Source organism: Enterobacter sp. ZOR0014, from assembly GCF_000798855.1.
GTDB lineage: Bacteria > Pseudomonadota > Gammaproteobacteria > Enterobacterales > Enterobacteriaceae > Enterobacter > Enterobacter kobei.
The window spans coordinates 1-41,507 of record NZ_JTLF01000091.1; the positions used below are offsets into that span (position 1 = coordinate 1).

Genomic DNA, 41,507 nt, shown 5'->3' on the forward strand with positions numbered 1-41,507 from the left:
CATGATGGCAGTTCACATAGGCGTTTACCTTACGCGTGGTCGCGTAAGTCCAATTATCTCGCATTGGAAGGGGCCTGATTGTTCTTTCAATCGCGATTTCTGTTTACGAAATTTATACCGCTGATGATAAAGTTTCTGAATCAGGCAGACAGATAGCTATTAACGGTGCAGGTATTGCTGGTGCTGCTGCAGGTGGCGCAATGGCCGGATTAATGTGTGGGCCAGGCGCGCCTGTTTGTGTGCTCATCGGTGGCTTCGTCGGCGGCGCTCTTGCTGCATGGGAAATGGGACGTTTGTGGAATTGATTATGCAACAGGTTAATTCAATATCTTTGGTTAAGGTTCGCAACGCTACCGATGTATCTCAGGCTCAATCTGACGTTGTGCTAAATGGTAAAAGCACCGGCATTATTGTACCGGGGCAAGTGTTTGAAGCAGCGGTCCAGGTTAATGAGCAGCGTTACATCCTGTTTCTTACGGATGACATTATTTTCGAGGAATTCCTGACGATTGCCCTTATTGACGTTCATGACGGACTTAAAGAAATTGTTCGTATTGGAAATGAGTACTCGACAGGGAGTTTTTCGGATCTCCAGATCACTGACGATAGCGTAGATTTCAGGTTTATTGGGGACAATATCTGGACACTGAAAGTATCAGTTTCACCTCGCCTGCGGCTTCCTTTTGTTTCCGATCCAAAAGGTGTTAAACGGGAGTCTGGTCTGAAAAAGTACATAACGATTTCTGCCACACCGGCGTCGGAAAACGTAAGCTGAAGTCATTATTTAACATAATGAAAAGGCTTTCTGCTGAGCTTGATAAATGCTTCTGAGAATTATGCAGACACAGATAGCCAACCAGAATCGGTAATAACCCCATTCATCTGATGAAATCCTGAAAGCCTACTCGGTACAACCGCTGCGGGCTGTTCAATACCATCCCCCCACCGCTCCCCTTTCCCTTTGACACACATCAACGACACCTCCCCTCCCGCGATTCAGAATAAAAAAATACCACCCAGCGCTACGGATTAGCCGCCCCCACCCGGAAGGAAACCCACCATGTACAGACCCATAACCGTCATCATCTTCATTCTCCTGACCCTCGCCGCCCTCGCAGAAATAGGCGTTTTATCCTTTGGATAATCCTCAGGCGAAATACCCCGCGTCAGGATGCATTAATCTCATTACAGTTTTTTCCTAAAGCCATCCCGCTTCGCCTGTGCCATGCTGAATTACGCTCATAACCGAAAACGTTAAATGAGGACATTATGAAAAAAACAATTATCGCATTATCTGCCGTTCTGCTGGCTTCCCCAGTATTTGCTGCGACCACACATGCAACTGATGATACCGTCGCGGCAGCGAACGCAAACGCCAATGAGGCGAAGCAAAAACTGCACGAAGAGCAGAACAAAGGTGAAGAGCTGAAGCTGCAACAGCAGCATGCTGCGGAAGGTAAAAGCGAGAGCCTGGGTAGTAAAGTCAGCGAAGATTCCCAGAAAGCCTGGCATAAAACCAAAGAAGGCACCGAGAAAGGGTGGGATGCCACCAAAGAAGGCGCTGAGAAAGGCTGGAACAAAACCAAAGAAGGTGCCAGCGAGCTGGAAAAGAAAGTCACTGAGTAATCTTTACGCTCAAAAAAAGGCCGCGCTTGCGGCCTTTTTTATTTCTTCGAATACAATTAGCCCCTCAGGCGTTTACGCAGTGCGCGTTTATCGGAGAAACCACTATGTATCGCCTTTTTGCCATTCTGACCGCCCTTCTGTTATGTCCTTCCCTGTACGCCGCCCCAAAAAGCTATCTTATCGACAGCGATAACACCGCCATTCGGCTATCGTGGCATGCCTTCGGCGGCATTCTCTCCTGGGCGACGTTCAGCGGCGTGACGGGTGCCGTGACGCTCAACCCGGATAACGACGTCGACGACCATATTCACGTCACCATTCCCGTATCAACTCTGGTGGCTTCTAACAAATTGCTCACCTGGCAGCTGAAAAGCGACATGTTTTTTGAATCCGAGCGCTACCCGACCATCGAGTTCATTAGCTCACGCGTGGTCGCTCAGAGCGCCGGGCGGTTCAGGGTATTCGGCACGCTGATCGTACGAAACATTGCCCGGCCGGTGATCCTGGAGGCCGTGTTGAAAGACCCGCATGCACAGTCCCCCCGGCTTGATGCCACCACGGCGATCTCGCGCGCATCCTATGGAATGGATAAGTTTGCGCTGGTCGTGGACGATCGTATAGCCATTGCCATTGCAATCAAGACGAACGATGTGCCGTCATCCTGAGATGAGGCGCTGTAGCTGCTCCGCGTTTGCCCGCAGGTGAGACGGCGGATTGCGGCCAATAAGGACAAACTGATAGCCCGCATCCTGCCACCACGCCAGGTTCATGCTGTGCCGCTGCTCCTGGCGGAGCGAGGCCGTCGCCTTCTCATCGACAGGCGAGATACAGAGCGCCATTGGGCCGTAGTCGGCGTTGAGCCAGGCAATCTGCGCGATAGAGGTCGTTTCATAGCGCAGCATGCGCACCATTTTAAGCTCTGCCCCTCGCAGAATAAGCTGCGACATAGTTAGCTTCATGCCGATATCCTGCGCCGCCCGTTCGAGCCCGCGCTGCAGGACCGGCGCTGCGCTGTCCATATCCAGCAGCGTCTCGACGCTGTACAGGGACATATATTGCGCTTCGAGGTCGCGAATATGGGCGTTCTCATCCGCTGGCGCGGAAGCGGGCCGCAACAGGTAGCCCAGCCCGGAGCCGACCATCAAAAAGCTGACCGACGCGGCAATCAGCGCCCGCCTGCTGACGCCAACCGGCGTGGAGGGCCGTGGGTCAGGAAGCGCCGTCAGACGCGCCTGCATCGTCTCAAGAGGCGCATCATCCAGCAGGGAGGCAAACGCCCCGGCGTAATCCTGGCTGCTTTTCATCAGTTCGGCGGTTCGCCCGGAGAGGCGTTCGTCACTGTTTAAATGCTCTTCAAATTGCTGTGCGTCGGCGCGGCACATCTCGCCATCTATCCATGCCACGATAGCGTCGTCGTTATAGGGCGGTGCAAAACGGTGCGCGTTCAAGAACGTTTCTCCTTTACCGGAGGCAGTGCGTCGGCGGACCTGGCAAGCCGAGCCCGTGCCGTGGCCAGCCGGCTCATCACGGTACCGATCGGCACTGCCAGCGTGTCCGCCGCCTCCTGGTAGGTAAAGCCTTCGACATAAACCAAAAATACCGCGTTACGCTGGGCTTCGGGCAAGGCGTTAACGCGCTGCATCACCTTCAGATAATGCAGGCGCGTCTCATCCTGTTCGCGGGTATCCGGCGCGAGGAGTTCGTCGCTGGCCACAAATCCCTGCCCCTGACGCACGTATCGCGCCCGAAGTTCAGAGATCCAGATGGAGTGCAGGATCGCGAACAGCCACCTGTCGATGCGTGTGCCCGGCGTATACTGGCTGCTTTTTTCAAGCGCACGCACGCAGGTGGACTGAACCAGCTCTTCGGCGATATCCCTGTTGCGCGACAACACCAGTCCATAGCGCCAGAGACGCGACAGGTGTGCGGCTAACTGTTGACGAACCTCACTGGTTGCGATGAGTTTTCCCTCCACGAGAAAATCAGGATTCCGGATGTCCGTTGATGGCGGCCTGCAGGTCGCGATACTCCTCGCAGGACTGGCCACAAATACCGGCAATCACCTTCAGTTGTTCTTTCGCGAGATCGGGTCGTCCTTTTACCATCCACGCTTCACCGAGATACTCCCGGGCTTTGGCATAATCCGGTGCGATAGCCAGCGCGCGCTGGTAGTAACCAATGCCTTCGTCCGTACGGCCAAGTTTGCGCGTGGCGAACCCGCGATAGTTCCACGCTTCAGCCGTATTGCTATTTTTCAGTGAATCAAGCAGATTCAGCGCCGCCTGGTACTCCCCTTTCTTCGCGAGATGGTACGCATAGTTGGTTTTGTCATGATCGCTGAGGCTGCTGCTCTTGTCCGGCACGCATTTCTGGGTGGCGCTGTCATACACTTGTCCGGAAGGACAGTCGGGCGTTTTGCTCTCGGTACTATTATCGCCCATTGCCAGCGCCAGCGGAGACAGCAGGGAAAAAATCAGCACCGGGATCAGGCGAAACGAGGTCGTGTTCATATAAAGCTCCTGGGTTAGAAGGGAGTGACGTCAGTAAACGCCCGACTGGCGGTTTTTATTCATTCTTCCGCGATTTTTTACCGTCCAGAAAATCATGCCTGCGACGTAATCACATTGAAAATAAATCAGGTTATTTTATATCTATCTTCGCATTTTTATTATCCTGCAACCGCTAGCAGAGTTTTAACCCCCTACAAGAATATATTTTATTACATCGGTGATATAATATATCTTATATCAAAAACGTTACCCTAACTTAAACACACATTAAGCACGATTAAATAATCACAATTTAAATTATATTTAAAACATCTCCCACCAATAATTACACTGCATCTTCAGGATGACTAAGTCACAACACACGGAAAATAAAAAGACATTAAAAACATAACGATAGAAAAACACATCAATAAACACCATCAATACATTAATGCCCTCTTCATTGTTTACCCCTTTATTTACGCAAGCTTAATTTGCACATTCAGAGTTTTCTGGCTATATCATTTTTATCTCCTCAAAACGAATTCCTCTATTAATTACAGGGTTTTAAAAGACGCAAAACACAAATAAAACGTATTTCTTTCATATGTAATTAGATTCGCTCTGATGTTGCCACTCTGAATTCTGGCGGGCATCGTTCGCTCTAAAAAAGACGGTGAGGACTGTTTAATTAACAGTCACTCCGCCGGGGGCGCCCTTTACCTTCTACAGAGATGGCTCGTCTTGCTCGCCGTTCACGGTAACTCTGCTGGAGTCATAACGAAATGAGCCAAATCTCTGTTATATCAAAACTTACTGGCGTGGAAACTACGACGGAAGGCACACAGGTTACGCTGAGCCATTCCTCTATCGTTGAGCTTCATGTAGAGCGAGCTGATGTCTCCCATTTCGCGCGAAGTGGTAACGATCTGGTGGTGACACTGCACTCAGGGGAAGTAATAACCCTTAAAAATTTCTACGTCACGGACGCGCAGGGCGTAAGCCAGCTGGTACTCCAGGACAGCGACGGTGCGTTATGGTGGATAGAAGATCCTGCCGGGGCCGCCACGTATGAATCTATCGCGTCGACAGACGTGCTGCTTGCGGCATCCGGAAGTGATACCGGTGGCGCGGCCATCTGGCCATGGGCGCTGGGCGGTATTGTTGCCGCAGGCGGCATCGCGGCGGCGGCAAGCTCCGGTGGTGGTGGCGGGGGGGGTGACGATGACAATAACGGTAACCCTAATCCTAATCCTGACCCCGGCACGCCAGGTGAACCTTCAACACCGGATACCACGCCGCCGAATGCACCTTCGAACCTGACGTTCTCGTCGGACGGGAAAACCGTCACCGGTACCGCTGAACCCGGCAGCACAATCACGCTGAAAGATGCAAACGGCAACGTTATCGGCACAGGGAAAACCGGCAGCGACGGCAACTTTACTGTTTCTCTCGGCACTCCGCTGATCAACGGTGAACATGTCACCGCAACTGCGACGGATGCGGCAGGGAATACCAGCCAGAGCGCAACGGTGACCGCGCCGGATCTCACCGCCCCCGATGCCCCAACGATTGGCAGCGTAACGGACGATGTCGGCCCTCAAACGGGGGCGCTGACTAACGGCAGCAGCACCAACGATCAGCGGCCGCAGCTCAGCGGCACCGCCGAGGCGGGCTCAACCGTGACGATCTATGACGGCGGGATCGCCATCGGCACGGCCGTCGTCTCCAGCAATGGCACCTGGACATTCACCCCGTCAGTTGATCTGAGCGAAAGTACCCACCAGATTACGGTGCGGGCAACTGACGCCGCCGGTAATACCGGCCCCGCTTCACCGGTCTTCACGCTGACCGTCGATCTCACCCCGCCGGCAACGCCGACGGCGATCGTACTGACTGACGACACGGGGGCTATCAGAGGAACCATCACCTCTGGCACCCCGACCGATGCATCAAAACCGATCCTGGCAGGAACGGGTGAGCCGGGCGGAACCATCACCATTTACGATAATGGTGTGGTCGTGGGTACCACAACCGTACTGCCCAACGGCACCTGGAGCATCAGGCCAGACGGTCCGCTCCCGGACGGAGCACACTCGATAACCGTCGTGGAAACCGATGCCGCCGGAAACCAGAGTGCGGCATCAGCGCCTATCACCTTCACCGTTGACACTACCCCGCCGCTGGCCCCCGGAAACCTCGTCGTGTCAAATGATGGCGGTTCCATCAGCGGTACCGCAGAGCCGGGCAGCACGGTGACCATCCGGGATGGCAATGTCATCCTTGGCACGTCGGTGGCAGACAGTGAGGGTAACTTCACCCTGACGCTGACCCCGCCTAAGCTCAACGGCGAAACGCTGACCGCAAACGCCACCGATGCCGCAGGCAATACAGGCCCCGCAACCGCGGCGGCGGCACCGGATACGACCCCACCGCAGACCCCGGTTATCGTATCGGTGATTGATGACGTGCAGGCCACAACCGGCCCCGTGGGTCAGAATGGGCTGACCAACGACCGGGCACCGACCCTGAACGGCACGGGCGAACCCGGTTCAACCATCACGATATCTAACGGCAGCGATATTCTCGGTACGGTGAATGTCCCCTCATCCGGCCTGTGGAGCTTTACGCCGCCTGTACCACTGTCTAACGGTACGTATGTGCTGACGGCGACAGCAACAGATGCTGCCGGTAACCCGAGCGGCCAATCGAACGCGTGGACGATTACCGTTGACGGCACAGCACCAGATGCCCCGGTGATTACGCAGGTCGTGGACGATGCTCCCGGGGGAACGCTTGGCTCGCTCAACCTGAATGACACCACCAACGACGCCACCCCGACGCTGAGCGGCACCGCCGAGGCAAACGCCACGGTCACCATTCGTGCTGACGGGGTGGTGATAGGTACCACCGTCGCTGATGGCCTCGGTGCATGGAGCTTTACCCCTTCCACACCACTGGGAGAGGGTCCGCATACCCTGACGGCAGTTGCAACCGATGCGGCAGGCAATACAAGCGGCGTGTCCAACAGTTGGGGGCTGATAATTGACAGCGTGGCGCCCGCTACGCCGGTCATTACTCAGGTGGTGGATGATGCCCCCGAGGGCCTCGGTGCGCTTAGCCCCAACGGCAGTACCAACGACACCACGCCAACGCTCAACGGCACGGCTGAACCGGGCTCAACGGTCACCATCCGCCTGGATGGCGCCGATCTTGTCACGGTCCCGGTCGGAAGCAACGGCACGTGGACCTATACCCTCACCGCTCCGCTTGGCGAAGGGCCTCATTCTTTTACCGTTGTCGCCACCGATGCGGCAGGTAACACCAGCCTGCCGTCAACCGGCTTCAACGTTATCGTCGATACCACACCGCCTGTGGCCGCGACTATCGCCAGCGTGACGGATGATGTCGGCGGCGTTCAGGGACCGCTCAGCAGCGGCGATACCACCGATGACACCCAGCCGCTGCTGCAGGGTACTGCACCGCCTGACGCGGTCGTCACCGTCTATGACGGCACAACGCTGCTCGGCACCGCCACCCTTGACGGAAGCGGCGGCTGGAGCTTTACGCCTGTTACCCCGCTCACCGACGGCCCGCATTCGCTGACGGTGCATACCACGGATGCCGCAGGCAATACTACTGTCTCCAGCCCGTTTGTGCTGACGGTGGATACCGTGGCGCCTGCCACGCCGGATATCCCGGCAATTACCGTCAATCCTGACGGAACAGAAACGCCGCTGAACCCGGGAGAAACCACCCGCGACACCACGCCGACCCTGAGCGGCACCGGCAATCCGGGCGATACGGTGACGATCTACGACGGTGGCGTCAAACTTGATGATGTCGTGGTGGACGGTACCGGGAACTGGACCTGGACGCCTGCCACACCGCTGCCTAACGGCACCTATGACATTACCCTGACCGTGACCAACATGGACGGCACGGGTAACGAAAGCGCGCCGTCACAGCCGGTAACCATCACCATTGACACTGACCCGCCAGTGACACCTGCGGCACCGGTTATTACCGACAGCGTCAGTCAGGTCACCGGCCCCGTTCCCGATGGTGGAACCACCAACGATCCGCGTCCGGTCCTGAGCGGCACCGGAACGGCGAACGACGTTATCAACATCACCGACACCGTCAATGGCATACCGACCGTTGTTGGCACCGTCACGGTAGACAGCACCGGCAACTGGAGCTGGCGTCCTGACAGCAATATTGGCGAGGGCAGCCACGTCTATACCGCCACCGCTACCGATGAAGCGGGCAACGTCTCTGCCGCGTCACCGGCGATCACCATCACCGTGGATACCGTGGCACCGGATACGCCGGTAATTAGCGCCGTTGGCGGCGAGCCGAGCGGTGGCTTCATCACAGACGCCACGCCGACAGTTGGCGGTACGGGTGTTAACGGTGAGACGGTGATCGTCTACAACAACGGCGTCGAAGTGGGACGCGTCGTCGTGGCTAATGGAGAATGGAATCTTGACCTGCCAGCCCAAACGGACGGCCCGCTGAATATCACCGTTGCGGGCGTCGACGCGGCAGGTAACGTCAGCGCGCCCAGCCCGGTATTTACCGTGACACTCGATACCGTTGCGCCTGCGATCCCGCAGATCAATGCCGTCTCAGATAGCCAGCTCACCAACAATGTGCTCTATACCCGCGACGGTGTACCAACGCTCACCGGAACCGGTGAACCGGGATCGACCGTTATCGTCTCGGTGGATGGCACGCCATCCGCCGTACCGGTAACGGTTCAGCCGAACGGCTCCTGGACCTGGACAGCCGACAGTACGCTGGCGGATGGACAACATACCTTTACCGTATCGGCCAGCGATCCAGCCGGTAACACCTCAGCCAGCTCTGCGCCGCTTAACGTCACGGTTGATACTCTCGACCCAACCGCCCCTGACAATCTGAACCTGGCTGCAGAAGGGACGCCACTGACCGGTACCGCCGAAGCGGGAAGCATCATTACCGTGATGAACGGTAGCACCGTCATTGGGACTGGTGTTGTCGACAGCACCGGCAACTTCTCCATCGCGGTCAGCCCGGCACCGCAGGACGGCGCGTCTCTGACCGTGAGTGCCGCCGATGCTTCGGGGCGCACCAGCCCTGATGCGACTTACAACGTCATCGGTACGTTGCCTAATCTTCCTGATATTCCCGTCATTACAGCAATCAACGATGACGCAGCGCCGCTCACGGGCGATGTAAAAGGCAAAACCACCAATGACATCACGCCTACGCTGACCGGTACGGCCGAAGCGGGCAGCCTGGTAACCATCTATCAGGACGGTGGCCTGACGCCTGTGGCGACGGTAACGGCCGACGGCAGCGGCAACTGGAGCTATACACCGGCCGCGCTTGGCGAAGGTCTGCACTCCTTTGAGGTAACCGCGACACTCAACGGTGCGACCAGCGGCCGCTCTCCTGCCGCCAGCGTCACCGTTGACCTCACCGCACCGGGCACACCGACCATCGGCGCGGTGATTGACGACGTGGGTCCAGGCACCGGTCCGTTAACCAACGGCCAGACCACCAACGACAACCAGCCGACGCTGACCGGCACCGGCGCGGTGGGAGATACCATCTCCGTCTATAACAACGGGACGCTGCTGGGCAGCGCAGTGGTCGGCAATACCGGCACCTGGAGCTTCACGCCACCTTCTCCGCTGGCGGAGGGCACTCACGTACTCACCATCCGCGAGACCGATCCGGCGGGGAACCAGAGCGCGCCTTCTGCGGGCTTCACCGTTGTGGTGGATACCGTTTCCACCACGCCGGTCATCACTAACGTAACGGATAATGTGGGCAATTCCGCCACAACCGTGGTCAGCGGCACACCAACCAACGACGCCACGCCAACCCTTTCAGGAACGGCGGAAGCCAACAGCGTGGTGACGATATTCGACGGCGGCACGCAGATTGGCGTGGTTACGGCGGACGGCACCGGCGCATGGACGTTTACCCCGGACACCGCACTCGCCGAAGGCTCGCATAGCTTCACCGCTCAGGCGACAGACCCGCAGGGTAACGTCAGCGCAGTCTCAGGCGCCTGGAGCGTGGTGGTTGACCTGACAGCACCGACGGTGCCAACGCTGGATACGGTGAATGACAACGTCCCTGGCGGCATCACGGGCAACCTCACCAGCGGGCAGGTAACCAACGACAGCACACCAACGATCGGCGGTACCGGACAGGCGGGCAGCACCATCCACATCATGAACAACGGTACGCAGATCGGTACTGCAATCGTCGACGGAAGCGGAAACTGGTCCTTCACACCGACCACGCCGCTGGTCGACGGCAGCTACGCCCTGCGCGTGTACGCAACGGATGTCGCGGGCAACGCCTCGGCTAACTCCTCCGTCTTCACCTTTACCGTCGATACCGCAGGTCCGGTCGTGCCAGTAGTGACCAGCGTGATCGACGATATCGCACCAGTCACCGGGACGCTTACGTCAGGCAACACCACCAATGACGCGCGTCCGACCTTCAACGGCACGGGTGACGTGGGTTCTACAGTGCATGTGATCGTTGATGGTAACGAAATTGGCACCGCCGTCGTGAATGCCCAGGGTAACTGGACCTTCACCCCGGGGAGTGACCTGAGCGACGGGCCGCATGCCATCACATTCAATGCCACCGACGCGGCAGGCAACACCGGCAGTACGACAGCGCCGTTTAACCTGACGGTAGATACTGGCGTGCCGTCTGCGCCGGTTATCTCAACCGCAGCAGACAACGTGGGCAGCGTTCAAACCCCACTCTCCTCCGGGCAGAGTACCGACGACACCACGCCGACGCTGAACGGCACCGCGACGGCCAACGCCACGGTCACCGTGTATGAAAACGGGCAGCCGATCGGCACCGCGCTGGCAGACGGTACCGGCGCATGGAGCTTCACGCCGTCAACGCCGCTGTCCAGCGGCAGCCATACCTGGACCGCCACCGTCACTGATGCTGCGGGGAACGTCAGCCCGGCTTCGCCAGGCTTTACCCTGGTTGTCGATACCACACCCCCGAACGCGCCGGTTATCAGCCAGGCGATAGACGACGTAGGCAGCATCACCGGCCCGATCACGTCCGGGCAGACCACGGACGACACCGTACCGCGCCTCGTCGGAACCAGTGAACCGTTTGCCACGGTGAATATCTATGAGGGAACCACGCTGGTCGGGACAGGGACTGCTGACGGCACCGGTAACTGGAGTATCTTGCTCAATACCACGCTGACAACGGGTGCACACAGCTTCACCGCCCAGGCGACGGACGCGGCAGGCAACACCAGCGTGTCGTCGGCAAGCTTCAGTCTGACGATAGACACCACGCCGCCTGCGCTGCCAGTGCTCACCAGCATTCTGGACGACGTGGGCAATGCGGCAACGCCCGTTGCTAACGGCGGGTTGACCAACGATTCCCAGCCAACCCTCAGCGGGACGGCGGAAGCCGGATCGACGTTGAAAATCTTTGATAACGGCGTGCAGATTGGCAGCGTGACGGCCACCGGCGGGGCATGGAGCTTTACCCCTTCCCCGGCGCTGGGCAACGGTTCGCACAATTTAACCTTTACCGCCACCGATGCGGCGGGCAACGTCAGCGCGCCAACCGCCGGGTATGTGATTAACGTTGATACCCTTGCCCCGGCAGCGCCCGTCATCAGCTCGGTGATTGATGATGTGGGCAGCGTCACCGGACCGGTAACCGGCCCGACCAACGACACGCGCCCAACGCTAAGCGGGACCGCAGAAGCCAATGCGACGGTACGGATCTACGATGGCATCACGCTGGTCGGTACCGTCACCGCGGATGCCAGCGGCAACTGGACCCTGCCACAAACCACCACCACGTTGACGCAAGGCACGCATAACTTCACCGCCACGGCCACCGATGCGGCGGGCAACACCAGCGTGGCGTCCACCGTGACGACGATTACCGTCGATACAACCGCCCCAACGGCCCCTACCGGGACCTTCAACGCCGACGGTAGCGTGCTGACCGGGAATGCGGAAGCCGGCAGCACAGTCAGTATCCGCCTTGCGGACGGCTCAACGGTAACCGCCATTGCGGGCAGTAACGGCACCTACAGCTACACCTTTACGAATAAACAGACCGAAGGCCAGACGCTGCAGATCACCGCCACCGACGCGGCGGGCAACACCTCGCTGCCCGGCTCGGCGCTCGCGCCGGTGGTGCCGCTCTCCGCCAGCAATAACATCGAAGAGTTGGATCTCAGTACCACGGCCACCGTCACCAACAGCCAGTACAGCGACTACGGCTTCCTGCTGGTCGGCGCCGTGGGCAACGTCCTGACGCTGCTCGGGAACGACACCGCGCAGGTGAACTTCACGGTGGGCAACGGCGGGAGCGCGGATATCGTGGTGAACGCCAACGCCACGGGGGCTGTGCTCTCTCTGCTTAACACCCTTGAGCTGGTGGTGCAGCACTACGTCAACGGCGCCTGGACCACCGTGGTGGATACCGGACAGCCGCAGTTTGCTGACCTGCTGACCCTCGGTGCCACCGGCGTATCGCTGAACCTGACCGGGCTGGCTGACGGCAACTACCGTGTGCTCAGCTATAACACCAACCTGCTGGCGACCGGCTCCTACACCAGCCTCGACGTGGCGGTGAAAGAGACCGGTCCGGGCACGGTCACGGGCGATACCAGCCTCAACGGGAACGTGATTCTGGATACAGACCCGACCGCTGGCAGCGACAACGCCCCGGCCGGAACCACGATCTCCGCCGTTACGAATGCGCAAGGTGTTACCACCAACATCAATGCCGACGGGACGGTGGTCCAGGGACAATACGGTACGCTGACCATTAACCGCGACGGCAGCTACTCCTACACCCTGACCGACACCAGCGCGGCAGTCATTGGCCGGACAGAGAGCTTCACCTACACCATCACCCATAACGGCGTCAGCGCCTCGGCACAGCTGGTGGTGTCGCTCGGAACGGGAACCGTCAGCAACGGCATTGTCGCCGTGGACGATACCAACGCCCTGACCTTCGACACCAGCGTGCACGAAATCAATAACGGCACCTCGTCTCAGGGCGGCTTTACCCTGGTGGGTATCAATCTCGGCAACACGCTGGGGCTTAACCTGCTGGACGATATGACCAACCCCATTATCTATAACGTGGAGGAAGGCACCACTCGCACCATGACCATCCAGGCCTCCGTGGGCGGCGTGGCGCTGGCGTCGGTGTTTGATTTGTACGTCTATAAATTTAACAACGCCACCCAGACTTTCGAGCAGGTACGCGTCGAGTCGGGCTGGCTGCGTGCCCCGCTGCTGGGCGGCACGTCATCTCAGCTAACGCTGCAATTGCCTGCCGGGGAGTACCTGTTCCTGCTGAATACCGCGTCCGGGATCACCGCCCTGACGGCCTACACGCTGAGCGTTCTGCAGGATCATGTCTACAGCGTATCGAGTATCAGCGAGACGACCACGGGCGACGTGCTGGCGAATGACCCGGTTCCAGCAGGCACGCTGGTTACCGAAGTGAACGGCGTGGCGGTCAACGGCACTGGCACCACCACCATTCAGGGGGAATACGGTACGCTGACCATTAATTCATCCGGTCAGTACACCTATACCCTGAGGAGTGGTGTCGGTGTGGACCATATCAGCACGCCGGATACCTTCGTCTATACCGTCACCGCGCCAGACGGCACGAAAGACACGGCATCGCTCAACATCACTCCAACCGCCCAGCCGATGAATGCGGTGAACGATGTTAGCGCCGTGATGGATGTAACGTCAGTACACCATACGTCAGCGTACTCCGATACCACCGTGGGTACGGCAAGCTGGACGACTGCCTTGCTCTCGTCAACCCAGGGTAGCGGCAGCGGAACTTTTGTGGTGGATCCAAACACCGCGCTGCATAACGCCTCGCTGCACTTTAACGTGGCCTCGCTGCTGTCGCTGGGCGGACTGACGGTGAACTGGACAATCAGCGACGGCTCGGGCGTGATCCGCAGCGGCTCCTTCGGCGGCATTTCGTTACTGAACGGCAGTATTGACGTTCCGCTGACCGGGCTGGATCTCAACGCAGGGACCTACACGCTGAGCTATACCGGTAGCGTACCGGGGCTGAGCGTCGGGAACATTACCATTACCCCAAGCGTCAACGGCACCACTTACTCGCTGACTGATTTTGACGCCACGGGCACTCACACCGTCAACGGCAATATCTTTGACGGCACCGACTCGGGCGGCGTGCTGGATCAGCTCCACTCGGTGGATACACGCGTCAGTATTACCGGCTACAACGGCGTGACCACCACGCTGGATCCGTACACCGGCAGCGCCACCGTCAATATCACCGGCCATTACGGCACCCTGGCGATTGCTGCTGACGGGCATTACACCTATACCCTCAACAGCGGGGTATCGCTCTCATCCATGACCTCGAAGGAGACTTTCAACTACACCCTGACCGATGCCTCCGGGAAGACGGACAGCGCCTCGCTGACCATCAACATGGCGCCGCAGTTCATCAGCTCTGAACACAACGACGTCATTACCGGCACCGCCTACGGCGACACGCTGATTTACCAGGTGCTGAACAATACGGTAGGGAATGCCACGGGGGGGAACGTCAGCAGCACCGCGGGCGACCACTGGACCGGCTTCTCGCTGGCGCAGGGGGATAAAATCGACATTAGCGACCTGCTGGTGGGCTGGAACGGTAGCGCCTCCACGCTCGGGAACTACCTCCATGTCACTAATAGTAATGGTAATACCGTGATCTCCATCGACCGTGACGGTGCAGGGAGCACCTACACTAATACCACGCTCGTGACGCTTGATGGCGTTCAAACCACCTACGACGAGCTCGTTAACCAGCAACACATCATTACCACATAACAGCTGTAGTACTAACCCGGGCGCACAGCGCCCGGGGATTAATAATAAAGCTGCACTTATTTTATTAGGGACATGACATGGGAATGAAGATGCCTTACTGGTGGCTCTCGTGCTGCCTGATATCTGTGCCCGCTCTGTGCGCGAATCCGGCGGCGACCATCAATACCGGACAACTGCGCGAAACGCAGGAACTCCCCTCACTGAATGGCCGTGTCGCCCCTGCGGCTGGCAACGCCGCGCCCGGCTCATTACAGCTTGGCGAGGCCGTCAACCGTGCCGTTACCTGGCATCCGGCGATCGGTGAAGCCGTGGGCAAACTCTACGAACAGAGCGAAGAAGTCGACGTCGCCAAATCGAAATACTATCCGCAAATTAACGCGGGCATGGACAACGGATACTCCCACGACGGCGATCAGAACGGCTTTACGCCGTCGCTGGTGCTCTCTCTTTCACAAATGCTCTACGACTTCGGCAAAGTGGCCAGCCAGGTACGAGCCGAAAATGCTGGGGTTGCCCAGCAGCAGGCCAACGTGCTGGTGAGCATCGACACCATTGCCCATGATACCGCCGTCGCCATGGTGCAGGTGCAAACCTGGCAGCAGATGGTCGACACCGCCAAAGAGCAGCTCGATGCCCTCTCCTCAATAGGCACACTGACCCGTCAGCGTAACGACGAAGGGGCGACCTCGCTTTCTGACGTGGTGCAGACCGACGCACGTATTGAAGGGGCGCGCGCGCAGCTGATGCAGTATCAGGCCAGCCTCGACAGCGCCCGTGCCACGCTGATGAGCTTTCTCGGCTGGAACAGCCTGAACGCGATCAGCAATGATTTTCCGCAAAAGCTGGCCCGCAGCTGTGACATCGCCGAGCCGGACGATCGTCTGGTTCCGTCTGTCCTTGCCGCCTGGGCCCAGGCCAACGTCGCCCAGGCCAACCTCGACTACGCCGACGCGCAAATGACGCCAACCGTCTCGCTGGAGCCGGAGGTCCGTCACTATCTGAACGATCGCTACGCGGGCAGCGAAACGCGGGATCGCACGCAATATTCCGCCTGGGTGAAGGTGCAAATGCCGCTCTATCAGGGCGGCGGCCTCACCGCCCGGCGTAACGCCGCCGGACACGCGGTGGAAGCGGCGCAGTCGACCATTCAGCGTACCCGTCTTGATGTCCGCCAGAAACTGCTGGAGGCCCGCAGCCAGGTGATGAGCCTGCAAAGCACGCTGCAAATTCAGGGCCGCCAGGAGGCGCTCAGCGCCCGTACCCGCGAGCTTTACCAGCAGCAGTATCTCGATCTCGGCTCGCGCCCGCTGCTGGACGTGCTCAACGCCGAGCAGGAGGTCTATCAGGCACGCTTCACCCAGCAACAGACCCTTGGTCAATTGCACCAGTTACAGCTCAACTGCCTCTACAACACCGGACAATTGCGTCATGCGTTCGATCTTGATAACCGCACCATCCAGACCGTGGAGATCCAGCCATGAAGCAACGCGAAATCCCGCAAGAAGAAACAATGACGGATGAGGCGCTGGCGCAGTGGGCGCAGGCGTTTGGCTTTGTTGCCACACGCTACCGCGTCGCCTGCTCGCCCGGAGCGCTGATTGCGGGCGCCCCCTGGCTGAAAGGCAAACCGATGGTACCTGCCCTGACGCAGCTTGCCCGGGAAGCCGGGTTGACGTTCCAGCTGCTCACGGCCGATCGGCAGTCGATCAACAGTTGGCGCCTGCCGGTGGTGGTGGCGCTGAACGACGGAAAAATTGGCGTGGTCGACAGCTTCGACGGGGAAGACACGCTGGACGTCAGCTTTTTCGACGACAAGATGCATACCAACCGTCTGTCGATGAGCGCGCTGCTGCCCACCATCCGCCACGTTATTGCCCTGCGCCCGCTGGCCGCGCTGAAGGACAGCCGCGTGGATGCCTACATCTCGAAATACCGCCCGGACTGGCTCTACCGGCTGGTGATGCGCGATCTGCGCCCGTACAGTTGGGTGATGCTGGCAGCCTTGTTCATCAACCTGCTCTCCCTCTCCGGCATTGTCTTTTCCATGCAGGTGTATGACCGGGTGATCCCTGCCCAGTCCTACCCGACGCTTTACGTCCTGACCATCGGCGTGCTGATCGCCACCCTGTTTGGTTTTGTGCTGCGCGTGGCGCGCGGTCACATTATGGATCTGCTGGGCAAACGCTCGGATCTGCGGGTCTCAGACCGCGTGTTCGGCCACGCCCTGCGGCTGCGCCACAGCGCCATTCCGCGCTCCACCGGCAGCTTTATCTCCCAGCTGCGCGAGCTGGAGCAGATCCGCGAGATGGTGACCTCTTCCACCATCTCGACCATTGTCGACCTGCCCTTTTTCTTCCTGTTTGTGGTGGTACTGGCGATCATCGCGCCGCAGCTGGCGTGGATCGCCCCGGTCGCGGCGGTGATCATGGTCCTGCCCGGCCTGCTGCTCCAGAAGAAGCTGGCGGAGCTGGCGAAGCAGTCGGCGCATGAATCAACCCTGCGCAACGCGGTGCTGGTGGAGAGCGTGCAGGGGCTGGAGGACATCAAGCTGATGCAGGCGGAGAACCGCTTTTTGCAGCAGTGGAATAGCTATATCCAGATCACCGCCGAATCCGGCCTGCGCACCCGCGAACTGACGCAGAACCTGATCAGCTGGGGGATGACCATCCAGAGCCTGGTCTACGCCGCGGTGATTGTGGTCGGCGCGCCAATGGTGATCGACGGCACCCTGACCACCGGTTCGGTGGTTGCCGCGTCGATGCTGGCCTCCCGGATGATCGCGCCGATGGCGACGCTGTGCGGCGTGCTGGCCCGCTGGCAGCAGGTGAAGGCCGCCAAAGAGGGGCTGGACAGCATTATGCAGTTGCCGACCGAGAACCAGCGCGAAGAGACGCCGATCCGCCAGGACGTCCTGCGCGGACACTATCTTTTCGAACAGGCGCAATTTCGCTATCAACCGGACGATCCGCGCATGGCGCTACGCATTAACCGTCTGGAGATCAAGCCGGGCGAGAAAGTGGCGATCCTCGGACGTAACGGCGCGGGCAAATCGACACTGCTCCAGGCCATGGCGGGCGGGATGGATCTGGCGGCAGGCGAATTGCGGCTTGATAACCTCAGCCTGCCCCATCTCGACGTGGCGGACGTGCGGCGCAACGTCGGCTTTATGACCCAGAACGCGCGGCTGTTTTACGGCACCCTGCGCGAGAACATCACCCTTGGCATGCCACGCGCCACCGACGAAGAAATTTTCGCCGCGCTGGAGTTGACCGGCGCAGCGGGCTTTGTGCAGAAACTGCCCAAAGGGCTGGACTACCCGATCATGGAAAACGGCGTGGGGCTTTCCGGCGGGCAGCGGCAGTCCATTCTGCTGGCGAGGATGCTGCTGCGCGATCCGAATATCGTGCTGATGGATGAACCTACCGCGTCGCTGGATGAGCACACTGAACGGGAGTTTATCCAGCGTCTGGGCGACTGGCTCGGCAACCGTACTTTGATTGTCGCCACCCACCGCGTGCCGGTGCTGGAGCTGGTGGAGCGCGTGGTCGTACTGAAAGAAGGGATGCTGGTGATGGACGCGCCAAAAGCGCAGGCGCTTAACAACAGCCGCATTCAGCAACAGCAGCAGCAGGCAGCAACCGGACGGGAGTGGAAAAATGAAAATCAGTCAGCGTGACGTTGCCGCAATGGACGATCTGGATAACGCGCTTGAATCCGAAAGTGGCTACACCGGCGCGCGTCGAATCGTCATCTTCTCGTTGCTGATGTTTGTGGCTCTGGGCGTCTGGGCATGGTTTGGCGTGCTGGATGAGGTCTCAACCGGCTCGGGGAAAGTGATCCCTAGCTCGCGCGAACAGGTATTACAGTCGCTCGACGGCGGGATCCTCACCGAGCTGAACGTTCATGAGGGCGATCAGGTGCAGGCAGGACAGGTACTGGCGCGACTTGATCCGACGCGTTCCGAATCGAACGTCGGTGAAAGTGCAGCGCGCTACCGCGCGTCACTGGCCTCCAGCGCACGTCTGAATGCCGAGGTGAACGATCTCCCGCTAACGTTCCCGCCTTCGCTGGCAAAATGGCCGGATCTGATTGCCGCCGAAACGCGGCTCTACAACTCCCGCCGTGCGCAGCTGGATGATACCCAACGGGAGCTGCGCGCCGCGTTAGATCTCGCCAATAAAGAGCTGGCGATTACCCAAAGGCTGGTTAAAACCGGGGCCGCCAGCCATGTGGAGGTGCTGCGCCTGCAGCGACAGAAAAGTGACCTGGAGCTGAAGCTCACCGACGTGCGCTCGCAGTATTACGTTCAGGCGCGCGAGGCGTTATCCAAGGCTAACGCGGAAGTGGATATGGTTTCCGCGGTCCTTAAAGGCCGCCAGGATTCCGTCACCCGCCTGACGGTAAAATCCCCGGTGCGCGGGATTGTGAAAAACATCAAAGTCACCACCATCGGCGGCGTGATCCCGCCTAACGGCGAGCTGATGGAGATTGTGCCGGTGGACGATCACCTGCTGATTGAAACCCGCCTCTCGCCGCGCGATATCGCCTTTATCCACCCGAACCAGGAGGCGCTGGTCAAAATCACCGCCTACGATTACGCCATCTACGGCGGTCTGCATGGGGTGGTAGAGACCATTTCACCGGACACCATCCAGGACGAAGCCAAGCCGGAAGTGTTCTATTACAGGGTGTTTATCCGCACCAGCCAGGATTACCTGGTCAATAAAGCGGGCAGGCACTTCTCGATTGTACCGGGCATGATTGCGACAGTGGACATCAAGACCGGCGAGAAAACGGTGCTGGATTATCTGATTAAGCCGTTTAACCGGGCGAAAGAGGCGCTGCGGGAGCGGTAGTCAATCGCCTTACCAGTCCTACACACTAAAGCTAAGGGGAATGCGGTTTTCTCCCTCTCCCTGTGGGAGAGGGTTGGGGTGAGGGCGTCAGACCGCAACACAGAAAAAATTCACCGCCGATAGGGCGTTAAAACGGGCGAAAGCATTCGATATCAGCGCTGAATTCTGGCTGAATCTGCAACAAAATGTGGAAAACCGAGGGATGAGAATCCCCCCCTAACATAACCTCCCCCGCCTTATCTGCTAAAGTAGCCCAAATTCATTTTTCAGGAAGAAATCATGCGCCAACGAACCATTGTCTGCCCCATCATCCAGAACGACGGTGCCTATCTGCTGTGTAAAATGGCCGACGATCGCGGCGTGTTTCCCGGTCAATGGGCCCTCTCCGGCGGCGGAATGGAACCGGGCGAAACCATGGAACAGGCGTTGCGCCGTGAGATCCGCGAAGAGCTGGGCGAAGCGCTGGAGATCGTCTCGGTCACGCCATGGGCTTTTCGCGATGACATCAGGGTAAAAACCTACGCCGATGGCACCACCGAGGAGATTTATATGATCTATCTGATCTTCGACTGCATGAGCGCCAACCGGGACGTCACGTTTAATGAGGAGTTTCAGGAGATCGCCTGGGTTAATCCGGAATCGTTAAAAGATCTGGATCTCAACGAAGCTACCCGCATGACCTTCGCGCAAAAGGGTCTTCTTTAATCGCCCACTGCCCCGGCGTTTTACCGGTCCATGTTCTGAAAACCTCAATGAATGCGCTGACGCTGCTGTAGCCGCAGGACAGCGCAATCCACCCTACCGGCTTCCCCGCCGCCAGCCACTCCATTGCCCGCATGACGCGAGTCAGCTGCCGCCAGTTAACGAAGTTCATTCCGCCCGGCGAAGTGCGGTACGATTATACACCCCAACATACCGCGCAAATTTCCCTAGAAATACGCCGGCAAACACGCCGCCGGAGACGATCGCCAGCGCGCTCATGGCAGGTTGTTGCATCGTCTGAGGCGAAACCGCGCTCATCACCCCCAGCACATACTTCACGCCAAACGCCAGCATCATAAACGGCAGCGCGGTGTAGTCTGCCTGGCGGTAAAGCGTACGCGGCGCATCTGCCCGGGTGATAACCGCCCGCTTAATCAGGAGATACCCCAGCGCGGCACCGGCGAAGATCCCCGCCGTCCACAATGCGACAGTCGCAGGGGTCAACGTGCGATAGACCACCAGATCGTAAATATCCCACACAAGAAAGATCGCCGGGATAATGGCAAGCCTCTCCAGCGTAACGGTGGCGGGCCTGCGGGCTTTGATACCACGGGAGATGAGGAAGATAAACAACACCCACACCCAGGCGGGCGTGTGCGTAACAACACCGATCAGAAATTCAAACATGGAACTCACCATGAACGATCGCGGCCCGTGCCGCCCTGAACGCGTATTGCGCATAACGGCAGGAATGCCATTATGCGCAGGTCTTTTAAAGCGATTTCTTCAGGCGCTGCACCGCCTCTTTCAGCTGCTCATCTGTTGGTGTCACAAACGACATGCGCAGCGTGGTCTGGTCCGGCTCATTGCAGTAGAAAAACTCGCCCGGGACAAATACCACGCCGTTGCTTAACGTCTTTTCCAGCCAGCGGGTGGTATTCATACCGTTGTTCATTTTCGCCCACAGGAACATGCCGCCTTTAGGCTTGTGGAACGACATCACATCACCCAGCTCCGCTTCCAGTTCGGTGGCGAAGGTCTGGTATTTCTGGCGATAAGCTTCGCGGATCATCTTAATCTGCCCGGCCAGGCGACCGGTTTTCAGGTACTCATACGTCATTAACTGCGACAGCGTGCTGGTGTGCAGATCGGTGGTTTGCTTAAGGTTCACCACCGCACGCTTCAGCCACTCCGGCACCAGCACCCACCCTACGCGGGTGCCCGGCGCGAGTATTTTAGAGAAGGTTGAGGTGTAGACCACGTTCTCTTCGTTACCGATATCTTTGGCATGGGCAATTAACGGGCGGAAGACCTCATCGGTGTAGTTAATTTCGCTGTACGGGTCGTCTTCAATAATGACGAAATCATAGCGTTTCGATAATTCCACCAGATGTTTACGACGCGCTTCAGAGAGCGTCACGCCGCCCGGGTTACCAAAGGTCGGGACGATATAAACCGCTTTGATGGTTTTCTTTGCCACCAGCGCCTCAAGTTCGTCGACCTTCATGCCGTCGCCGTCGGTGCCGACGGACTCAAAATTCGCCTGCGCCAGGCCGAAAACCTGCAGCGCGGCAAGATAGGTTGGACGCTCGACGACGACGGTATCGCCTGGGTTAATTAATGCACGCGCCAGCACGTCGAGAGACTGCTGCGAACCGGACGTCACCACCACGTCATCGGCTTTACAGGCAATGCCACGTCCTTCACAGATGCGTTGGATCTCTTCCCGCAGTCCCGGAAAACCTTCGGTCAGACCATACTGAAACGCCTCGCCAAAATGTTGCGATAAGACGGCATCCGCGGCTATTTTAAGCCCTTCGTGATCGAACAAATCGGGGTTCGGAATCCCTCCGCCCAGCGAAATCACGCCAGCCATTTTGCTATGTTTTAATAATTCACGGATGGCAGATGATTGCAGGCCCTGCGCGCTGCTGGCGAGTTTGTTTGCAGACATTCTTTGATTACCTTCTTTTTTTATATTGTGCCCAATCTTAGCAGAATATGAGCGATAAATTCCGTTAGCTTCGGAAGAGGACGTAAATCCTGGCGCCACAATAAATGCACCGGCCTCGGCGCGGGGGTGAACGGCTCCAGTACCCGAATCAGCCTGCCGCTTGCCAGCTCTTCCGCCACCAGCACTTCCGGTTGTAGCAACAGCCCCGCCCCTGCGCGTGCCGCCATACGCAGGCCATAGCCGTCGTTACATCTTAAGATGGCATCACGCTTCCAGCGTACTTCCCCTTCCACGCCCGGTAGCCGCCACTCGTTACGCGCGGTCCATACCGTGTGCGAAAGACACAGATGATCCACCAGATCGGCAGGCGTTTGCGGCGTACCGTGTCGCGCTAAATAGTCCGGTGCGGCGCAGATCACCATGTTGTAGGGGCACAAATATTTCGCCACCAGATCGTCATTGCGAATATCACCAATGCGAATGGCCAAATCGACCCCCTCCTCCACCAAATCGACCATTCGGTTAGTCAGATCCAGTTCGATGCGCACCTGCGGGTAACGTTGTAAAAAGGTGGCGGTGAGCGGGGCGATCACGCAGCCGCCAAACGATGTAGGCGCCGTGACGCGCAGGGTTCCGGCCGGTGTGGCACGCAGGCGTTCAACCGCGTTTTCGGCGATTGAGACCTGCTCCAGCACCCGTCTGGCTTCTTCAAAATAGACGCGGCCCGCATCCGTCAGGCTCTGACGACGCGTGTTACGCTCAAGCAGGCGGGTGCCAAGCTGGGACTCCAGCAACGCAATATACTTTCCCACCATGACCGCCGACATCTCAAGGCGGGAGGCCGCGCCGGTAAAGCTGCCGCTTTCTACCACCGCGATAAACGTCTCCATGCCGCGAAGCTTATCCATATTCCGAACCTCTGGTTAGCAATCTTCTAACTTTAGCCCAGTTTATCTGACTTTTTATTTATTAAAGAATGAAGGCTCACACATAAGGAGTCTGCTATGAAAATCGTGATTATTGGTGCCAGTGGTACGGTCGGTCAGGCAGTAACAGAAGCGCTAAGCCGCCGTCATGAGGTGATCCGCGTGGGTCGTACCCAGGGCGACTATCAGGTGGATATCACCTCGCAGGAGAGCGTGCAGGCGCTGTTCGAGAAAATTGGCCGGGTGGATGCCATTGTCTCCGCCAGCGGTGGCCTCTACTTTGGCCCGCTTGCGACCATGAAAGACAGCGACTTTAATCAGGGCCTGCAGGATAAACTTCTGGGGCAGGTGCGCCTTGCGCTAACCGGCCAGCACTATCTGAACGAAGGGGGCTCTATCACCCTGATTAGCGGCATTGTGGCGCACGAGCCGATTGCCCAGGGAGTAAACGCCACCACCGTGAATGCCGCACTGGAAGGGTTTGTTCGCGCCGCAGCCTGTGAGCTGCCGCGCGGGATCCGCATTAACCTGATTAGCCCGACGGTCCTGACGGAATCCGCTGAAGCGTACGACGGTTTCTTCCCCGGCTTTGAGAGCGTCCCCGCTGCAACCGTGGCGCAGGCCTATCGCCGCAGCGTGGAAGGGGTACAGAGCGGTCGGGTGTATAAGGTTGGTTACTGAGCCTTACGGGCGGCGATCAGCACCAGCATCGGGCGCTCTGCCTCTTCGGCCAGCGCGGGCCAGGCCGCAATTTGCCCCTGCGTTGGCCCCCATTCGTTGACTTCGCTTATCGTTAATCCGGCCTTGATCAGCGCGTTGAGCGTGGTGCCCAGCGTACGGTGATACTTGATGACCCCGTCCGCCAGCCAGTTGCTGACGCGCTGGCTCTCGTCCTGATAATGATTCACGCCCCAGAACCGCTCGCCGTTGTCGTCGGTCAGCCAGCCCTGGCGGGTGGCGCAGGTGTAAATGGGGTGCTCCATCGAGAAGACCAGGCTGCCACCGGGTTTAAGCGCGCGCTGAACGTTGGCGAATAACGTATCCAGTTCCGGCAGGTAGTGCAGTGCCAGCGAGCTGTAGACCAGGTCGAGGCTGTTATCTTTGAGCGCCAGCGACTCCAGATCGCTACGCTGATAATGAATCTGTGGGTCAGCGGTAAGCTCCGCAGCCCGGGCGAGCATCTTTTCTGAGATATCAACACCCGTGATGTCAGATGCACCCAGTTCGCGCGCCGCGCGACAAAACCAGCCGTAGCCGCAGCCGAGATCGATAACCGATTTGCCGGTTAAATCGGGCAGCATGCTTTTTAGCGAAGGCCACTCCGGCGCACCGTCCAGCCCCTGCACCGAGCGCGGAAGCTGAGCGTAGCCTTCGAAAAACGCCGGGTTGTCGTAGATATTTTGTGCCATGGCAGATCCCTCTTTAAGAATGTGACTCCCAGTATAAAACATTGCCGGGTGGCGCTGCGCTTACCCGGCCTACGATTTGAGGGTTTCAGTAGGCCGGGTAAGGCGAAGCCGTCACCCGGCTCGCCTCTAGCCCACAGTACCCCAGACCAGATTTCCCTTATGGAACGTCGCGGTACGCGGTGAAATCCGCGCCACGGCTTCGGCGGAGCACGAGGCATCCACCAGCACAAAGCTGGCGTCGTCCTGCGCTTTCGGCCACACCCGTTCGCCTTTGTCGTTCAGCGGCAGAACGTCACCGGTCGCGATACCGAGCGCCCGGGAGAGCGTCTGCTCGTTCGGGCGAATGTACAGCTGCGCGTAAAGATTGGCTTTTTCCAGCATATCTCCCAGGCCGTACGGCGACCAGTGGTCGATCACGCTGTCGGTGCCGGTCATGACAAACACGCCCTTATCACGCAGCTGTTTCAGCGGCATATGGAGGGTACCAATCGGCACGGTAGAGGCGATGGTCACCTGCTGCGCCGCCATACGGGTCGCAATCGCATCCACCTCCTGCTCGTTAAGCGTCGCCAGCGCGAAGGCGTGGCTGATAGTCAGCTTGCCCTTCAGCTCCGGCGTTTTCTCCACCGTTTCCACCATGTAATTCACCGCCGCCACGCCCGCCGGGCTGGTTTCATGCAGGTGAATATCCACCCCTTTGTCGTAATCCAGCGCTATCTGGAACATCAGATCGAGAGATTTCTCCATCGCGCCGTCGACGTTCGTCGGGTCCAGCCCGCCCACGTAGTGCGCACCGGCCTGCATCGCGTCGCGCATCAGTTTTTCAGAATGGGAAAGCAGCAGTCCGTGCTGTGGAAACGCGACAATTTCACAGTCAAAGCCAGGCTGGCGGCGCGATAACACCGCCTGCAGATTTTCCAGGTTTTTCAGGCCGGAAACCGGCTCAATGTTGCAGTGGCTGCGGGCGATGGTGGAACCTTTCGACTGGATCAGGTCGATAAGTGCCTCCGCGCGTTCCTGGGTGTAGGGCTGCAGTTCCGGCAGCAGCTTCTGCTCAAGGCGGATCATGTCCTGAATCGTGGTCCCCGCCGGGCGGTTCAGGGAGCGCCACGGACCGCCGTAGAAGGTTTTATCCAGATGGATGTGCATGTCGCGCATCGCCGGGAGCATCAGCTTTTTACCTGCGTCATAGTGAGGCAGAGACGCGTCGGCGTGGCTAATGTTATCGCGCAGGGCGACGATCTTGCCGTCTTTAATCTCCAGCGTTTTCAGCTCGGTGCGAGTGCTCGTCGCCACGCTGCCGTCGAAAGTAAACCCGGCTTCGAGCAGCACGTTGTCCAGATAGTAATGCTTCGCGGTGATGTTCATCGGTTTACCGGTCTCGCAGGCGGGCTTTGCGGTATCCGCAGCATACGCGACGGAGCCGGTGGCACCAAACAGCGCGCAGGCGGTGACCATTTTGCCGCTCTGGCTGATAAATTCGCGGCGGCTTTTATTATCATTCATCTTATTTTCCTTCATTGACAATATGGGTACCGGTTTCCCCGCGCAGTGCCGCGGGCAGGCAGTCCGGGGAGGTGATAATCACTCGCCTGCCGCCGTGGTGTAAAAATTCCAGCGAGGCCACGATTTTGGGCAACATGCTCCCTGCCGGGAAATGGCCTTCCTCCATGTAGCGCGTCATCTGCGCCACGTTGACGGTATCCAGCGCCTGCTGGTTCGGCTTGCCGAAGTGAATGCACACCTTCTCCACGCCGGTGGTGATGACCAGCACGTCGGCGCGGATCTCCCGTGCCAGCAGCGCGGTGGAGAGATCTTTATCTATTACCGCGTCGACGCTGCGGTAGTCGCCCTGCTCCGAGCGCACGACGGGAATTCCTCCACCGCCCGCGCCGATCACCACAAAACCTTTTTGCGTCAGCGCCTTGATGGCATCTGCCTCTACGATGCGCAGCGGCTGCGGCGAGGCCACGACGCGGCGATAGCCGCGGCCTGAATCCTCGACAAAATGCCAGTCCGGGTGCGCCTGCTGCAGATCATTGCGCTGCGCCTCGCTGAAGAAAGCGCCAATCGGTTTCGTCGGGTGCGTAAAGCCGGGATCGTCTTTATCCACTTCGACCTGGGTGACGACCGTGACCGCTTTTTGCTCCCCGCGTCCCGCCAGGCGGTTATTAAGTGCCTGCTGGATCAGGTAGCCGATTCCGCCCTGGGTATCCGCGACGCAGTTTGCCAGCGGCGTCAGAGGGAGCCCTTCCCGTTCGTGAGCGATTTCGGCCCGGCGCAGATCCAGCCCCACCTGGGGACCGTTGCCGTGGGTGAGTACGATGTCATAGTCGGAGGCCAGCATCTCGAGCACGGACTCTGCCACCGCTTTGACCGCCTGCGCCTGATGCTCAACCGACTGGCTGGCGTTGTCTTTGATAATGCTGTTGCCGCCGATGGCGACGACCATAAGCTCTTTCATACGTTTTCCTTCGCAACGGTACCAGTCGCAGCGCTCGCCGCTTCGCGGCTATCCAGCACATGCTTCACCACAAACATGCCGCCCATCATCAGGTAGGCCGTAACGAACATCAGGGAACTGCCTTCGGCAAAGCCCACCACCGGGGCGTGGATCACCCCAAACAGTGCCAGCAGCGCCCCACCCGCGGCCGCAACGGCCCCGCGCAGCGGCTTGTTGATGATGGCGAAGATAGCGATACAGCCCCACAGCATGCTGGCAAGCGGCGCGCCGTTGCCGAGATGCATCAACCCTTCGTAGTAAATCCCTTTGCTGTGCAGCACGTCGGTGCCGATTTTCGCTGCGCTGGTCCCTGCCGCATTCATCACGCTGTTCATCATGGTGAGCGCCCAGTTGGCGATCCACGGGAACAGGCAGATGAAGATGACGGGCACCTCCACTTTCGGCGTTTCCCGCACCACCTGGTTGGCGGTAACGACGCCGATAAACACCAGAATGGGCACGATGGCAGTCATCGGAATGATGGCGAGCATAAATGCCCCCAGCCCGAACAGCGGCACGATGAACATGGTCACCCCGGAAGCCAGCGTGTAGCCAATGCTGGCCCCCATCGCTTTCCAGCCCGGGTGGCCGACGTAGACCGTGACCGGGAACGGGTTACCCATCAGGCAGCCCAGCATCGACGCCAGACCGTTCGCCAGCATCACCTTACGGGTCGGGTACTCATCCCCCGCCGCGTGGGCGCTTTCGATGTTCTCCAGGTCAAAGATATAGTTCGCCAGCCCCAGCGGCACGGCGGATGCCAGATACGGTAGCGCGTGCGGCAGCCCCTGCATAAAGCTGTCGACGTGCACTTCCGGCGGGTTAAAGCCGAAGGATGACATAGACGCCTTAATGGCTTCCGGGCTTTGCAGCCCCGAGATCCACGCTAATGCCGTACCGGCAATCAGCAACAGCAGACCGGTCGGGATTTTGGCGAAAATCGGCTTTTTGCCGAACCAGTTGATAAAAATCAGCAGCAGTACGATGAATGACACGGTCGGCGCTTCAAACGCCTGGAGCATCGGGTTCATCGCCAGCAGCAGCAGGCCTAAACCGGAGAGACACGACAGCAGCACGGTGCGCGGGATCATCTTGCGGATGGTCTCCCCGAGGAACGAACCGCCCGCGAGGATCATTGCTTCCACAAAGCACCACACCAGACCGATCTGAATCGCGAAATCCGCATCCCCGGTCTGCTGGTAGACTGGCATGAGGACCAGGAAGGTCACGGTAAAAATCGACGGCGCGCTCGGGCCGGACGGCAGCGCCGTCACGTCCGTGCGCCCGGTGGCACGGGCCATCTGCAGGCCAAACCAGGCATAACAGATGCTCGCCACCAGCACCGCCAGCCCGAAGGCTGGCGCGATGCGTCCATAAACAATCTCCTTCGGGATGCCGACGACAAAAATGAGCAGCCCCATCATGGTCAGCAAATTGGTCAGGTTGTTGGTCATCAACCCGAAATAAGCCGCCCAGTCACCTCTTTTCCACTCCAGTTTCATGTTTTTCATGGATACATGCCTTATAAAACGTAGCGATCGCGGAAGGTCAACAGCGCCTTTTCAAAACAGCTGAACGGCGGGTGAACGATGCCCGCCCCAATCATGCCGATACCGGCGTCCTTGTGGGCAATGGCGGTATTAATGACCGGCAAAATGCCGCTGCCTGCCACTTTGGTGATGTCGATGGCAGTCGGGATGCCCATAAAAGAGAGCAGCGGAATGGTGACGTTCGGGTTTTCGCCGAGGGTGATTTCGCGCATCTGGCGGGAGAAGTCGATGGCTTCTTCCACCGTGCCGCCCACCAGCGCCACAATCGCCGGCGCCGTCGCCATGGCAAAACCGCCGATGCCGTAGGTTTCCGTAATTGCGCTGTCGCCGATATCCAGCCCGGAGTCTTCCGGCTTATAGCCCGCAAACATCGGGCCAATGACCTGCTGCGCCGGGCCGGTGAACCATTGCCCCGGCAGGCCGGAGATGCGCAGACCGAACTCGTAGCCGTTGCGCGCCATGGTGGTGACAACGGTGCTGTACTCAATGCCGTGGGCGGCGTCCAGCGCGGCTTTGCACATTGCCATCCACGTCGGGCCGGAGAAGTAGTCGCTGCTGGCGACAAACTCGAACACCTCACGCTGCTGCTCAACAGGATAACCCGCCTGGATCAGACCCGGCGTCAGGGCCTGGATCAGCAGCGTAGTGCCCGCGTTGTTGCGGTTGTGGCACTCGTCGCCCATGTGCAGCGCCTGGGCCAGCATCAGACGAAGATCGATTTCACCGACGATCTTCATCGCGTCGCGCAGCATCGGGCCGAGCACGTCGCGCATCCAGTTCAGGCGGTCAATCACGCTCTGGTCGTTGGCGCCCATGCGCAGGATCTTCGCCATCTGCTCGCTGAGGTTGGTGAACGCGCGGTTGCCGTAGGTTTTGTTCTCAACGATGTGCATAAACATCGACGCGGAGGTGACGCCCGCCATCGAGCCCACGCAGTCGTGCTCGTGGCACGGCGAGAAGGTGATTTCCCCTGAAGCGGCGAGCCTTGCAGCCTCCTCCAGATCCGCCGCCAGCCCCTCGAACACCAGCGCGCCGGTGACCGCCCCTTTCATCGCCCCGCACATGTTTTCCCACGAGACAGGCGGACCGGCGTGCAGGATGGTGGTGCGGGTCATGCGCGGCACGACGTTAATCGCCTGGTCATAGCCCACCAGCACCGGGTGGGACTGAATAATGCGCTCAAGCGCGATGTGGTTAGCGGCGGCAATTTTCTCCGCCAGCGATTTTTCGGCCAGTTGATCGAGCGCCTCAACGATCTGTATGTTGCCCTGCCCTGGCGGCGTCCAGTCGAGCTGGGTCACGGGAACGTGCTGTTTTTTGAGGTCGTCGCTGAACATCGCGATACCGATGTTAATCACGTTCAGCGGCTGGTTAAATAAGGTGGTCATTATGCGTTCTCCCCTTTGCAGACAAATTCGCGAGCCAGTAATCCGGTATTGGTGCTGCTGCTGGCCCAGATGACGCCCGCATCGGTCAGGAGCTGGCACTGCTGAGCAAGCTTCTGCGGATCCTGGTCGGTACCGAGCACATAGCCTAAGATCGCCAGCGGACGGCTGTCGGCCTTCGCGATCGCCTGCGCCTCTTTGATCGCGTCGAGCATCACGCCAACCGGATCCTCATGCGCGCCAAACCCGAGCACAAAATCCATCACGATGACCCCCACCTGCGGATCGCACGCCTCCTGCAGCAGGCGGCTGATGCGGTTGGTCGGGTCGATCATCGGGTGCGGTTTGCCGTTGGTGAAATCGTCATCGCCAAAGTCGAGGAAGGTATGGGCCTGGCTGACGTTGATGTCGCTCAGACGCTTCGCCGGATCCGGCTGGATGTTGCTGTAGACGTCGTCGTACTTCTCCAACGCCGCAAACATCGCTTCGTCGCACAGGGTCCCACCGCAGAAGAGCCCACGAATGTATTTTTGCTGCGGGGTCAGGCGGGCGCGCACCTCTTCAATCAGCGGCCAGTTGAGCGGGTGCAAATCCAGAGACGCTTTGTCGATGCCGGTAAGGAGTACCGCTTTCAGGGCTGCCTCTTTGGTGGCTCGGGCAAACTGCAGACCGTCTTCATCAGCGGGCGGTACGTTGCGGCCGAGGAAACACACGACGACGGGCTTGAGGCAGGCGCGGGCGCGGGCGAGGACTTTTTCAGCCACCGCGGGTGCGGGTGGCTTGGAGATGAGGGCAATCACCTGGGTGCCTTCATCGGCCTCCAGCATGTCGATGGCGTCGAGCATCATCAGGCCGCCGATTTTCTCGCTGAGATCGCGCCCGCCGGTGCCAATCAGCTGCGACACACCGCCGCCGAATTCATGAATGCGCACGCTGAGTTCCTGGCTGCCGGTCCCGGAAGCGCCGACAATCCCAATCGTCCCGCGACGTACCGCGTTAGCGAAGCACAGCCCCGCGCCGTTGATAATGGCGGTGCCGCAGTCCGGCCCCATCATCAGCAGCCCTTTCTGGTGGGCCAGCTGCTTCAGCGCCAGCTCGTCATCGAGCGACACGTTATCGGAAAAGAGCATGACGTTAAGATCGTTTTCCAGCGCCTGACGTGCTTCGCGGGCGGCGAAGGTGCCGTTGACGGAGATCACCGCAAGATTGCTGTCCGGGCGATGGGTTTTGGCGCTGGCAATCGTGGCGTAGCGCGCTTCGTGGGAGCCTGCACGCTCTTTGCGCGTAAATAACGCTTCGATGGCCGCCAGCGTTTCATCATTCGCCGCATCGCCTTTAATAACGATCATCAGATCGCCGTTTTTCGCGTTTTCTAATTCCGGCGTCAGCAGTCCAAGGTTTTTTAATACGCCTTTATTCATCTCCGTCGCCATCGCCACAAAGGCCTGTTCAACTCCCGGCAATTTATTGGCTTTTGTGGAAACGGACATTAATGAGACGGAGTCAAAATAAGTGTTCTTTTTAATCACGATTTTTGTGGGCATTATTTTCTCCTGAAAGCGGATAAAAGGGGGGCCGCCGTCGTGCAAAATGCACGTCGGTAAAAATGCTTTTTTATTAAGCGGCCAGCCGGAACAGGCTGACCGTCGTTTTTACGCGCCGGCCGCCAGCAGCAGGTCGGCGATCGCGTGGTAGCCTTTTTCCCGCGCCAGCTCGAGCGGGGTTTTACCGTATTTATCGGTCATGTGCGGGTTCGCGCCGTTATCCAGTAACAGCTTCACAATTTCCTGCTGTTTCTCGCCGCCGTCATTCAACACGATGGCCTCCAGCAGCGGCGTCCAGCCGACAAAGTTGGTGTGGTTGACGTTAATATCGGTTTTTGCCAACAGCTCGCGCACAATTTCAACGTGGCCTTTCTCACTGGCCGGGGTAATCCCCACGCCACCGAAGCGCGTCAGGCGATCCAGGTCCGGATTTGCCGGAAGAACGATGCGCAGTAACGTTAAATCATTGGTAAGGCAGCTAATCAGGAAGGGGTTAAAACAGGTCTGGTCCTGTTTATCAATATCCGCACCGGCTGCAATTAAAAATTCCACACAGGCATAATGCTTTTTCAGGCTGGCAATAATAATGGCGGTTCTTTTCTGGCGGTTGGTGGCGTTAATATCGACGCCTTTCTCCAGACAGGCTTTTAGCGCGTCGACGTTCCCCTCTTCTGCCGCCAGCAGAAATTCCGTCACCAGTGCAGTTGCAGACATATTCAGACTCCCTATGTTTCATTTCTGATGACCTGAGAATAGCAACAGCCTGGTGATAAAAGAATCCGCTTAAAATTCATTCATCGACAGGCAATTCATTGTTGAGTTAAATTCAACGGTTCAGCTAAAACGTGCGTCTGTGCAACCTTTTTCTTATGTTTTACCGCTTTTTAGCGCCTCAGGCTGCATTATCCTTATGGCTGAAAAAGCCTTGTACCGCGCGGCCCTGAGCAAATAGTCAGAACTGTGACCGGCTTCAAATGTGATGTAACAGCGCTGTTAAAATATGTTCAAAACTGATGGCAACCAGGAGCCGTAATATGAATTCCATCTTTACCGAAGAGAACCTGCTGGCCTTCACCACTGCGGCACGTTTTGGCAGTTTCAGCAAAGCCGCCGCCGAGCTGGGCGTGACCACCTCGGCCATCAGTTACACCATTAAACGCATGGAGACCGGGCTGGACGTGGTGCTGTTTGTGCGTAACACGCGCAGCATTGAGCTGACCGAATCTGGCTTTTACTTTTACCGCAAGGCAACCGACCTGCTGAACGACTTTCACGCCATCAAGCGCGGAATTGATACCATTTCGCAGGGCATTGAGGCGCGGGTGCGTATCTGTATCAATCAGCTTTTGTATACTCCACGCCATACTGCACGCCTGCTGCAGGTGCTGAAAAAGCAGTTTCCCACCTGCCAGATCACGGTGACCACCGAGGTGTATAACGGCGTCTGGGATTCCATCATCAACAACCAGGCCAATATCGCGATTGGTGCGCCGGACACCCTGCTCGACGGCGGCGGCATTGATTACACCGAGATTGGCGCCATCCGCTGGGTATTTGCTATCGCACCGGAACATCCGCTGGCCTTTGTCCCCGAGCCGATTGCGGAGAGCCAGCTGCGGCTATATCCCAACATCATGGTGGAAGATACCGCGCACACCATTAATAAGAAGGTCGGCTGGCTGCTGCACGGGCAGGAGGCGATTCTGGTGCCGGATTTCAACACCAAGTGCCAGTGTCAGATTCTGGGAGAAGGGATTGGCTTTTTGCCGGAATACATGGCCCGCGAGGCGGTAGAAGACGGGCTACTGGTCACCCGACGCATCAACAATCCGCGTCAGGATTCCCGCATGCTGCTTGCCACACAACATGCGGCGACCGGCCAGGTCACTCGCTGGATCAAACAACAGTTTGGTCCAGCGGGCGTGCTGACGAACATCTATAGCGATTTACTCTGGCGGGCTTAGCTTTTGGTTTGAACCCAAAACGCGTGGATAAGACCGGGAATGTAACCCAGCAAGGTCAAAAGAATATTCAGGATAAACGCCCAGCCAAACCCCTTACCGAGCAGCACGCCCAGCGGAGGAAGAATAATCGTAAAGACAATACGCCAAAAACCCATAAGCACTCCGTAAAAGCTAACCAGTTGAAAATAAATAAGAGTATGACTCTAAGCGTAGCCAGTTTATCGGCTTCTGCCATCCAGACCCGTCCCATTTACCCTCTTTTACGCTTTTGGCAGTGGTGTAACGCACCGGAATAGTTTAGCATTTACTTAATTAAGGAAACGCTAAACTAAAATGACTGAACTTGAACAACTCCAGGCCAGCGCTGAGCAGGCCGCCGCCCTGTTGAAAGCGATGAGTAATCCACGTCGGCTGCTGATCCTCTGCACATTATGCGGAGCTCCCGGCACCCGTGCGGGCGACCTGGCGCGTGCCACCGGGCTGAGTCCTTCCGCCACGTCGCAGCATCTGGCGCGTATGCGTGAGGAAGGGCTTATCGACAGCACCCGGGAGGCGCAGCGCATTCTTTATTTCATTAAAAACGATGCGGTGCTTCAGCTCATCAGCACCCTGAAAACCCTTTATTGTCCGTAAGGAGTCGCCATGTCACTTCCGCTGATTACACCGCAACAGGCCAAAGCCCGCGTAGCCGAGGGCGCCAGACTCATAGATATTCGTGATACCGACGAATATGCCCGCGAGCATATTTCCGGGGCAGAGTCAGTACCGCTAGCCACCTTACCCGGCGGACTTAACGCACGGGCGGGTGAAATAGTGCTTTTTCACTGTCAGTCCGGTGCCAGGACGTCCGGGAATGCTGACCGCCTGGCCCAGGCGGCGTCACCCGCTCAGGCATTTGTGGTCGAGGGGGGCATTCAGGGCTGGAAGCAGGCCGGGCTGCTGACCGTTGAAGATAAATCCCAGCCTCTCCCGCTGATGCGTCAGGTGCAAATCGCGGCCGGGCTGTTGATTCTCTGCGGCGTGGTGCTGGGCTATAGCGTCTCCAGCGGCTTTTTCCTGCTCAGCGGTTTTGTGGGCGCCGGGCTGCTGTTCGCCGGTGTAACGGGATTTTGCGGTATGGCGAGACTGCTCAAGGTGATGCCATGGAACCGGCGTACCTCATAAGCAGTAATCTGTGAAAGTCACTGTACCCGGCGTCATACGTGGGCTAAGGTGAAGATCGCTTAAACGATGAGGAGGTAATATGTTTTCTGTCGGTGATTATGTGCAACCGCGTAAAGGCGGCCCGAAGCTGAAAGTGCTTGAAGTGAATGGTGAAAGCGTTGTGGCGGTTCAGGCCAGTAATGAACAAGGCGAAAAATATACCCTGAAAGCGGCCGATCTGGCGCCGTATAGTGAAGAAGGTGATTTCGGCGTCTGCTGAACAGACAACCGGGCGGCGATTACCGCCCGGCTCACGCATTAGATCAGAAAATCATCCAGCGATTTACCCTCTGCCAGCGCGCTGGCAATAGGCTTCGGCGTGCGGCCCTGGCCGGTCCACGTTTTCTCTTCACCGTTCTGATCAATAAAGCGATATTTCGCTTCACGCGGTTTACGCTTTTTAGTCGGTTTACCCGTCTGCGCCAGCTCGGAACCCAGCAGATCGGTCGGTGAAATACCATCGGCTTTCATCAGCTCCAGCAGGGCATTAATTTTCTCCTGCTGCTCAGCACGCTGCTGCTCTAATTCCGCCAGCTCACTGCGTTTCTCTTCAGTAACGACCCTGACCTTTTCCAGCATTTCCTCAAGAACGTCCAGGGATAATTCACGCGCCATCGCGCGCAGGGTTCGGATATTATTAAGATTCTGTAACGTCAAAGACATATTATTTGAAAACCTTTTCTTTGGGGTAAATAGATAAATCACCCACAGAATAATTCATTTCGACCAGAATATCTACCCAAGGGTCCGCAGGGGCATCAGTGTAAATATATTTAAATATTAACGTTAATAATAACGCAGGATGCCGGCGAGCCTGGCGCGAATCTAATCACCACATCAATATAAATGGTCAACTTTAATTCAAATTACAGCATACTGCGCCGCCATCCAGACAAGGATGACTCACCCTGGCCGCCTCGAAAATCAAGTCTTTGTTTTTTATGAAAAAGCACCTTAACAAGACAGATTATAACGAGCAGAACAAAAAACACTCAATTTTAGAGAATTTTGTGGACAAAAGGCGATTAAATAAAAATTAATCACTAGTTGTTAGTTCAAACACAGATAGATACGCTATACACGACAAACAAAGCAACCTAAAGCACTAATCGCCGAAGGGAAATCGTTTCAACTGTGTTTTTCTCAAGGAGTTCAGACATGTTCTCGCCGCAATCTCGCCTGCGCCATGCTGTGGCGGATACTTTTGCGATGGTTGTTTACTGTTCCGTCGTGAACATGCTGATTGAAATATTCCTCTCAGGAATGACCTTTGAGCAGTCACTTTCTTCGCGTCTGGTGGCTATCCCGGTCAACATTATTATCGCATGGCCATACGGGTTATACCGCGATGCGGTCATGCGTTTCGCTCGTCGTATCAGCCCCGCAGGCTGGGTAAAAAACCTGGCGGACGTGCTGGCTTATGTGACGTTCCAGTCTCCGGTATATGTGGCTATTCTGTTAACCGTGGGCGCAGACTGGCATCAGATCGTCGCGGCGGTCAGTTCGAATATCGTTATTTCGATGTTGATGGGCGCCGTATACGGCTATTTCCTCGACTACTGCCGCCGTCTGTTCAAAGTCAGTCAGTACAGCCAGGCGAAAGCGTGATGTGAAGCGACTGGCGAATGCCAGTCGCCAGTTTACTGTACGTCGCCAAACAGTCCCTTCAGAAACCGCTCCAGCGCCATGCGCGAACTGAAGCCATGCGGAATACCATAATGCTCATGCGTTTCTCCGCCTAAATAGAGCGGGAATTGCTGATAATGATCGCAGGTTTTAATATCCGAGGCAGGCTCAGCAAATGACAGACTTCTGTCTTTCAGCGTCGGGTGAATAATGAGAGCAGTACGTCCCATTCTGGCTTCACGATTAACATACACATAATTCTCACCGCGGCGATATCCATACGCTTTTGACGTCACCTCATCCATGGTGAATCCCTCTTTTTCAAGAACGCGTGCCACCTCGTCAGGTCGTAAATACATATCTTTTCCTCGTTATCTTTTCCTGCCCGGCAACCTTACAGTATTCAGCATTAGCAGGGCTTTCAGAATAGTCCATAAACTGCCGGATAACGCGTGACGCGCTTCAGATATTAAATTTCTGAACTAAACTGATCGGGAACGCAAATTTACGGAGGATCGTATGTTTAACAGACCGAACCGAAACGATATTAACGACGACGCGCAGGATATTCGTAATGATGTCAGCCAATTAGCGGACACGCTGGAAGAGGTGCTGAAGTCCTGGGGGTCTGACGCGAAGGACGAAGCGGATGCCGCAAAACGTAAGGCTCAGTCTCTGCTCCGTGAAACCCGCGCCAGAATGAACGGACGTTCACGCGCCACGCAGGCTGCCTGCGACATGGCAAACTGTGCAACGACCTTCGTACGTGAAAAGCCACTGTGTACGCTGGGAACGGTCGCAGCGGTCGGCATCTTTGTCGGCGCCCTGCTCAGCCTGCGAAAATAAGTGCGGCTTCTCATCAGCCCCGGTGGCCTCAGGCGCCGGGGCTTTTCTTTGCCTTATCCTTTGAAAAACCCGTGCAGCCCGCCCTGCCCCGCTGAGCTCATCACCAGGGCAACATCAATCTGAATTTCCCATATCTTGTATGGTTGAAACTTAAGATAACTACATCTAGTATTCCCTTTAGCAAGACACACACAACCTGACGCGATGATTCGCGCCGCTCTCTCATTTTAAATGGAAATACGAATCATGAGCATTATTATTTACACTCGTAACAATTGTGTTCAGTGCCATGCCACCAAACGGGCGATGGAAAGCCGTGGAATGGTTTTTGAGATGGTGAATATCGACCAGCAGCCTGAGGCCGCTGAGACCCTGCGGGCGCAGGGATTCCGTCAGCTCCCGGTGGTCATTGCCGGTGAAACCCGGTGGTCCGGCTTTCGCCCGGACATGATTAACCGTCTAAGCGCCCAGGCCGCCAGCGCATGAGTGGGCTGGTCTACTTCTCCAGCAGCTCGGAAAACACGCTTCGCTTTATCGAGCGCGTCGGGCTGCCTGCGGTGCGTATTCCGCTTAATGAACGGGAACGTATTCAGGTAGACGAACCTTACATTCTGGTGGTGCCCAGCTATGGCGGTGGCGGTACGGCAGGCGCCGTGCCTCGCCAGGTGATCCGCTTTCTTAACGATCCGCATAACCGCAGGCTTATCCGTGGCGTGATCGCGGCAGGCAATCGTAATTTCGGCGATGCCTTTGGCCGCGCCGGGGATGTCATCTCTCAAAAATGCGGCGTGCCGTATCTCTATCGCTTCGAACTGATGGGGACACAGCAGGACGTAGAAAATGTGCGAAAAGGAGTGAACGAATTTTGGCAACGACAACCGCAGAACGGATAATCCAGGCAGCACCTGATTACCACGCATTAAACGCAATGCTTAACCTCTATGATCGGGAGGGGCGCATTCAGTTTGGCAAAGATCATGAGGCGGTGGAGGCCTTTTTCGCCGCCCACGTCCGTCCAAACAGCGTCGTTTTTGGCAGCCAGCAGGAACGCCTCGACTTTCTGGTTAAAGAGGGCTATTACGAGGAGCGCGTGCTGACCCGCTACGACCGCGCCTTCGTGGTGAAGCTTTTCGAGCGCGCGCATGCGAGCGGTTTTCGTTTCCAGACCTTCCTCGGCGCGTGGAAGTATTACACCAGCTACACCCTGAAAACCTTCGACGGTAAACGCTACCTGGAGCATTTTGAAGATCGCGTCGTGATGGTGGCGCTGACCCTTGCCCAGGGCGATGAAGCGTTGGCTGAACGGCTGATGGAGGAGATCCTCGCCGGACGCTTCCAGCCCGCCACGCCAACGTTTCTCAACTGCGGTAAGGCCCAGCGCGGCGAGCTGGTCTCCTGCTTCCTGCTGCGCATCGAAGACAATATGGAGTCGATTGGCCGTGCGGTAAACTCGGCGCTTCAGCTTTCCAAACGCGGCGGCGGCGTGGCGTTTCTGCTCTCGAACCTGCGTGAAGCGGGCGCGCCGATCAAGCGCATTGAAAACCAGTCTTCCGGCGTGATCCCGGTGATGAAGATGCTGGAAGATGCATTCTCCTACGCCAACCAGCTTGGCGCACGCCAGGGCGCCGGGGCGGTTTACCTGCACGCGCATCATCCCGATATTCTGCGTTTTCTGGATACCAAACGCGAAAATGCCGACGAAAAAATCCGTATCAAAACCCTGTCGCTGGGGGTGGTGATCCCGGATATCACCTTTAAACTGGCCAAAGAGAATGCCGAGATGGCGCTCTTTTCGCCGTATGACGTTGAGCGTATTTACGGCAAACCCTTTGGCGACGTAGCCATCAGCGAGCGCTACGAGGAGCTGGTAGCCGACGAGCGCATCCGCAAAAAAACCATCAACGCCCGCGATTTCTTCCAGACGCTGGCAGAAATCCAGTTTGAGTCTGGCTATCCGTACATCATGTACGAGGATACGGTAAACCGCGCGAACCCGATTGCCGGGCGCATCAACATGAGCAACCTGTGCTCGGAGATTTTGCAGGTCAACAGCGCGTCAGCCTACGACGAGAACCTGGACTACGCTGACATCGGCAAGGATATCTCCTGCAACCTCGGGTCGCTGAATATTGCCCACACCATGGATTCCCCCGACTTTGGCCGCACGGTGGAGACCGCCATCCGCGGGCTGACGGCGGTATCGGACATGAGCCACATCCTCAGCGTGCCGTCTATTGAAGCGGGTAACGCCACATCGCACGCTATCGGCCTGGGGCAGATGAACCTTCACGGCTACCTGGCACGCGAAGGCATCGCCTACGGCAGTCCGGAAGGGCTGGATTTTACTAACCTCTATTTCTATACCATCACCTGGCATGCGCTGCACACCTCAATGATGCTGGCGCGCGAGCGCAACCAGCGGTTCGCGGGATTTGAACAGTCGCGCTACGCCAGCGGGGAATATTTTAGCCAGTATCTTGAAGGTGAGTGGCAGCCGAAAACCGCAAAAGTGCGCGATCTCTTTGCCCGCGCGGGGATAACCCTGCCGACGCGCGAGATGTGGCAGCAGCTGCGTGATGGCGTGATGCGCCACGGTATCTATAACCAGAACCTCCAGGCCGTGCCGCCGACCGGGTCTATCTCGTATATCAACCATGCCACGTCGAGCATTCATCCGATTGTGTCGAAAATTGAAATTCGCAAGGAAGGCAAGACCGGACGCGTTTACTACCCTGCCCCGTTTATGACCAACGACAACCTGGCGCTGTATCAGGATGCGTATGAAATCGGCCCGGAAAAAATCATCGATACCTACGCCGAAGCGACAAAACACGTGGATCAGGGGCTGTCGCTGACGCTCTTCTTCCCGGATACCGCCACCACGCGGGATATCAACAAAGCGCAGATCTACGCCTGGAAGAAAGGCATCAAAACGCTTTACTACATTCGCCTGCGCCAGCTTGCGCTGGAAGGCACCGAAATCGAAGGCTGCGTGTCCTGCGCGCTGTAAGGAGAAAGGATGAAACTGTCACGCGTGAATGCCGTTAACTGGAACAAAATCCAGGACGATAAAGATCTGGAGGTATGGAACCGCCTGACCAGCAACTTCTGGCTGCCGGAAAAAGTCCCGCTCTCCAATGATATTCCGGCCTGGCAAACCCTGAGCCATGCCGAGCAACAATTGACGATCCGAGTCTTTACCGGCCTGACGCTCCTGGACACCATCCAGAACACCGTTGGTGCCCCGGCGTTGATGGCTGACGCGCTGACGCCGCATGAAGAGGCGGTGATGTCGAACATCAGCTTTATGGAGGCGGTGCACGCCCGCTCTTACAGCTCGATTTTTTCCACGCTGTGCCAGACCAAAGACGTGGATGCGGCTTACGCCTGGAGTGAAGAGAGCGCGTCATTGCAGCGCAAGGCTGCGCTGGTGCTTGAGTATTATCGGGCCGACGAGCCGCTGAAAAAGAAGGTCGCCAGCGTGTTTCTGGAATCCTTCCTCTTCTACTCTGGCTTCTGGCTGCCAATGTACTGGTCGAGCCGGGGCAAGCTCACCAACACCGCCGACCTGATTCGGCTCATCATTCGGGATGAAGCGGTGCACGGGTATTACATCGGCTATAAATACCAGAAAGGTCTGGAGAAAATCAGTACGGAAAAACGCGATGAACTAAAAGGGTTTGCGCTCGATTTGCTGATGGATCTGTACGATAACGAGCTGAGCTATACCGAAGAGCTATACGCCGGAACGGGCTGGGAAGAAGACGTCAAAGCGTTCCTCTGCTACAACGCCAACAAGGCGCTGATGAACCTTGGTTACGAGGCGCTGTTCCCGCCGGAGATGGCGGAAGTGAACCCGGCCATTCTGGCGGCGCTGTCGCCTAATGCCGACGAAAACCACGATTTCTTCTCCGGGTCCGGTTCATCGTATGTGATGGGCAAAGCGGTGGAGACGAAAGACGAAGACTGGGATTTTTAATGAGTGAATTAATGTTCATTAATTAAATATAAATCCCTTTATTTCTACCA

General features: G+C 57.6%; 36 protein-coding genes. 19 read left to right on the forward strand and 17 right to left on the reverse strand.

Translation table 11 applies throughout. From position 1 onward, the window contains the following. Nucleotides 1–307 precede the first annotated feature (307 nt). The 3 genes from L977_RS04300 (at nucleotide 308) to L977_RS04310 (ending at nucleotide 2,291) form a co-directional block, all read left to right on the forward strand. Entirely contained in the window at nucleotides 308–775 is a 468-nt protein-coding gene (locus L977_RS04300; RefSeq protein ID WP_047624946.1) for a hypothetical protein, read from the forward strand. A gap of 494 nt (nucleotides 776–1,269) precedes the next feature. Continuing rightward, nucleotides 1,270–1,626: a hypothetical protein gene (locus tag L977_RS04305; RefSeq protein WP_047624948.1), complete on the forward strand. Its 357-nt coding sequence runs from the start codon at nucleotides 1,270–1,272 to the stop codon at nucleotides 1,624–1,626. Nucleotides 1,627–1,730: 104 nt separating this feature from the next. Continuing rightward, the gene (locus L977_RS04310; RefSeq protein ID WP_047624950.1) at nucleotides 1,731–2,291 is read left to right on the forward strand and encodes a YceI family protein; all 561 of its coding nucleotides are present in this window, start codon (nucleotides 1,731–1,733) and stop codon (nucleotides 2,289–2,291) included. Here L977_RS04310 and L977_RS04315 read toward each other — a convergent pair. From L977_RS04315 to L977_RS04325, 3 genes are read right to left on the reverse strand one after another with little or no spacing between them, the layout of a single operon-like run. After that, nucleotides 2,283–3,074, reverse strand: a complete 792-nt coding sequence (locus L977_RS04315; RefSeq protein WP_023331123.1) for an anti-sigma factor family protein — start codon at nucleotides 3,072–3,074, stop codon at nucleotides 2,283–2,285. The genes L977_RS04310 and L977_RS04315 overlap by 9 nt on opposite strands. Next, the gene (locus L977_RS04320) at nucleotides 3,071–3,601 is read right to left on the reverse strand and encodes a sigma-70 family RNA polymerase sigma factor (protein WP_048996643.1); all 531 of its coding nucleotides are present in this window, start codon (nucleotides 3,599–3,601) and stop codon (nucleotides 3,071–3,073) included. The genes L977_RS04315 and L977_RS04320 overlap by 4 nt, the downstream gene beginning before the upstream one ends. A gap of 7 nt (nucleotides 3,602–3,608) precedes the next feature. Beyond that, entirely contained in the window at nucleotides 3,609–4,136 is a 528-nt protein-coding gene (locus L977_RS04325) for a tetratricopeptide repeat protein (protein ID WP_047624952.1), read from the reverse strand. Between the two features lie 764 nt (nucleotides 4,137–4,900). On the opposite strand from L977_RS04325, the gene L977_RS04330 reads away from it, so the two are divergent. From L977_RS04330 to nudI, 5 genes are all read left to right on the forward strand, one after another. Continuing rightward, nucleotides 4,901–15,010: a BapA/Bap/LapF family large adhesin gene (locus L977_RS04330; protein ID WP_047624953.1), complete on the forward strand. Its 10,110-nt coding sequence runs from the start codon at nucleotides 4,901–4,903 to the stop codon at nucleotides 15,008–15,010. 77 nt (nucleotides 15,011–15,087) lie between these two features. After that, complete coding sequence (locus L977_RS04335) at nucleotides 15,088–16,491, forward strand: TolC family outer membrane protein (protein WP_023331126.1); 1,404 nt, start codon at nucleotides 15,088–15,090, stop codon at nucleotides 16,489–16,491. Next, nucleotides 16,488–18,686 carry a type I secretion system permease/ATPase gene (locus L977_RS04340; protein WP_014884935.1) on the forward strand — a complete coding sequence of 733 codons (2,199 nt, stop codon included), beginning with the start codon at nucleotides 16,488–16,490 and terminating at the stop codon, nucleotides 18,684–18,686. Before L977_RS04335 ends, L977_RS04340 begins: the two co-directional genes overlap by 4 nt. 10 nt (nucleotides 18,687–18,696) lie before the next feature. Beyond that, nucleotides 18,697–19,866, forward strand: coding sequence for an HlyD family type I secretion periplasmic adaptor subunit (locus tag L977_RS04345; RefSeq protein ID WP_086527819.1), 1,170 nt, complete (start codon nucleotides 18,697–18,699; stop codon nucleotides 19,864–19,866). A gap of 279 nt (nucleotides 19,867–20,145) precedes the next feature. Further along, nucleotides 20,146–20,571, forward strand: coding sequence for a nucleoside triphosphatase NudI (nudI, locus tag L977_RS04350; protein ID WP_045269196.1), 426 nt, complete (start codon nucleotides 20,146–20,148; stop codon nucleotides 20,569–20,571). Here nudI and L977_RS23575 read toward each other — a convergent pair. The 4 genes from L977_RS23575 to L977_RS04365 form a co-directional block, all read right to left on the reverse strand. Beyond that, nucleotides 20,534–20,740, reverse strand: coding sequence for a helix-turn-helix domain-containing protein (locus tag L977_RS23575; protein WP_226856244.1), 207 nt, complete (start codon nucleotides 20,738–20,740; stop codon nucleotides 20,534–20,536). The two genes, nudI and L977_RS23575, sit on opposite strands and share 38 nt — an antisense overlap. Further along, nucleotides 20,737–21,255: a DUF6622 family protein gene (locus tag L977_RS04355; RefSeq protein ID WP_047624955.1), complete on the reverse strand. Its 519-nt coding sequence runs from the start codon at nucleotides 21,253–21,255 to the stop codon at nucleotides 20,737–20,739. Before L977_RS04355 ends, L977_RS23575 begins: the two co-directional genes overlap by 4 nt. A gap of 85 nt (nucleotides 21,256–21,340) precedes the next feature. After that, entirely contained in the window at nucleotides 21,341–22,522 is a 1,182-nt protein-coding gene (locus L977_RS04360; RefSeq protein WP_032635745.1) for an aminotransferase-like domain-containing protein, read from the reverse strand. Nucleotides 22,523–22,542: 20 nt separating this feature from the next. Next, the gene (locus tag L977_RS04365; protein WP_014884942.1) at nucleotides 22,543–23,430 is read right to left on the reverse strand and encodes a LysR family transcriptional regulator; all 888 of its coding nucleotides are present in this window, start codon (nucleotides 23,428–23,430) and stop codon (nucleotides 22,543–22,545) included. A 96-nt stretch (nucleotides 23,431–23,526) separates the two neighbouring features. On the opposite strand from L977_RS04365, the gene L977_RS04370 reads away from it, so the two are divergent. Further along, nucleotides 23,527–24,129: a short chain dehydrogenase gene (locus tag L977_RS04370; protein ID WP_014884943.1), complete on the forward strand. Its 603-nt coding sequence runs from the start codon at nucleotides 23,527–23,529 to the stop codon at nucleotides 24,127–24,129. Here the strand turns inward: L977_RS04370 and L977_RS04375 are convergent. From L977_RS04375 to L977_RS04405, 7 genes are all read right to left on the reverse strand, one after another. Further along, nucleotides 24,123–24,857 carry a class I SAM-dependent methyltransferase gene (locus L977_RS04375; protein WP_014884944.1) on the reverse strand — a complete coding sequence of 245 codons (735 nt, stop codon included), beginning with the start codon at nucleotides 24,855–24,857 and terminating at the stop codon, nucleotides 24,123–24,125. The two genes, L977_RS04370 and L977_RS04375, sit on opposite strands and share 7 nt — an antisense overlap. A 126-nt stretch (nucleotides 24,858–24,983) precedes the next feature. Continuing rightward, nucleotides 24,984–26,363, reverse strand: coding sequence for an amidohydrolase family protein (locus L977_RS04380; protein WP_047624958.1), 1,380 nt, complete (start codon nucleotides 26,361–26,363; stop codon nucleotides 24,984–24,986). Between the two features lies 1 nt (nucleotide 26,364). Next, the gene (locus tag L977_RS04385) at nucleotides 26,365–27,321 is read right to left on the reverse strand and encodes a carbamate kinase family protein (protein ID WP_023331135.1); all 957 of its coding nucleotides are present in this window, start codon (nucleotides 27,319–27,321) and stop codon (nucleotides 26,365–26,367) included. Continuing rightward, entirely contained in the window at nucleotides 27,318–28,871 is a 1,554-nt protein-coding gene (locus L977_RS04390) for a hypothetical protein (RefSeq protein WP_014884947.1), read from the reverse strand. The genes L977_RS04385 and L977_RS04390 overlap by 4 nt, the downstream gene beginning before the upstream one ends. Nucleotides 28,872–28,882: 11 nt before the next feature. After that, nucleotides 28,883–30,298, reverse strand: a complete 1,416-nt coding sequence (locus L977_RS04395) for a DUF1116 domain-containing protein (RefSeq protein WP_047624959.1) — start codon at nucleotides 30,296–30,298, stop codon at nucleotides 28,883–28,885. Next, a complete protein-coding gene (fdrA, locus tag L977_RS04400) occupies nucleotides 30,298–31,839 on the reverse strand; it encodes an acyl-CoA synthetase FdrA (protein WP_047624961.1) in 1,542 nt (513 codons plus the stop codon). The genes L977_RS04395 and fdrA overlap by 1 nt, the downstream gene beginning before the upstream one ends. 108 nt (nucleotides 31,840–31,947) lie before the next feature. Further along, the gene (locus L977_RS04405) at nucleotides 31,948–32,553 is read right to left on the reverse strand and encodes an ankyrin repeat domain-containing protein (RefSeq protein ID WP_014884950.1); all 606 of its coding nucleotides are present in this window, start codon (nucleotides 32,551–32,553) and stop codon (nucleotides 31,948–31,950) included. A gap of 320 nt (nucleotides 32,554–32,873) precedes the next feature. On the opposite strand from L977_RS04405, the gene L977_RS04410 reads away from it, so the two are divergent. Beyond that, nucleotides 32,874–33,803: a LysR substrate-binding domain-containing protein gene (locus tag L977_RS04410; RefSeq protein WP_014884951.1), complete on the forward strand. Its 930-nt coding sequence runs from the start codon at nucleotides 32,874–32,876 to the stop codon at nucleotides 33,801–33,803. Here L977_RS04410 and L977_RS04415 read toward each other — a convergent pair. Continuing rightward, nucleotides 33,800–33,958 carry a YqaE/Pmp3 family membrane protein gene (locus tag L977_RS04415; RefSeq protein ID WP_014884952.1) on the reverse strand — a complete coding sequence of 53 codons (159 nt, stop codon included), beginning with the start codon at nucleotides 33,956–33,958 and terminating at the stop codon, nucleotides 33,800–33,802. The genes L977_RS04410 and L977_RS04415 overlap by 4 nt on opposite strands. Nucleotides 33,959–34,136: 178 nt before the next feature. Here L977_RS04415 and L977_RS04420 point away from each other — a divergent pair, with 178 nt between their 5' ends. From L977_RS04420 to L977_RS04430, 3 genes are all read left to right on the forward strand, one after another. Further along, nucleotides 34,137–34,436, forward strand: a complete 300-nt coding sequence (locus L977_RS04420; protein ID WP_014884953.1) for an ArsR/SmtB family transcription factor — start codon at nucleotides 34,137–34,139, stop codon at nucleotides 34,434–34,436. Nucleotides 34,437–34,445: 9 nt separating this feature from the next. Further along, complete coding sequence (locus tag L977_RS04425) at nucleotides 34,446–34,967, forward strand: rhodanese family protein (protein ID WP_014884954.1); 522 nt, start codon at nucleotides 34,446–34,448, stop codon at nucleotides 34,965–34,967. A gap of 79 nt (nucleotides 34,968–35,046) precedes the next feature. Continuing rightward, entirely contained in the window at nucleotides 35,047–35,226 is a 180-nt protein-coding gene (locus L977_RS04430; RefSeq protein ID WP_014884955.1) for a hypothetical protein, read from the forward strand. A 38-nt stretch (nucleotides 35,227–35,264) separates the two neighbouring features. On the opposite strand, the gene stpA is transcribed toward L977_RS04430, so the two are convergent. After that, nucleotides 35,265–35,669 carry a DNA-binding protein StpA gene (gene stpA / locus L977_RS04435; protein ID WP_014884956.1) on the reverse strand — a complete coding sequence of 135 codons (405 nt, stop codon included), beginning with the start codon at nucleotides 35,667–35,669 and terminating at the stop codon, nucleotides 35,265–35,267. Between the two features lie 495 nt (nucleotides 35,670–36,164). Between stpA and alaE the strand changes: the two genes are divergently transcribed. After that, nucleotides 36,165–36,614: an L-alanine exporter AlaE gene (alaE, locus tag L977_RS04440; RefSeq protein ID WP_023331140.1), complete on the forward strand. Its 450-nt coding sequence runs from the start codon at nucleotides 36,165–36,167 to the stop codon at nucleotides 36,612–36,614. A gap of 32 nt (nucleotides 36,615–36,646) precedes the next feature. On the opposite strand, the gene L977_RS04445 is transcribed toward alaE, so the two are convergent. Next, nucleotides 36,647–36,991 carry a DUF2002 family protein gene (locus L977_RS04445; RefSeq protein WP_006811693.1) on the reverse strand — a complete coding sequence of 115 codons (345 nt, stop codon included), beginning with the start codon at nucleotides 36,989–36,991 and terminating at the stop codon, nucleotides 36,647–36,649. 160 nt (nucleotides 36,992–37,151) lie between these two features. On the opposite strand from L977_RS04445, the gene L977_RS04450 reads away from it, so the two are divergent. The 5 genes from L977_RS04450 (at nucleotide 37,152) to nrdF (ending at nucleotide 41,457) form a co-directional block, all read left to right on the forward strand. Continuing rightward, the gene (locus tag L977_RS04450) at nucleotides 37,152–37,478 is read left to right on the forward strand and encodes a DUF883 domain-containing protein (RefSeq protein WP_014884958.1); all 327 of its coding nucleotides are present in this window, start codon (nucleotides 37,152–37,154) and stop codon (nucleotides 37,476–37,478) included. Between the two features lie 246 nt (nucleotides 37,479–37,724). Beyond that, on the forward strand, nucleotides 37,725–37,964 hold the full coding sequence (gene nrdH, locus L977_RS04455) for a glutaredoxin-like protein NrdH (protein WP_014884959.1): 240 nt from the start codon (nucleotides 37,725–37,727) through the stop codon (nucleotides 37,962–37,964). Next, a complete protein-coding gene (gene nrdI / locus L977_RS04460) occupies nucleotides 37,961–38,371 on the forward strand; it encodes a class Ib ribonucleoside-diphosphate reductase assembly flavoprotein NrdI (RefSeq protein WP_014884960.1) in 411 nt (136 codons plus the stop codon). Before nrdH ends, nrdI begins: the two co-directional genes overlap by 4 nt. Continuing rightward, nucleotides 38,344–40,488: a class 1b ribonucleoside-diphosphate reductase subunit alpha gene (gene nrdE, locus L977_RS04465; protein WP_047624963.1), complete on the forward strand. Its 2,145-nt coding sequence runs from the start codon at nucleotides 38,344–38,346 to the stop codon at nucleotides 40,486–40,488. Before nrdI ends, nrdE begins: the two co-directional genes overlap by 28 nt. Before the next feature lie 9 nt (nucleotides 40,489–40,497). Further along, nucleotides 40,498–41,457, forward strand: coding sequence for a class 1b ribonucleoside-diphosphate reductase subunit beta (gene nrdF / locus L977_RS04470; RefSeq protein ID WP_014884962.1), 960 nt, complete (start codon nucleotides 40,498–40,500; stop codon nucleotides 41,455–41,457). Nucleotides 41,458–41,507: the final 50 nt, after the last annotated feature.

Bases quoted from the DNA above. Each gene is read 5' to 3' on its own strand.
- L977_RS04355 (WP_047624955.1), bottom strand. From the start codon at position 21,255: ATGTTTGAATTTCTGATCGGTGTTGTTACGCACACGCCCGCCTGGGTG.
- L977_RS04300 (WP_047624946.1), top strand. From the start codon at position 308: ATGCAACAGGTTAATTCAATATCTTTGGTTAAGGTTCGCAACGCTACC.
- nrdI (WP_014884960.1), top strand. From the start codon at position 37,961: ATGAGTGGGCTGGTCTACTTCTCCAGCAGCTCGGAAAACACGCTTCGC.
- L977_RS04335 (WP_023331126.1), top strand. From the start codon at position 15,088: ATGGGAATGAAGATGCCTTACTGGTGGCTCTCGTGCTGCCTGATATCT.
- L977_RS04385 (WP_023331135.1), bottom strand. From the start codon at position 27,321: ATGAAAGAGCTTATGGTCGTCGCCATCGGCGGCAACAGCATTATCAAA.
- L977_RS04445 (WP_006811693.1), bottom strand. From the start codon at position 36,991: ATGTATTTACGACCTGACGAGGTGGCACGCGTTCTTGAAAAAGAGGGA.
- L977_RS04415 (WP_014884952.1), bottom strand. From the start codon at position 33,958: ATGGGTTTTTGGCGTATTGTCTTTACGATTATTCTTCCTCCGCTGGGC.
- L977_RS04410 (WP_014884951.1), top strand. From the start codon at position 32,874: ATGAATTCCATCTTTACCGAAGAGAACCTGCTGGCCTTCACCACTGCG.
- L977_RS04375 (WP_014884944.1), bottom strand. From the start codon at position 24,857: ATGGCACAAAATATCTACGACAACCCGGCGTTTTTCGAAGGCTACGCT.
- nrdH (WP_014884959.1), top strand. From the start codon at position 37,725: ATGAGCATTATTATTTACACTCGTAACAATTGTGTTCAGTGCCATGCC.
- L977_RS04430 (WP_014884955.1), top strand. From the start codon at position 35,047: ATGTTTTCTGTCGGTGATTATGTGCAACCGCGTAAAGGCGGCCCGAAG.
- L977_RS04325 (WP_047624952.1), bottom strand. From the start codon at position 4,136: ATGAACACGACCTCGTTTCGCCTGATCCCGGTGCTGATTTTTTCCCTG.
- L977_RS04340 (WP_014884935.1), top strand. From the start codon at position 16,488: ATGAAGCAACGCGAAATCCCGCAAGAAGAAACAATGACGGATGAGGCG.
- L977_RS04305 (WP_047624948.1), top strand. From the start codon at position 1,270: ATGAAAAAAACAATTATCGCATTATCTGCCGTTCTGCTGGCTTCCCCA.
- stpA (WP_014884956.1), bottom strand. From the start codon at position 35,669: ATGTCTTTGACGTTACAGAATCTTAATAATATCCGAACCCTGCGCGCG.
- L977_RS04420 (WP_014884953.1), top strand. From the start codon at position 34,137: ATGACTGAACTTGAACAACTCCAGGCCAGCGCTGAGCAGGCCGCCGCC.
- nudI (WP_045269196.1), top strand. From the start codon at position 20,146: ATGCGCCAACGAACCATTGTCTGCCCCATCATCCAGAACGACGGTGCC.
- L977_RS04395 (WP_047624959.1), bottom strand. From the start codon at position 30,298: ATGACCACCTTATTTAACCAGCCGCTGAACGTGATTAACATCGGTATC.
- L977_RS04345 (WP_086527819.1), top strand. From the start codon at position 18,697: ATGGACGATCTGGATAACGCGCTTGAATCCGAAAGTGGCTACACCGGC.
- L977_RS04450 (WP_014884958.1), top strand. From the start codon at position 37,152: ATGTTTAACAGACCGAACCGAAACGATATTAACGACGACGCGCAGGAT.
- L977_RS04360 (WP_032635745.1), bottom strand. From the start codon at position 22,522: ATGTCTGCAAACAAACTCGCCAGCAGCGCGCAGGGCCTGCAATCATCT.
- nrdF (WP_014884962.1), top strand. From the start codon at position 40,498: ATGAAACTGTCACGCGTGAATGCCGTTAACTGGAACAAAATCCAGGAC.
- fdrA (WP_047624961.1), bottom strand. From the start codon at position 31,839: ATGCCCACAAAAATCGTGATTAAAAAGAACACTTATTTTGACTCCGTC.
- alaE (WP_023331140.1), top strand. From the start codon at position 36,165: ATGTTCTCGCCGCAATCTCGCCTGCGCCATGCTGTGGCGGATACTTTT.
- L977_RS04380 (WP_047624958.1), bottom strand. From the start codon at position 26,363: ATGAATGATAATAAAAGCCGCCGCGAATTTATCAGCCAGAGCGGCAAA.
- L977_RS23575 (WP_226856244.1), bottom strand. From the start codon at position 20,740: ATGAACTTCGTTAACTGGCGGCAGCTGACTCGCGTCATGCGGGCAATG.
- L977_RS04425 (WP_014884954.1), top strand. From the start codon at position 34,446: ATGTCACTTCCGCTGATTACACCGCAACAGGCCAAAGCCCGCGTAGCC.
- L977_RS04370 (WP_014884943.1), top strand. From the start codon at position 23,527: ATGAAAATCGTGATTATTGGTGCCAGTGGTACGGTCGGTCAGGCAGTA.
- L977_RS04365 (WP_014884942.1), bottom strand. From the start codon at position 23,430: ATGGATAAGCTTCGCGGCATGGAGACGTTTATCGCGGTGGTAGAAAGC.
- L977_RS04405 (WP_014884950.1), bottom strand. From the start codon at position 32,553: ATGTCTGCAACTGCACTGGTGACGGAATTTCTGCTGGCGGCAGAAGAG.
- L977_RS04390 (WP_014884947.1), bottom strand. From the start codon at position 28,871: ATGAAAAACATGAAACTGGAGTGGAAAAGAGGTGACTGGGCGGCTTAT.
- L977_RS04330 (WP_047624953.1), top strand. From the start codon at position 4,901: ATGAGCCAAATCTCTGTTATATCAAAACTTACTGGCGTGGAAACTACG.
- L977_RS04310 (WP_047624950.1), top strand. From the start codon at position 1,731: ATGTATCGCCTTTTTGCCATTCTGACCGCCCTTCTGTTATGTCCTTCC.